Source organism: Actinophytocola sp. (assembly GCF_035634895.1).
GTDB lineage: Bacteria > Actinomycetota > Actinomycetes > Mycobacteriales > Pseudonocardiaceae > Actinophytocola.
The window spans coordinates 1-54,020 of sequence record NZ_DASQCC010000266.1; the positions used below are offsets into that span (position 1 = coordinate 1).

Annotated in this window: 65 protein-coding genes and 1 pseudogene (1 of these 66 running past the window's edge); 27 read left to right on the forward strand and 39 right to left on the reverse strand. The window is 70.2% G+C overall.

Features of this window, described 5'->3' with window-relative positions:
• Positions 1-2 precede the first annotated feature (2 nt).
• The 18 genes from VET29_RS40780 to VET29_RS40865 all read right to left on the reverse strand — a co-directional run bounded on the left by VET29_RS40780 (position 3) and on the right by VET29_RS40865 (position 7,140).
• Entirely contained in the window at positions 3-518 is a 516-nt protein-coding gene (locus VET29_RS40780) for a hypothetical protein (RefSeq protein ID WP_324931758.1), read from the reverse strand.
• Positions 505-927: a hypothetical protein gene (locus VET29_RS40785; protein ID WP_324931761.1), complete on the reverse strand. Its 423-nt coding sequence runs from the start codon at positions 925-927 to the stop codon at positions 505-507. Before VET29_RS40785 ends, VET29_RS40780 begins: the two co-directional genes overlap by 14 nt.
• Positions 920-1,633 carry a hypothetical protein gene (locus VET29_RS40790; protein WP_324931764.1) on the reverse strand — a complete coding sequence of 238 codons (714 nt, stop codon included), beginning with the start codon at positions 1,631-1,633 and terminating at the stop codon, positions 920-922. The genes VET29_RS40785 and VET29_RS40790 overlap by 8 nt, the downstream gene beginning before the upstream one ends.
• Complete coding sequence (locus VET29_RS40795) at positions 1,630-2,127, reverse strand: hypothetical protein (RefSeq protein WP_324931767.1); 498 nt, start codon at positions 2,125-2,127, stop codon at positions 1,630-1,632. Before VET29_RS40795 ends, VET29_RS40790 begins: the two co-directional genes overlap by 4 nt.
• Entirely contained in the window at positions 2,124-2,306 is a 183-nt protein-coding gene (locus VET29_RS40800) for a hypothetical protein (RefSeq protein WP_324931769.1), read from the reverse strand. The genes VET29_RS40795 and VET29_RS40800 overlap by 4 nt, the downstream gene beginning before the upstream one ends.
• On the reverse strand, positions 2,306-2,941 hold the full coding sequence (locus VET29_RS40805) for a hypothetical protein (protein WP_324931773.1): 636 nt from the start codon (positions 2,939-2,941) through the stop codon (positions 2,306-2,308). The genes VET29_RS40800 and VET29_RS40805 overlap by 1 nt, the downstream gene beginning before the upstream one ends.
• Positions 2,938-3,300 (reverse strand): hypothetical protein, encoded by a 363-nt coding sequence (locus VET29_RS40810; protein ID WP_324931776.1) that lies wholly within the window; start codon positions 3,298-3,300, stop codon positions 2,938-2,940. The genes VET29_RS40805 and VET29_RS40810 overlap by 4 nt, the downstream gene beginning before the upstream one ends.
• A complete protein-coding gene (locus VET29_RS40815; RefSeq protein WP_324931779.1) occupies positions 3,300-3,560 on the reverse strand; it encodes a hypothetical protein in 261 nt (86 codons plus the stop codon). The genes VET29_RS40810 and VET29_RS40815 overlap by 1 nt, the downstream gene beginning before the upstream one ends.
• The gene (locus tag VET29_RS40820; protein WP_324931782.1) at positions 3,557-4,168 is read right to left on the reverse strand and encodes a putative metallopeptidase; all 612 of its coding nucleotides are present in this window, start codon (positions 4,166-4,168) and stop codon (positions 3,557-3,559) included. Before VET29_RS40820 ends, VET29_RS40815 begins: the two co-directional genes overlap by 4 nt.
• Positions 4,165-4,455, reverse strand: a complete 291-nt coding sequence (locus VET29_RS40825) for a hypothetical protein (protein ID WP_324931785.1) — start codon at positions 4,453-4,455, stop codon at positions 4,165-4,167. Before VET29_RS40825 ends, VET29_RS40820 begins: the two co-directional genes overlap by 4 nt.
• Entirely contained in the window at positions 4,452-5,222 is a 771-nt protein-coding gene (locus VET29_RS40830; protein WP_324931788.1) for a hypothetical protein, read from the reverse strand. Before VET29_RS40830 ends, VET29_RS40825 begins: the two co-directional genes overlap by 4 nt.
• Positions 5,219-5,566: a hypothetical protein gene (locus VET29_RS40835; RefSeq protein ID WP_324931791.1), complete on the reverse strand. Its 348-nt coding sequence runs from the start codon at positions 5,564-5,566 to the stop codon at positions 5,219-5,221. The genes VET29_RS40830 and VET29_RS40835 overlap by 4 nt, the downstream gene beginning before the upstream one ends.
• Positions 5,560-5,721 (reverse strand): hypothetical protein, encoded by a 162-nt coding sequence (locus tag VET29_RS40840; protein WP_324931794.1) that lies wholly within the window; start codon positions 5,719-5,721, stop codon positions 5,560-5,562. The genes VET29_RS40835 and VET29_RS40840 overlap by 7 nt, the downstream gene beginning before the upstream one ends.
• Complete coding sequence (locus VET29_RS40845) at positions 5,714-5,851, reverse strand: hypothetical protein (RefSeq protein ID WP_324931797.1); 138 nt, start codon at positions 5,849-5,851, stop codon at positions 5,714-5,716. The genes VET29_RS40840 and VET29_RS40845 overlap by 8 nt, the downstream gene beginning before the upstream one ends.
• Positions 5,848-6,345, reverse strand: coding sequence for a hypothetical protein (locus tag VET29_RS40850; RefSeq protein WP_324931800.1), 498 nt, complete (start codon positions 6,343-6,345; stop codon positions 5,848-5,850). Before VET29_RS40850 ends, VET29_RS40845 begins: the two co-directional genes overlap by 4 nt.
• A gap of 1 nt (position 6,346) precedes the next feature.
• Complete coding sequence (locus VET29_RS40855) at positions 6,347-6,481, reverse strand: hypothetical protein (RefSeq protein WP_324931804.1); 135 nt, start codon at positions 6,479-6,481, stop codon at positions 6,347-6,349.
• A gap of 102 nt (positions 6,482-6,583) precedes the next feature.
• On the reverse strand, positions 6,584-6,847 hold the full coding sequence (locus VET29_RS40860; RefSeq protein ID WP_324931807.1) for a helix-turn-helix domain-containing protein: 264 nt from the start codon (positions 6,845-6,847) through the stop codon (positions 6,584-6,586).
• Entirely contained in the window at positions 6,844-7,140 is a 297-nt protein-coding gene (locus VET29_RS40865; RefSeq protein ID WP_324931810.1) for a helix-turn-helix transcriptional regulator, read from the reverse strand. Before VET29_RS40865 ends, VET29_RS40860 begins: the two co-directional genes overlap by 4 nt.
• Before the next feature lie 286 nt (positions 7,141-7,426).
• Between VET29_RS40865 and VET29_RS40870 the strand changes: the two genes are divergently transcribed.
• From VET29_RS40870 to VET29_RS40885, 4 genes are all read left to right on the forward strand, one after another.
• Positions 7,427-7,864, forward strand: coding sequence for a hypothetical protein (locus VET29_RS40870; RefSeq protein WP_324931813.1), 438 nt, complete (start codon positions 7,427-7,429; stop codon positions 7,862-7,864).
• A gap of 192 nt (positions 7,865-8,056) precedes the next feature.
• Positions 8,057-8,458, forward strand: a complete 402-nt coding sequence (locus VET29_RS40875; RefSeq protein ID WP_324931816.1) for a hypothetical protein — start codon at positions 8,057-8,059, stop codon at positions 8,456-8,458.
• A complete protein-coding gene (locus VET29_RS40880; protein ID WP_324931819.1) occupies positions 8,437-9,675 on the forward strand; it encodes a hypothetical protein in 1,239 nt (412 codons plus the stop codon). The genes VET29_RS40875 and VET29_RS40880 overlap by 22 nt, the downstream gene beginning before the upstream one ends.
• 482 nt (positions 9,676-10,157) lie before the next feature.
• Positions 10,158-11,663: an alpha/beta hydrolase gene (locus VET29_RS40885; RefSeq protein WP_414636742.1), complete on the forward strand. Its 1,506-nt coding sequence runs from the start codon at positions 10,158-10,160 to the stop codon at positions 11,661-11,663.
• A gap of 100 nt (positions 11,664-11,763) precedes the next feature.
• Here the strand turns inward: VET29_RS40885 and VET29_RS40890 are convergent, their stop codons facing one another.
• On the reverse strand, positions 11,764-12,456 hold the full coding sequence (locus tag VET29_RS40890; protein WP_324931825.1) for a hypothetical protein: 693 nt from the start codon (positions 12,454-12,456) through the stop codon (positions 11,764-11,766).
• 32 nt (positions 12,457-12,488) lie between these two features.
• Between VET29_RS40890 and VET29_RS40895 the strand changes: the two genes are divergently transcribed.
• From VET29_RS40895 to VET29_RS40905, 3 genes are all read left to right on the forward strand, one after another.
• The gene (locus VET29_RS40895) at positions 12,489-13,028 is read left to right on the forward strand and encodes a hypothetical protein (RefSeq protein WP_324931827.1); all 540 of its coding nucleotides are present in this window, start codon (positions 12,489-12,491) and stop codon (positions 13,026-13,028) included.
• Positions 13,029-13,243: 215 nt separating this feature from the next.
• Positions 13,244-13,609, forward strand: a complete 366-nt coding sequence (locus VET29_RS40900; protein WP_324931830.1) for an STAS domain-containing protein — start codon at positions 13,244-13,246, stop codon at positions 13,607-13,609.
• Between the two features lie 71 nt (positions 13,610-13,680).
• Positions 13,681-14,472 (forward strand): endonuclease/exonuclease/phosphatase family protein, encoded by a 792-nt coding sequence (locus VET29_RS40905; RefSeq protein WP_324931833.1) that lies wholly within the window; start codon positions 13,681-13,683, stop codon positions 14,470-14,472.
• Positions 14,473-14,516: 44 nt separating this feature from the next.
• Here the strand turns inward: VET29_RS40905 and VET29_RS40910 are convergent, their stop codons facing one another.
• Positions 14,517-15,260 (reverse strand): EI24 domain-containing protein, encoded by a 744-nt coding sequence (locus VET29_RS40910; RefSeq protein WP_324932091.1) that lies wholly within the window; start codon positions 15,258-15,260, stop codon positions 14,517-14,519.
• Between the two features lie 106 nt (positions 15,261-15,366).
• On the opposite strand from VET29_RS40910, the gene VET29_RS40915 reads away from it, so the two are divergent.
• From VET29_RS40915 to VET29_RS40930, 4 genes are all read left to right on the forward strand, one after another.
• Positions 15,367-15,930, forward strand: coding sequence for a TetR/AcrR family transcriptional regulator (locus VET29_RS40915; protein ID WP_324931836.1), 564 nt, complete (start codon positions 15,367-15,369; stop codon positions 15,928-15,930).
• Between the two features lie 9 nt (positions 15,931-15,939).
• Positions 15,940-18,165, forward strand: coding sequence for a molybdopterin-dependent oxidoreductase (locus tag VET29_RS40920; protein ID WP_324931840.1), 2,226 nt, complete (start codon positions 15,940-15,942; stop codon positions 18,163-18,165).
• 79 nt (positions 18,166-18,244) lie between these two features.
• Complete coding sequence (locus VET29_RS40925) at positions 18,245-18,673, forward strand: MarR family winged helix-turn-helix transcriptional regulator (protein WP_324931844.1); 429 nt, start codon at positions 18,245-18,247, stop codon at positions 18,671-18,673.
• Positions 18,670-19,878, forward strand: a complete 1,209-nt coding sequence (locus VET29_RS40930; protein WP_324931847.1) for an alpha-amylase family protein — start codon at positions 18,670-18,672, stop codon at positions 19,876-19,878. The genes VET29_RS40925 and VET29_RS40930 overlap by 4 nt, the downstream gene beginning before the upstream one ends.
• A 193-nt stretch (positions 19,879-20,071) precedes the next feature.
• Here the strand turns inward: VET29_RS40930 and VET29_RS40935 are convergent, their stop codons facing one another.
• The 6 genes from VET29_RS40935 to VET29_RS40960 form a co-directional block, all read right to left on the reverse strand.
• Positions 20,072-21,661 (reverse strand): ABC-F family ATP-binding cassette domain-containing protein, encoded by a 1,590-nt coding sequence (locus VET29_RS40935; RefSeq protein WP_324931850.1) that lies wholly within the window; start codon positions 21,659-21,661, stop codon positions 20,072-20,074.
• Positions 21,662-21,840: 179 nt separating this feature from the next.
• Positions 21,841-22,404 (reverse strand): hypothetical protein, encoded by a 564-nt coding sequence (locus VET29_RS40940; RefSeq protein ID WP_324931853.1) that lies wholly within the window; start codon positions 22,402-22,404, stop codon positions 21,841-21,843.
• A gap of 59 nt (positions 22,405-22,463) precedes the next feature.
• Positions 22,464-23,114, reverse strand: coding sequence for an enoyl-CoA hydratase-related protein (locus tag VET29_RS40945; protein WP_324931855.1), 651 nt, complete (start codon positions 23,112-23,114; stop codon positions 22,464-22,466).
• 24 nt (positions 23,115-23,138) lie between these two features.
• Complete coding sequence (locus tag VET29_RS40950; RefSeq protein WP_324932094.1) at positions 23,139-24,002, reverse strand: aminoglycoside phosphotransferase family protein; 864 nt, start codon at positions 24,000-24,002, stop codon at positions 23,139-23,141.
• Positions 24,003-24,391: 389 nt separating this feature from the next.
• Positions 24,392-25,105: a copper homeostasis protein CutC gene (locus VET29_RS40955; protein ID WP_324931859.1), complete on the reverse strand. Its 714-nt coding sequence runs from the start codon at positions 25,103-25,105 to the stop codon at positions 24,392-24,394.
• Positions 25,106-25,147: 42 nt separating this feature from the next.
• Positions 25,148-25,888, reverse strand: a complete 741-nt coding sequence (locus VET29_RS40960) for a helix-turn-helix domain-containing protein (protein WP_324931862.1) — start codon at positions 25,886-25,888, stop codon at positions 25,148-25,150.
• Positions 25,889-25,954: 66 nt separating this feature from the next.
• On the opposite strand from VET29_RS40960, the gene VET29_RS40965 reads away from it, so the two are divergent.
• The 3 genes from VET29_RS40965 to VET29_RS40975 all read left to right on the forward strand — a co-directional run bounded on the left by VET29_RS40965 (position 25,955) and on the right by VET29_RS40975 (position 28,255).
• Complete coding sequence (locus tag VET29_RS40965) at positions 25,955-26,539, forward strand: TIGR03086 family metal-binding protein (RefSeq protein WP_324931865.1); 585 nt, start codon at positions 25,955-25,957, stop codon at positions 26,537-26,539.
• A 115-nt stretch (positions 26,540-26,654) separates the two neighbouring features.
• On the forward strand, positions 26,655-27,056 hold the full coding sequence (locus VET29_RS40970; RefSeq protein ID WP_324932097.1) for a YciI family protein: 402 nt from the start codon (positions 26,655-26,657) through the stop codon (positions 27,054-27,056).
• Positions 27,053-28,255, forward strand: a complete 1,203-nt coding sequence (locus VET29_RS40975) for an RNA polymerase sigma factor (protein WP_324931868.1) — start codon at positions 27,053-27,055, stop codon at positions 28,253-28,255. The genes VET29_RS40970 and VET29_RS40975 overlap by 4 nt, the downstream gene beginning before the upstream one ends.
• 79 nt (positions 28,256-28,334) lie before the next feature.
• Here VET29_RS40975 and VET29_RS40980 read toward each other — a convergent pair whose 3' ends face one another.
• The 3 genes from VET29_RS40980 to VET29_RS40990 all read right to left on the reverse strand — a co-directional run bounded on the left by VET29_RS40980 (position 28,335) and on the right by VET29_RS40990 (position 31,000).
• Entirely contained in the window at positions 28,335-29,213 is an 879-nt protein-coding gene (locus VET29_RS40980; protein WP_324931871.1) for a sigma-70 family RNA polymerase sigma factor, read from the reverse strand.
• A gap of 62 nt (positions 29,214-29,275) precedes the next feature.
• A complete protein-coding gene (locus VET29_RS40985; protein WP_324931874.1) occupies positions 29,276-30,325 on the reverse strand; it encodes an aldo/keto reductase in 1,050 nt (349 codons plus the stop codon).
• A 162-nt stretch (positions 30,326-30,487) separates the two neighbouring features.
• A complete protein-coding gene (locus tag VET29_RS40990) occupies positions 30,488-31,000 on the reverse strand; it encodes a YceI family protein (RefSeq protein WP_324931877.1) in 513 nt (170 codons plus the stop codon).
• Positions 31,001-31,152: 152 nt separating this feature from the next.
• On the opposite strand from VET29_RS40990, the gene VET29_RS40995 reads away from it, so the two are divergent.
• The 3 genes from VET29_RS40995 to VET29_RS41005 all read left to right on the forward strand — a co-directional run bounded on the left by VET29_RS40995 (position 31,153) and on the right by VET29_RS41005 (position 33,754).
• A complete protein-coding gene (locus VET29_RS40995; protein ID WP_324931880.1) occupies positions 31,153-32,274 on the forward strand; it encodes a sensor histidine kinase in 1,122 nt (373 codons plus the stop codon).
• Positions 32,271-32,945: a response regulator transcription factor gene (locus VET29_RS41000; protein WP_324931883.1), complete on the forward strand. Its 675-nt coding sequence runs from the start codon at positions 32,271-32,273 to the stop codon at positions 32,943-32,945. Before VET29_RS40995 ends, VET29_RS41000 begins: the two co-directional genes overlap by 4 nt.
• Positions 32,946-33,193: 248 nt before the next feature.
• On the forward strand, positions 33,194-33,754 hold the full coding sequence (locus VET29_RS41005) for an HdeD family acid-resistance protein (protein ID WP_324931886.1): 561 nt from the start codon (positions 33,194-33,196) through the stop codon (positions 33,752-33,754).
• Here VET29_RS41005 and VET29_RS41010 read toward each other — a convergent pair.
• Together VET29_RS41010 and VET29_RS41015 are read right to left on the reverse strand one after the other, a co-directional pair.
• Entirely contained in the window at positions 33,732-34,736 is a 1,005-nt protein-coding gene (locus tag VET29_RS41010) for a glycerophosphodiester phosphodiesterase family protein (RefSeq protein ID WP_324932100.1), read from the reverse strand. The two genes, VET29_RS41005 and VET29_RS41010, sit on opposite strands and share 23 nt — an antisense overlap.
• Positions 34,722-35,756: pseudogene (locus tag VET29_RS41015) on the reverse strand (glycerophosphodiester phosphodiesterase family protein); the annotation flags it as partial. The gene VET29_RS41010 and the pseudogene VET29_RS41015, both read right to left, overlap by 15 nt.
• 95 nt (positions 35,757-35,851) lie before the next feature.
• Here VET29_RS41015 and VET29_RS41020 point away from each other — a divergent pair.
• Positions 35,852-36,628, forward strand: coding sequence for an SGNH/GDSL hydrolase family protein (locus VET29_RS41020; RefSeq protein WP_324931889.1), 777 nt, complete (start codon positions 35,852-35,854; stop codon positions 36,626-36,628).
• Between the two features lie 51 nt (positions 36,629-36,679).
• Here the strand turns inward: VET29_RS41020 and VET29_RS41025 are convergent, their stop codons facing one another.
• The gene (locus VET29_RS41025; protein WP_324931892.1) at positions 36,680-37,711 is read right to left on the reverse strand and encodes a serine hydrolase; all 1,032 of its coding nucleotides are present in this window, start codon (positions 37,709-37,711) and stop codon (positions 36,680-36,682) included.
• A 23-nt stretch (positions 37,712-37,734) separates the two neighbouring features.
• On the opposite strand from VET29_RS41025, the gene VET29_RS41030 reads away from it, so the two are divergent.
• Together VET29_RS41030 and VET29_RS41035 are read left to right on the forward strand one after the other, a co-directional pair.
• The gene (locus VET29_RS41030; RefSeq protein ID WP_324931895.1) at positions 37,735-38,496 is read left to right on the forward strand and encodes a pentapeptide repeat-containing protein; all 762 of its coding nucleotides are present in this window, start codon (positions 37,735-37,737) and stop codon (positions 38,494-38,496) included.
• Positions 38,497-38,571: 75 nt separating this feature from the next.
• Complete coding sequence (locus tag VET29_RS41035) at positions 38,572-39,333, forward strand: SGNH/GDSL hydrolase family protein (protein ID WP_324931898.1); 762 nt, start codon at positions 38,572-38,574, stop codon at positions 39,331-39,333.
• A gap of 15 nt (positions 39,334-39,348) precedes the next feature.
• Here the strand turns inward: VET29_RS41035 and VET29_RS41040 are convergent, their stop codons facing one another.
• Both VET29_RS41040 and VET29_RS41045 read right to left on the reverse strand, forming a co-directional pair.
• Positions 39,349-40,473 carry a glycosyltransferase gene (locus VET29_RS41040; protein WP_324931901.1) on the reverse strand — a complete coding sequence of 375 codons (1,125 nt, stop codon included), beginning with the start codon at positions 40,471-40,473 and terminating at the stop codon, positions 39,349-39,351.
• Positions 40,470-41,402: an acyl-CoA desaturase gene (locus VET29_RS41045; RefSeq protein ID WP_324931904.1), complete on the reverse strand. Its 933-nt coding sequence runs from the start codon at positions 41,400-41,402 to the stop codon at positions 40,470-40,472. The genes VET29_RS41040 and VET29_RS41045 overlap by 4 nt, the downstream gene beginning before the upstream one ends.
• 329 nt (positions 41,403-41,731) lie before the next feature.
• On the opposite strand from VET29_RS41045, the gene VET29_RS41050 reads away from it, so the two are divergent.
• Positions 41,732-42,130, forward strand: a complete 399-nt coding sequence (locus VET29_RS41050; protein WP_324931906.1) for an Lsr2 family protein — start codon at positions 41,732-41,734, stop codon at positions 42,128-42,130.
• Positions 42,131-42,324: 194 nt separating this feature from the next.
• Positions 42,325-42,675 (forward strand): hypothetical protein, encoded by a 351-nt coding sequence (locus tag VET29_RS41055; protein WP_324931909.1) that lies wholly within the window; start codon positions 42,325-42,327, stop codon positions 42,673-42,675.
• Here the strand turns inward: VET29_RS41055 and VET29_RS41060 are convergent, their stop codons facing one another.
• Together VET29_RS41060 and VET29_RS41065 are read right to left on the reverse strand one after the other, a co-directional pair.
• A complete protein-coding gene (locus tag VET29_RS41060; RefSeq protein WP_324931912.1) occupies positions 42,676-43,410 on the reverse strand; it encodes a dienelactone hydrolase family protein in 735 nt (244 codons plus the stop codon). It abuts the gene before it with no gap.
• Positions 43,411-43,430: 20 nt separating this feature from the next.
• Positions 43,431-44,258 (reverse strand): class I SAM-dependent methyltransferase, encoded by an 828-nt coding sequence (locus VET29_RS41065; protein WP_324931915.1) that lies wholly within the window; start codon positions 44,256-44,258, stop codon positions 43,431-43,433.
• Between the two features lie 107 nt (positions 44,259-44,365).
• Between VET29_RS41065 and VET29_RS41070 the strand changes: the two genes are divergently transcribed.
• Both VET29_RS41070 and VET29_RS41075 read left to right on the forward strand, forming a co-directional pair.
• Positions 44,366-44,857 carry a SigE family RNA polymerase sigma factor gene (locus VET29_RS41070; RefSeq protein WP_324931917.1) on the forward strand — a complete coding sequence of 164 codons (492 nt, stop codon included), beginning with the start codon at positions 44,366-44,368 and terminating at the stop codon, positions 44,855-44,857.
• Positions 44,857-45,909, forward strand: coding sequence for a hypothetical protein (locus tag VET29_RS41075; protein ID WP_324931920.1), 1,053 nt, complete (start codon positions 44,857-44,859; stop codon positions 45,907-45,909). The genes VET29_RS41070 and VET29_RS41075 overlap by 1 nt, the downstream gene beginning before the upstream one ends.
• A gap of 103 nt (positions 45,910-46,012) precedes the next feature.
• On the opposite strand, the gene VET29_RS41080 is transcribed toward VET29_RS41075, so the two are convergent.
• The gene (locus tag VET29_RS41080; protein ID WP_324931922.1) at positions 46,013-46,501 is read right to left on the reverse strand and encodes a hypothetical protein; all 489 of its coding nucleotides are present in this window, start codon (positions 46,499-46,501) and stop codon (positions 46,013-46,015) included.
• Positions 46,502-46,646: 145 nt separating this feature from the next.
• Between VET29_RS41080 and VET29_RS41085 the strand changes: the two genes are divergently transcribed.
• On the forward strand, positions 46,647-47,819 hold the full coding sequence (locus VET29_RS41085; RefSeq protein ID WP_324931925.1) for an alginate lyase family protein: 1,173 nt from the start codon (positions 46,647-46,649) through the stop codon (positions 47,817-47,819).
• A gap of 18 nt (positions 47,820-47,837) precedes the next feature.
• Here VET29_RS41085 and VET29_RS41090 read toward each other — a convergent pair whose 3' ends face one another.
• Positions 47,838-48,287: a MarR family winged helix-turn-helix transcriptional regulator gene (locus VET29_RS41090; protein WP_324931929.1), complete on the reverse strand. Its 450-nt coding sequence runs from the start codon at positions 48,285-48,287 to the stop codon at positions 47,838-47,840.
• A gap of 76 nt (positions 48,288-48,363) precedes the next feature.
• Between VET29_RS41090 and VET29_RS41095 the strand changes: the two genes are divergently transcribed.
• Positions 48,364-49,245 carry an NmrA/HSCARG family protein gene (locus VET29_RS41095; protein ID WP_324931931.1) on the forward strand — a complete coding sequence of 294 codons (882 nt, stop codon included), beginning with the start codon at positions 48,364-48,366 and terminating at the stop codon, positions 49,243-49,245.
• On the opposite strand, the gene VET29_RS41100 is transcribed toward VET29_RS41095, so the two are convergent.
• Complete coding sequence (locus tag VET29_RS41100; RefSeq protein WP_324931934.1) at positions 49,196-49,591, reverse strand: hypothetical protein; 396 nt, start codon at positions 49,589-49,591, stop codon at positions 49,196-49,198. The genes VET29_RS41095 and VET29_RS41100 overlap by 50 nt on opposite strands.
• 426 nt (positions 49,592-50,017) lie before the next feature.
• Between VET29_RS41100 and VET29_RS41105 the strand changes: the two genes are divergently transcribed.
• On the forward strand, positions 50,018-54,020 hold the 5' portion of the coding sequence (locus tag VET29_RS41105) for a leucine-rich repeat domain-containing protein (RefSeq protein ID WP_324931937.1). Its footprint extends 1,673 nt past the window's final position; only the first 4,003 of its 5,676 coding nucleotides appear in the window; its start codon is at positions 50,018-50,020; the stop codon falls past the right edge of the window.

Genomic DNA, 54,020 nt, shown 5'->3' on the forward strand with positions numbered 1-54,020 from the left:
CATCACGACTCCCGGCAGAAGGGCCGGCCACACCAGTCGCGGGTATGGGCATGCGTGTACGGGCAACCGTGGTTGGGCGTACCGGCCGCGGCACCGTCCTCACGCGACCGGCCCGCCCACGACTCCGTCTCCGAGTAGGACTCGCGGTACCGATCGCCGGCCTTCCGCAACGCGTCGCGGATCGCGCGCTGCTGCTCGGTCGGCAGGTGGTCGATCTCCGGGAAGTGGCCGCCCATCGTCAGGCCGAAGAGGAACGCGCCGGCCACCCTGCCGAAGTGCTCGGCGTGATTGGCGGCCTGCCGCAGCGCGTCCGCGAGCTTTCGGGCCTCGGCCGGAGTGAACTCGCCGTCGGCGTGCTCCATGCGGATCACGCCCCGGCGAGCGTCCGAGACCGCGGTCACCCACCCCTGCCACGGATCGTCCGGATCCGACTCGCTCTCAACCGTGCACCACCACTCGGCGACCGCCTCATCCTCGCCGATGGTGAACCTGCCCGGCTCCCGCTCAGTGGCAGCCATACGAGCACCCCTCGCGGTCGCCGTTCTCGTCCATCCATTGGTCGTGGTCGTCGACCGACTGACAGCCCGGGCCTTCGCAGACGCGCTCGTTCAGGCCGCAGTCGCAACCGCCGCACTCCACGCAGTCGTCGCCACGGTCGCAGTACTCCTCGTGCTTGACCGGACCGGCCGGCGAGACCACGCCACCGTCCGCCGGCGGCGGCGTCGCAACGTCGCCGTGTTCGACCCGGCAGTCCGGACAGTCGGCCGCCGAGACGCTGCTGTCCATCGGACACGGCTTCGCCGGGTGGCAGAACGGGCACGTGGCCTGGTTCTTGCACGCGGAGTCGATGTGCCCGCGCTGGTCGCAGCCGAACATGGAGCACAGGTCGTCGTGGTTGCAGTGCGGGCCGTAGACGAGGTCAGCCACCGGACACCTCCGACAGGAATGCGGGCCGCAGCGGCACCTCGACGTCGTCGTTGTCGCTCGCGCTCAGGTGCGTCGCCGCAGCCCACTGCACGGCCTGCTTGCGCTGCTCCCTCGACCAACCAGCCGCCTGCTCCGCGGTGACGCTGACGCCGGCGATGCCCAAGAAGTCGACCACCAGCTGAGCCGCGGGGTTCCCCAGCGAGTCCTCGTCGCCGCCCTCGACCACTTCCCGCGTGTGCGACCGCAGCTCGCCGACCCCGTCCGGCAACGTGATGTGCTCGTACAGCGGGATCTCCACCCCGGGGGCGTCGTCCGGGGCGCCGACCGGGTGCCAGGTGAGCACGTGCTCGAACCACTTCGGATCCGCGAGCGCGGCGTCGAGCCGCTGCGCCAGCTGGTCGTCTACGTCGACCTCGGCGGCGCGGGCCCGCGCGGTGCGGACCAAGTTCTCGCCAGCCAACCCGATCATGTTCGTGATCACGGTTGCCGGCGTCTGCCCGCCTGCGGCCAGATCCATCACCGACGCCGCGGCGACCACCAACGCCTTACCGACCGTCTCCATGTCCAGCGTCATGTCGAAGTCCGCGCGGAACCCGTCGGCGATCTTGTCCGCCAGCCGGGCCGTCTCGACCATGATCGGGTCATCCATCGCCCGCGCCTCGGCGCACACGGTCAACCCGTTCTCGATGTCGAAGGGGCGGGTCATGCTGCACTCCTGATGCGGTCCAGGTTGGCCGCGAGACCGCGGCGCTTCTCGGGAATGGGGGTAGGGGTCGGCGGCTGGTCGTCCGGACGTAGGACCACCCACAGGCCTCGGTAACGCAGCGGTTCGACGGCCGGGTCTGCATTGGGCTTTAGGTGCCAGCCGAGCACTCCGGCGCTGTTCGGGTAGTCGCCGATCCAGGCGTGGCACTCGACGCAGACGTGCATGCCGTTCTGCGGTGCCCAGCCACCGCCCTGGCCCTTGTTCACGCGGTGGTGCCAGTGCGCCGCCCGGCGCTCCCCGCACGCCTCGCAAATGCCACCCGAGCGAGCCCGGGCGACCTTCTTGCCGGCACGCTCCTCCGACGACACCTTCGGCCGGGACGCCTTGATCGCCCGCGACTTCAGCCCCGCCTTCCGCTGCAGCCCCACTCGTCGCGTCAGAGGCACCGTCTGCCGCAGCGCGACCTTCCGCACAAGACCCTTGCGTCGGTTCATGACGAGACCGCCCGCCGGCGAGCCTGCGCGGCCTCGACCCTGTCCGAGAACAGCTCATGTCCGTCCCCGTCGTGCTCCTCCTTGAACAGCCGCTCGATGCCCAAGGCCGTTTCCAACGAGGACGAGGAGACGATCAGCTCGCCGCCGCAGCGGCAGTACGTCGACAGCCTGATCGCCATCACCGACCACCGCCCTCGATGAGCTGACGCGCGGCGTCGTAGAGGTCCCACAGGTCGCGCCTGCCGCCGTTGCGGTCCGGGTGCACCTCACGGGCGCCGAGCCGCAGCAGCGATGCGTCGTTCACCCCGTCCTCAGCGGACACCAGACTGCGCAACCACTCGCGCGCCTCGTGCGCCGACGCGAACGCCGGCTTGGACGGCGAGGCCTCGATCGCCCGCCAGCCCGCGTACTGCTCGCCCCGGCCGGCGATGCCGTACCGGTCGAGCTTGCGCAGCGCCTCGAGGCCCAGCGCGATCGCGCGCAGGTTCACCTGCCAGTCGACATCCGCGTACCAGCGGCCCTGGAACTGGTCGCACGGGTAGGTCAGGTCACCGGCCGTCGACGAGCGGAACGACAGGGCGACACCGGGGTGCAGCACCTGCGCCCTTGCCCGCAGCATCCCGTCGCGACGGACGTCGGCCGCGCGGGCGACGACCCGCACCGCGACCGCACCGACGACACCGAGGTGCTCCAGCTCGTCCTCGAGGAGCCGCAACGTGTCGTCGAACTTTGCGCGGAACGGGTTGGTCTTCCGACTGCCGGCCGTATCCCGATAGGGCCACGACGCCATCGGCTCGATCTGCCACTGCATCATCGATCACCACCCTCACCGTCGAGGTAGCGCCACTCGATGCGCGTGACCTCTTCGTGGGACTGGATGCGCTGCGCGCGGGTGAAGAAGTTGAGAATGAACTCGCCGCAGCCCATACCCGGGAAGCCCTCGCGAGCCACCTCATCCGGGGTGATCTCGCTGAGGCTCTCGCGACGGACGCTGACCACCTCGACGTCCACGATCCGCTCCAGCGGCTCGCCCTTCCTGCGGCCCATCACCTTGCGGCACAACGTCAACCGGTCACCCGGCTTCAGGTTCCGCCAACCGAGCCGACGCGTGACCGTCTTCGTCCGGGCGCGAACAGCGTCCTCGGTGAATGCCACCGACATCAGGCGCGGCATCAGGCACCGTCCTCAATGGTGAAGTCCGGCCCACCGTGCGCGGCCAACAACTCCAGCGCGGCGCGGCCGGCGTTGTGTCGGCGCACCTGGTTACGGATCCGCTTGCCGACCTGCAGCTGCTCGATGAGCGGCGAGCCGCCGGCGAACAGGTTGATCAACCGGGACACGTCGTGGGCGCCCTCGACCACCAGCACCACCACCGGGTCCGGCGGGAAGCCGTCCGTGTTCGGCTTGTCGTAGGCGCGGGACTCGTAGCTCACTCGGCACCGTCCTGGTCGTCGTCGAGGTCGACGCGCTCGGTGCTCGCCGACGCGCCCGACCGGCCGACGAGCAGGCCGGTGCCGGTGCGCAGTACGTCGCCGGCCGAGCCGGCGTCGATGGGGAACGCCAGCTGCGCGCTCTTGGCCACCTGGGTGAACTCGGCCACCGACGGGCGCCACAACCCGTGGCGCTTCACGACCTCGGTGAACTCCTCCAAGTCGTGCCCGCGCAGCGACAGCGTGCGGTCCTTGTCGCTGTCCTCAGGGAGTTCGACCTCGAGGTGGCACAACTCGTGGTCGACCAGCGCGATCCGCTGGCGCTCGGTCAAGCCCTGCCACGGGTCGTAGGCGATCTCGATCAGGAAGAAGTCGACCGGGCCGTCGTCGTCCAGCCGGTCGTTGTGCTCCAGGCCGACCAGGTAGGCGGTACGCCCCGAGACCTTGGACGCCTTCCCGTAGACCAGCCGGCCGTGCGAGCGGGCCGCCGGATCGCGGAACAGGCACCGCACCCGCACGTCGTGCCGGTTCAGGTGCTCGTGGTGCTTGCCGATCAACTTCCGGGCGATCTTCTCGACCTCCGGCGCCCGCCAGTACTCCGTGCCGCTCACTGACTCGCTCCAATCAGGAAAGAGAACGCGACGAACAGCGAGGCCAGCAGCACGCCGGACTTCGGGCCGCCGTCCTCGCGGCAGTACCAGCGGGCGACCGTGCTGACCGTCCACGCCAGCCACTCGCGCCGCGGCGGCCGCCGGTGGCGCGTGACCAGCCGGTGCCGCGGCGCCGGCTCCGGCACGCGGGCCGCGAGGTGGTGTGCGGCCACAGCCGCCACGACGAACGCCACCACGGCCACGACCGCCGCCACCAGCAACGCGGTCGCCCGCGCGCCCGGGGTCACGACCCACCGGCCTGGTGGGCCAGCGCCTCGTGCTGGCAGAGGTCGACGGCGTCGATCGCGTAGTACGTGCAGCCGTCCACTTCGCACGGCAGCGGCGTCGGGGCCGGGTGCTCATCCGAGTCCGCCGCGCCGTCCTGGCAGGCCACGCAGTCCAGGCACTTCAGCTGGGCGTGCGGGTGCGGGCCGTGCGCCGGGCACTCACCATCCGGGCCCGGCGCGATCAGGGCGCGTTCCAACGCGTCCTCGTCGAGCGGCTCCGCCGGCGCACGGTCGGGCTCGACCTGCCCCGACAGCTGGTCGATCTGGCACCACGGGCACCGGTGCTGGACACCGTTCGACGGGGCGTACCAGCCCGTGTGCAGGCCCACCGGACACCGCTGCTCGGTCAGCGTCCGGAACCGCTCGGCGTCCGGCAGCGCCTCCCACAGCTCGGTGCGCAGACGGTGCGCCACCACCGCCCTGGCGTGCGCCAGCCCGGCCACCCAGGCGGCCTGAGCCGCCACCTCCATCGACGTCGCCATCGCCTTGGCCAGCGCGGCGCCGGCCTGCCCCAGCTGCAGCCGCGCGTCCGCTAGGTCGTGCGCCTGCTCGGCCAACGTGGGCGCCAGGTAGTGCGCCACGAACACCGCCTCACGGCCCGCCGGCGCCTCCGCCAGCACGTGCTCGATGCCGGCCACCACGCCCCGCATCTCCACGGCCGGCAGCACCCGCCTCATATTCACCGGCGCCGGGACGTCGGCGAGGTCGCCGCTCATCACCTCGGTCATCGGGGAGCACCTCCGAACCGGTCAGCGATCGTGATCCGGAACGCGGGCTTCTCCTCGACGGGCGCGGTCTCGGCGACCGGCACCAGCTCGGCGCCGAGGAACCCGCCTGCCCGCGTGTGCGTCGCCAGATACGACACGTCCGCGTCCCGGTCGGCGGCCAGGACCTGGTACGCCTCATAGGCCGCGTCGGCGACGTACCGCGGGGCGAACGCCACCGTCACCCCGCTCCGGGACGCGGTCGCGATCGCGTTGCCGTTCCGCGCCGAGAGCAGGTCCCGGTACCAGCGCACCACCGTGCCGTCGTTCGTTGCCGGCAAGACGAGCACCACAAGGTCACTCAGCACGCCTGACATCTCGCCACCTCGCTCTCGGCAGTCGGGCACTCGCCACCGGTCAGCGCGCAAGCCCCCGTGCTCGGCGGCTCCGGCTTCGGCTTCGGCGTGCCGCGCTCGATCTGCTCGTCCTCGTAGCGCTTCAGCCACGCGGGAACGTCAACCACGACGACCACCGCCCCCGCGACCCCACGCCGCCAACGCGCCCGCCACGAACAGCAGCAGCGCCACCAGGCCGACGACCCAGAGCCCCACCGCGTAGTCCTCCGGGAACTGGCGCACCATCGCCGCGATCACCGGGACACCGCCTCGTCGATGTTGTCGAGCACGGGGTCCGGGGAGTTGCTCTGGGCCGGTCGCAGCTCAGGGCCCGGCTTCACGACCGCCTGCTCGGCGTTGACGTGCGAGGTGAGCCGCAACAGCAGCTCGACGGGGAACGCCTCGCCCTCCCGGATTGGGATGTGCGCCGCCAGGGAGTCGGTCTCGTTCGGCCCCAGGACCGCGACAACCTTGACCTGCACGTCGTCGGTCATCTGCCCGAACAGGTACACGTGCGACCCGCCCTCCGAGGAAACGGAGTTCACGCGCACCGAGGTGCCGGCGAGCGTCAGCGCCCACGCGGCCAACATCGCCAGGAAGTCCCCGTCCCCGAACGGGTACGGCTGCAGCTTCAGCTCGCCGAACGACACGGTGATCCCGGACATCGTGGCGTCGAGGTGCGGGTGACGGTTGAGGTGACCCTGCAGCACCGAGAGCAGCTGACGCGGAGTGGTCTCGTTGTAGGCGTCCACGTCAGACCTCCTCGTCATCGGTGAGCGCGGCGCGAGCCGCGGGCGCGAACGCGTCGATGAAGCGCTCGTCCTCGGCCACCTCGGCGGGCGTCGGCACCCTTTCGTCGATCGGGTCGGTACCCTTGGTCTCGGCCATGGGAGGTCTCGTCTCCTTGGGTCACGCGGGTCGGCGATTCCAGCGCCGGCCCGCACTTTTGTTTGTTGATCACTTCTGGGGTCACAGGTCTCCCCCGCTCGGTCACTCGCCGAGCTGCACGGTGTCGCCGGTCCGGGCGAGAAACGCGAGTACCGACGCGTGCGGCACCACGTGGAGCCGGCCGACGGTGATCGCCTGTAGCTCGCCGGCGTGGATGAGTTCGAGCACGACCTCGTATCTGAGGCCGGTCAGCGCGGCGACCTCGCGCGGGCGGTACGCCATGCGTTCCGGCATGCGGCCCGCCTTCTTCAGTGCCTTCACTTCGCTCTTCAGCTGCTCGATCGCTTCGACGATGGCCGCGCTCATGACGTCTCGACCAGTTCGGCCTGCGGCGGGTCTGAGCGGTCGGGCTCAGGCGGGGCCAGCTGCTCCTCTGGCGGCTTGCCCGGGACGTCGGATTCGCCGTTGAGGTACTCCTCGCTGCAGCGGAAGTAGCGAGCGGCGCGCAGGATCACTCGCCTCGAGGCGATGTGACGGGGGTTGGTCTCGATGTTCTGGTACGTGCGCTTGGCGAGGTCGAGCGCCTTGGCGACGGTGGCCTGGTCGGCGTCTCGGTTCTCCCGGAGGGCCTTCCACCGATAACCCGGAACTGGTGGCATGCGCACTACTCTGCACTCTGCTGCACTCAATGTCAACTACTAACAGACTTCAGTGCACTCAACTACGGGTTGTGGTTGTGCATGTCAGTGCATTACAGTGCATTGCATGAGCGGAACTGGGTGGCGGGGGGACAGGCGATCGTTGAGCAACCGAATACGACAGGTGGTCACATGCACTGCAATGCACGACAATGCACTCGTGCCCCCTTCCCAGGCGACGACGAGTGACTACACGCAGGAGAGTCGCGACATCCTCGGTCGCGCCGTACAGCGGGCCTGCGACACCATGGAGTGGACGTGGGACGACCTGGCCGAGCACGCCAGCATCAGCCGGACCAGCGTGGCCAACGTCATCCGAGGGCAGCCCGGGGTCGGCCGGAAGGTGCTTGAGGCGGTCGGTCGCGCCGTGCCCGGTTGGACCGAGGACACACCGTGGGAGGTGTTGGCCGGCGAACCGATCCCGCCGGTCGTCACGTCAGATGAGGCCGTAACGCTGACACCCCCCACCGAGGAGTCAGTCGCCAACGGCGACGGACAGACGTCCAATCGAGACAAGGTCAAGTTCGGCATGTTGACCGAAGCCGTGCGATCGCTGAACGTGATGATGCCCGACACCAAGGGGATCGCACTGACCGAGGACATCTACAGCCTGATGCAGAAGCAGCACCAGGTGGATGCAGAACGTGACCGCTTGGCCGCCCGACAGTCCACAGAGAACTCCTAATGGTCGGTGTAACCGCTCACATGCTGTCCGTTATGGACTGTCCACAGTCACCCTTTCGGGGGGTAATAAATCACGCAAAGGTAACACAACGGTAACGTGCCGGTATTTTTGTTAATGCAATCACTCGATAGGTAGACAAGGGTCATGCCACCTCCTGCCTGGGAAAACGATCACCTCACCGGGGAGTTGCTCATGATGCCTTTGTCCGTGCGGGTGGGATCGATCGTCGCAGTGCCGGCCGGGGCGGCCATCGCGATGTTCTTCCTCACCGCCTCCGAAGACGGACCGTCCGCGGGAAGGTTGTTCCGGTCGGGACTCGGGTTCGTGATCGTCGGACTCCTGCTCGCCTGGGACGCCTGGAACTCCCACCGCATCCGCAACCTGGAGCTCGAGCTCGAGGTCTCCAAGCGGGTCACGGTCGGATCAGTGAAGAAGCTCAGGGCTTCCGTCCAGGACCTGCGAGACGACGTTGCGCGAACCAAGGCACTCACCGAGCGACGGCTGATGGAGCTGGAACACCGTGACCCGAGCGACCCTCTGCACAAGATGGTGTTCGGAAATGGAGAAGATCGATGGCCGGGAGACCGCGCCTAGACATCGGCACCTACGGAGAGATCCACACCAGAGAGGTCAGACCCGGACTGTGGGAAGCGCGGGCCCGGTTCAGACTCCGCAACGGCCGGTACGTCCGCCCTCGGCGCCGGGCGAGCGGCGAGAACGACAAGCCGGCGATCCGCGCCCTCAAGAAGCACATGGCGGCCCTCGCCGATGAGGTCGCCGGCAAGAAGATCAACGGAGACACCCGGCTCGGCCACGTCATGGACCTGTGGCTCGCCGACTTCGCCGAGAAGGTGGCGAACGGAAGACGGGCGCCGAAGTCGCTGGACGACTACCGAGACACCGTCGACAACCATCTGAAGCCACGCCTGGGGGAGCTCGCGTGCCGTGAAGCGGACAACGCCGGCCTGGTCGACGAGACGCTGAAGGACATCCGCAGAGCCTCAGCCAGCGCGACCGGCTCGCGCGGCAACAAGCGCGGGACCACCGGCACCGCGGGCATGAAGCGGGCGCGCACCGTTCTGTCGCAGGTCTGCGGCTACGCAGTCCGGCACGGCGCGATGCGGACCAATCCAGTCCGGTCCGCCGAGGCCATCGAAGGCGACCAAGCGGAGGTTCTGGCCCTCGAGCCGGCGCAGCGGGCTGACTTCCTCGCGAAGCTCACCGAGTGGGTCGACAAGAAGCTCGACGGGAAGAACCGACTCGGCCCGCGGGCGCGGGCATGGGTCGACCTGACCGACGTCGTCGTGGCCGAGCTGTCCACCGGATGTCGGCCAGGCGAGGTGCTCGCTCTCATCGGTGACAGCGTCGACCTCGCCGCGGGCAAGATCGTCGCCGATCATCACCTGATCCGCGTGAAGGGCGAAGGCCTGCGACGCGTGCCGAACCGGAAGGGCGGAAGGCCGGCCGTCGAGCCGGCGATCACTTCATGGGCGCTGCCGATGTGGCGCCGCCGCAAACTCGAGTCGGGAGGTGGCCCACTGTTTCCGACATGGAACGGGCAGTGGATGGACCCGTCCAACCTGTCGAAGCGGATCGCGGAGGTGTGCTCCGAGATCGGCTACGGATGGGTGTCGTCGCGGATCCTGCGACACACCACCGCCACCCACATCGTGGACTCCGGTCTCTCGTCGGCGGACGCCGCCGACGCGCTCGGCAACACCATCGAGGTGATCGAGAAGAACTACCGACGGAAGCAGCGGAGCAACCCCCGCGTGGCCGGGGCGCTGGAGTCGCTGATGGATGCCCAGTGATCGAACTAGTGGTCCACTTATGGTCCGTAAACTACCCGTCACAACACCGGTCAACACCGCGACTAATCACTGATATGCGCAGGTCAAACGATTAAGAAGGGTCAACACTGTGAGTTTCCTGAGACGCTTTGGGTCGCAGGTTCGAGTCCTGCCGGGGGCGCACAGTTTGGCCTGTTCAGACGCCTTTTCGGGTGCGCTTCGTGACGCGTGTCGTGACGGCCGCCCTCGCGCGCCTGGGGTGCCCTCAGCCGCGGCAGGACGGTCATCCGCCATGTACGTCTGCCATATGCGTCTGCACCGGCGGGAAGCGCGATCGGTCGGTGCTGCCCGGGCCTGGATTCTCGAAAATCGATCTTCGATGGCAACGTGGGAGCGCGTCGGCGCGTTTGAGGAGTGAGGGTTTCACTCGAATCGTCGCCGAATCGGAGGATTTCCACTTGTCCAGAGTTCTGACCGGTCGTGGTAGGCGCGCGGTGGTCACGATGTTGTGTGCCGCGTTCGCCCTGCCGGGGGTCTCGGCCGGCGCCGCCTCGGCTGCGGAAGCCGTGACGCCGAAGCTGTCCTGGGCCGACTGTGCCGATGGGTTCCAGTGCGCGAAGGCCGAGGTGCCGTTGGACTACGACCAGCCCACCGGGGCCAAGGTCGAGTTGGCCGTGATCAAGCTGCCCGCGTCCGACCAGGCCAAGAAGATCGGCACGCTGTTCGTGAACTTCGGCGGTCCCGGTGCTTCCGGGTTGCAGCGCCTGCGGGAGCGCGGCAAGTGGCCGTGGCTGTTCTCGGCGGAACTGCGGTCCCGGTTCGACGTGGTGTCGTGGGACCCGAGGGGCATCGGGCAGAGCACGGCCGTGCGGTGTTTCGACACCCTCGCCGACCAGCAGGCGTTCTTCGGGTCGTTCCCCGAGATGCCCGGCGATCCGAGCGGTGAGGCCGCGTTCTACGCCAGCTCGAAGGAACTCGCGGACCGGTGCCAGCAGAAGGCCGGCAACATCCTCGAGCACGTGTCGACCGCGAACACCGCGCGCGACCTCGACATGCTGCGACGTGCGGTCGGCGACCAGAAACTGACCTACCACGGCATCTCGTACGGCACGCACCTCGGCGCCGTCTACGCCAACCTGTTTCCGAACCGGATCCGGGCGATGGTGTTCGACGGGTCGATGGACTTCGTCGGCAACGCGACCGGGCACGACGGGACGGGCACGACCGTTCCGCTGGACACCAGGCAGGATGTTCCGCGCGGGATCGCCGAGACCTTCGGCCAGTTCCTGCGGCTCTGCACCGAGGCCGGGTCGGACTGCGCGTTCTCCTCGGGCGACCCGGCGGCGAAGTGGGCCGCGATCATGGCACGGGCGAAGCAGGGCCCGATCACGATCCAGGGCGACGACGGCCCGGAGACGTGGACCTACTCCGCGATCGTGAACACGGCCGGTGACCTGTCGTCACTGAGCGGCTGGCCGGACATCGCGACGCTGCTGCAGCGACTCTACGACGCCAGGAACTCCGTCGCCGCCACGCAGCGGACCGCCCAGGGCGAGCAGTACACCTCGAACCGCACCGAGGCGTTCAACGCGATCCAGTGCACCGACAGCGACTTCCCCCGCGACCCGGCGGTCTACAGCAGGTACGCGCAGTCGGAGGACCAGCGGGTGCCGTACTTCGGCCGGATCGGCGTGCTGGACATGATGAGCTGCGCCTACTGGCAGTCCAAGGACACCGACCGGTACACGGGTCCGTGGAACCGCTGGACCTCGGCGGAGATCCTGGTGATCAACAACAGGTACGACCCGTCGACGCCGCTGCACGGCGCTCGGGACGGTGCCGCGGAACTGGCGCGGGCACGGGTGTTCGTGACCGAGGGGTACGGGCACTCGTCGATGCTGGCACCGAGCACCTGCACGGAGCAGGTCAAGCGGAACTACCTGATCTCCGGGACGTTCCCGGCGTCGGGCACGGTCTGCGGGATCGACGCGAACCCGTTCGCCAACTGAGAAGTGCCGCGGGAGGTGCGCGGGTCGTCTCGGCGGCCTGCGCACCTCCCGCGGCATGGTCGGCCGGCGGGTGAGGAAGAGGGTCAGGCGCGGACCACGGCTATCGCGACGACGAGCACGACGGCGACCAGCAGCGCGCCGAGCGGCTGGACCTGGAGGCCACGGCGGGTGTGGCGCCATCCGTTGCCGTTCTCCTGTGCCGCGCTGGCGTCGAGGAACTCACGTTCCGTCGCCGTGGAGACCACCGCCGTTCGGCGGGTGCGCTGGCGATCGTCAGGCGGACACCGGAGTAGAGGGTGCCCGGGTCCCGGTCGTGGGTCCGCCACACCAGCGCGGCGCCGGTCAGGTCGCGGTGCACGCGCAGGCCCTCGGGGTCCGCCGTGAGCCACTCCCGTAGCCGCGGCCACGCGCCGGCCAGCGCCTCGTGTGCCAGCTCCACCGTCGACTCGCCGACCACCACGACCCGCGCGGCGGCCAGCGCGTCGACCACCGTCGCGGTCTCGGCCGGGTCGCCCGCGGCGAGTACCTCGGACAGCGGCGCACGCCGGCGCGCCTCGTGCTCGCCGCCGGTCACCAGCCGCAGCAGTACGCCGCGTGCCACCACCTGGGCGTGTGGGGTCAGGCCGGCGTAGACGCGTTCCGCCGCCGCGACGACCGGTCCCGCCAACCCGCCGGCGGCGCGGTACCCGTCGAGCGTCAACCGGCCGTTCTCCCGCCGCCGCCACGTCTCCAGCAGGGCCTGCGACAGCAACGGGACCGCACCCGCCTGGCCCGGCACCTCGGTCAGCGCCACCGACACCAGTCGGCATCAACTCGCGGGGCGACGTGGTCGGCAACAGCATCGGTGACGGCTGGCGCCCGGTCGTGTGGCCCGCGAACCGGCCCGGCACCGTGCGTGCGCTGCCGCTGCCCGCCGGGCTCCCGAACGGTGCCCTGGCCGCGGGCATCGACGAGGACGGCTCGGTGGCCGGTGTCCTGTCGCCGTACCCGCCCGGCACGCCGTACCTGTGGCCGGCCAGGGGGATCCCGCACGCGCTGCCGGTGCCCGCCGGCAGCGAGGGTGGCACCGCGGACGCCATCCAGGGCGGCATGGTCGCCGGCAACGTGTTCGCGGGCAACGCGACCAGGCCGGCGCTGTGGAACCTGGCCACCGGCGGCTTCACGCTGCACGAGGCCGTGGATACCGGAGCGGTGTCGGTCAACGGCAGGGGGACCATCGGCGGCGGGGGCGCGATCATCCACGCCGACGGCCGCGTGCCGACGCTGCCCTCCAGGTCCGTCGTGTACGCGGTGGCGGACAACGAGGTCGCCGCGGGCACGACCGCCGACTTCACCGGCCAGGCGGTGCGCTGTCTCGGCTGCTGAACGGGGTCGGGGTGAACCCGCCGGGTCCCGGCCCGGCGGGTTCACCCGCTGTCTCGAGTGGACGGTGTGGCGTGGACCCTCCCGGTGACCGCGCACGTCGCCGTTCAGGTTCGTGGGCGATCGTCCGCCGGCTCGCGCGTAAACTGTGTCGTGGTGAGGAGCCGACCGGTGCCACGCCGGCACGACATCGGGATCCGTGAGAGGGAGAGGGCTCGATGAGTGTTCCCGAGGGACCGGAGACCGCTGTCGTCTCGACGGTCACCGTGGAGGTCGTGCGAGCCGGCGAGGCCGTCGTGCTCGTCGTCGCCGGTGAGGTCGATCTGCTGACCGCGCCCGAGGTCGAGTCCGCCATGCTTCGCGCGCTCGACCAGCGGCCGGACGTGCTCGTCGTCGACCTGCTTCGGGTGACCTTCCTGGCTTCGGCCGGGTTGGCGGCCCTGATGAAGGCACACGACGCGGCCGCCACCACCCGGCTGCGGGTCGTCGCCGCAGGTAGTGCCACGCTGCGGCCCCTGGAGATCACGGGGCTGACCGCGCCACTGGCCGTCTTCGCCACCCGGGAGGAAGCCCTGCGGGCCTGATCGGTCCGGGGTTTCGGCGCGATCAAGCCCGGGAAGACCCCCTGCACGTTGTTGACCGAGTAGGGGCTCACATGGCTGGCGAGACGTCTCCGCGGCCGACCATGCGCGTGGTCACCTTCAACGTGCTGACCGCCGGTGACGCGGACGGGCCGGTCCGCCGGAAGGCGCTTCGCCTGCCGGAGCTGAACGCCGACGTCATCGCGTTGCAGGAGGCCGAGGCCGGCCTCCTGGGCCCGGAGTTCACGGTCGTCGACCTGCCCGGCTCGGGTGAGTGTCTCGCCACCCGGTGGGAGTTGGCGGCGGTCAGCACGCTGGACGAGCCGATCGGGGCCCTGCGGGCGACCGCGGTCGCCGCCGAGGTGCGGTCGCCGCTCGGGTCGGTTCTGGTCGTCCACCATCGCGGGACGTTCCAGCTCGACCTGGAAGCCGTGCGAGAGCGGCAGGTCGTCGCGACCGCCCGGTTCGTCGAGGAGTTGACCGGTCCGAGCGTGCCGGTCGTGCTGCTGGGCGACTTCAACGCCGCGCCGGACGCGGCCAGCATGCGGTTCCTGACGGGCAGGCAGTCCCTGGCCGGGATGAGCGTGGGTTACGAGGACGCCTGGGCGGCAACGCATCCCGACGATCCGGGGCACACGTTCACGCCACGCAACCCGCTGGTCCGGGCCGGGCAGATGCCGCTGGAACGCGGCAGGCGCATCGACTACGTCCTGGTTCGCAGCGGGCCGCACGGACCGCTGCTCGACGTCGCCGACTGCCGCCTCGTCGGCACCGAACCGGTCGACGGCGTCTGGGCGAGCGACCACTTCGGGGTGCTCGCGGACCTCGTGCCGCCCGGTCATCCGCCTGGCGAGTGGGGGCGATGACGTCGATCTCGATGATCGGTCGGCGCGCGGCGAGAACAGCTCCCCTAGGCACGCGACTCGAGCACCTCGTGGGCGACGAGCACGCCGCCGGTGAAGGCGACCGGCATGACGACGATGGCGGCGAGCGGGATCATGCAGAGCAGCGTGGCGGGCAGGCCGAGCCCGAGGGCCAGCGTGCGGCGCTTGGCGAGGATCGCCCGGCGCTGGCCTAGGTCCATCCCGCGCCGGTAGAACGAGACGGCGACCAGTTCCAGCGCGAGGAACCACGAGGTCACCAGCGCCAGCAGGACGGGCACGACGGTCTGCCCCACCACGGGGACGAAACCCGCGACGAGCAGGGGGACCGTGTACACCAGCGACCGCAGGACCAGCGCGAGGCCGTCGCGGATGCCCAGCCACAGCAGGCGCCACCACGACAGCTCCGTCTCGACGGGTGGGCCGTCCAGGTAGTCCTCGACCTTCTCCGCGATGTGCTCGTAGAACGGCCCGCCGATGGCCAGCGTCAGCGCCGAGAAGCTGATCACGCCCACGACCAGCGCCCCTGCGACGAGCGCGACACCCGCCGCGAGCCGGACGGCCGACCGCAGCCCCGCCGCCCAGTCGTCGGCGAACGGGGTGACCCACGCGGCCAGGTCGTCGGCCCAGTAGACGAGTGCGACCATCCCGCCGAGCAGCAGCAACGTGGTCAGCACCGCCGGCAGCATGCCGAGCCACAGCAACCGGGGCGCCCGGAGCAGGATCGTCAGCCCGCGTCCGAACAGCCGCACACCCGTCAGGAAGTCCCGCACGTGGTACTTACTACCAGCGCCCACCAGGGACAACGCCACCGGTCCCACTGCTCGTCCTGGCCGAGCGCTGGCCCGGCGACTATGCTTCATGCCATAATCCAGAGTCGTGAGTCCGGGCAACACCAAGCAGCGGATGCTGGACAGCGCCGTGCTGCTCCTGCGTGAGCGGGGCGCGGCCGGCGTCACGGTCGACGCCGTGCTGGCGCACAGCGGCGCGCCGCGCGGGTCCGTGTACCACCACTTCCCCGGCGGCCGGAACGAGCTGGTCCTCGGCGCGGTACGCCAGGCCGGCGACTACATCACCGCGATGGTCGACGCCTCGGTTGCCGACGGGGACGTCCGGCAGACCGTCGAGCGGCTCGTCGGCTTCTGGCGCCGGGCGCTGACCAGGTCCGACTACCGTGCCGGCTGTCCCGTCGTCGCATTGGCGATCGACAGCCGGGAGAGCATCCCGGAGGCGGCCGAGCTGGTGCGGGAGATCTTCGCGCGGTGGCGGACCAGCCTGGCGGAAGTGCTGTCCGCCAACGGTTTCCCGGATGCCAGGGCCAAGCGGCTCGCGACGCTGATCGTCGCCGCGATCGAGGGCGCGATCATCCTGTGCCGCGCGCGGCGTGACCTGTCCCCGCTCGACGACGTCCACGCCGAGATCGCGCCCCTCCTCGGAGAATAGGAGCCCGCCATGTGGCGACCCAGCGCCTGCATCCTCTGCGAGTGCAACTGCGGCATCGAGGTACTCGTCGGGGAGGACGGCCGGTCCTTCCAGAAGATCCGCGGGGACAAGCTGCACCCGGCGTCGGCGGGATACACCTGCAACAAGGCGCTGCGGCTGGACCTCTACCAGAACGGCGACACCGGGCGGCTCACGAAACCCTTGCGCCGCAAGGCGGACGGCGAGTTCGAGGAGATCGGCTGGGACACCGCGATCAGCGAGATCGCGGCCAGGCTCGGCGGCATCCGGGACACCCACGGCGGCGAGACGATCTTCTACTACGGCGGCGGTGGCCAGGGCAACCACCTCGGCGGCGCCTACTCGCCGGCCACGCTGCACGCGTTCGGCGCGCGGTACCGGTCGTCCGCGCTGGCACAGGAGAAGACCGGCGAGTTCTGGGTGAACGCGCGGATGCTCGGGCACATCTCCCGTGCGGACTTCGAACACTGCGAGGTCGCGCTGTTCGTCGGCAAGAACCCCTACCAGTCACACGGTTTCCCGCGTGCGCGGTCGGTGCTGAAGGAGATCGCGAAGGACCCGGCACGGTCGATGATCGTGATCGACCCGGTGCGCACGGACACCGCGGAGCTGGCCGACTTCCACCTGCAGGTCCGGCCGGGCACGGACGTCTACCTGCTGACGGCGCTGGCTGCCGTGCTGGTGCAGGAGAACCTGGTCGCCACGGACTGGCTCGCCGCGCACACGGAAGGCCTGGCCGCGGTCACAGCGGTGCTCCGTGAGGTTCCGGTTGCCGACTACTGCGTGATCTCCGGGGTGGACGAGGCCCGGGTGCGTGCCGCCGCCGCCCGGATCGCCGCCGCGTCGTCGGTCGCCGTGTTCGAGGACCTGGGCGTCCAGATGAACCGGGACTCCACCGTGGTCAGCTACGTCGAGAAGCTGGTGTGGCTGCTGACCGGCAACTTCGGCAAGCGGGGCGCGCAGTACGTGCCGTCGGCCCTGGTGCCGATCGGCCGCGACCGGGGGCACGCGGGTGCCGACGGGCCGCGCAGTCCCGTGGCGGGAGCGCGGATCATCAGCGGTCTGGTGCCGTGCAACGTGATCGCCGAGGAGATCCTGACCGACCATCCGAAGCGGTACCGGGCGATGCTGGTGGAGAGCGCGAACCCGGCGCACTCGCTGGCGGACTCGGCGCGGATGCGGGCGGCGCTGCGGGCGTTGGAGCTGGTGGTCGTGATCGACGTCGCGATGACGGAGACCGCGCGGCTGGCCGACTACGTGCTGCCGACCCCGACCCAGTACGAGAAGTTCGAGGCGACGTTCTTCAACTTCGACTTCCCGCGCAACGTCTTCCACCTGCGGCACCCGGTCGTGCCGGCGCCGCCAGGCGTGCTGCCGGAGCCGGAGATCCACGCGCGGCTCGTGGAGGCGTCCGGCGCGCTGACGTCGTCGGACTACGAGCCACTGCGTGCGGCGGCGGCCCGGGGACGGGCCGAGTTCGCGCAGGCTTTCCTCGCGGCCATGGGCGATCCGGCCAAACGGCGGCTGGCCCCGGTGCTGCTGTACCGCACGCTGGGCCCGACGCTGCCGCACGACGCGGCGGCCGCCGCGATGCTGTGGATGGCCGCGCACGAGTGCGCCCGCCAGAACCCGGCCGGGGTCGAGAAGGCCGGCCACGGCTCGGGACTGCTCGCGGGAGAACGGCTCTTCGACGCCATAGTCGACGGTTCACACGGCGTGGAGATCACCCACGACGACTACGAGGCGTCGTGGCAGCGGCTCAGGCGGGAGCGGATCCAGCTGGACGTGCCGGAGCTGCTCGCGGCGGTGGCGGCGTTGCGGGACCGGCCGGTGCCGGTCCCGGACCCCGACTGGCCGTTCGTGCTGTCGGCCGGGGAACGCCGCGCGTTCACGGCGAACACGATCATGCGCGACCCGAGCTGGCGGCGGCGCGACCCCGAGGGCAGGCTGCGGATGAGCTCGAAGGACGCGGCGGAGCTGGGCCTGGCGGCGGGCGACCGGGTGCGGCTGACGACGCGCCGGGGCACGGCGGAGGTGACGGTGGACCCGACGGACGCGATGCTGCCGGGGCATGTCTCGTTGCCGAACGGGCTGGGGCTGACGGTGCGGGAGCGGACAGGGGTGGCGCCGAACGAGCTCACGGCGGCCGAGGACCGCGACGAATGGGCCGGGACGCCGTGGCACAAGCACGTGCCAGCCAGAGTGGAGGCCTTGTAAGTTATTACGCTGTCGCTTACTAACGTCCCCGTGCCTGCCCCGAACGCTGGCGCGGATCGGTAAGCGATACCGTAGCAACATGACCCCGGCACAACGACGGGCCGTTGCCGAGCAGACACGTGGTGCCGTTGCCCGGCTCGCGCGCCGACTTCGGGCCGAACGCCCGGACGACGCGCTCAGCAGCAACAAGATCGGCGTCCTCAGTTACCTCCGCCGGCACGGCCCCAGCAGTCCCGGCGAGATCGCCGCCGCCGAGCACCAGCAGCCACAGTCGCTCACGCGGGTCTACGCCGAGCTCGAGACCGCCGGCTTCGTCAGGCGTTCGCCCAACGAGACCGACAAGCGGGGCGCGGTGCTCGAGCTGACCAGAGCGGGCAACGACATGCTGCGTCGGGACATGGCGCACCGGGCCACCTGGCTCGCCGACGCCCTGGAGGACCTGCCGGACCTGGAGGTCGAGGTGCTCGGCCTCGCGGCCGTGATCATGGATCGGCTGGCCGAGCGATGACCGAACCAGACTGGGTCCGGCACGCCATCTGGTGGCACGTCTACCCGCTCGGCTTCACCGGGGCCGAGCCGCACGCGCGACAGGACGTCGTGCACCGGCTCACGCGGCTCGAGTCCTGGCTCGACTACGCGATCCGCCTCGGCGCCTCGGGGCTCGCCCTCGGACCGATCTTCGCCGCCGAGACGCACGGGTACGACACCATCGACCACTACCGCGTCGATCCTCGCCTCGGCGACGTGGCCGACTTCGGCAGCCTGGTCGACGCCGCGCACGCCAAAGGACTGAAGGTGTTGCTGGACGGCGTCTTCAACCACGCCGGCCGTTCCTTCGCCCGCCCCGGCCTACTCGCCGGCGGCACCTTCGAGGGCCACGACAACCTCGCCACGCTCGACCATGACTCCCCCGCCGTGCGCGACTACGTCACCGACGTCATGTGCCACTGGCTGGCCGCAGGCGCGGACGGCTGGCGCCTCGACGCCGCCTACGCGACACCGCGTCCATTCTGGACGGACGTCCTCGCTCGGGTGAGCGCCCGGCACCCGCACGCGTACCTGCTCGGCGAGGTCATCCACGGCGACTACCCGGCGATCGTCGCCGAGACCGGCATGCACGCGGTCACGCAGTACGAGCTATGGAAGGCGATCTGGAGCAGTCTCAACGACCGCAACCTCTTCGAGCTGGCGTGGGCATTGAAACGACATGCCGGCTACCTGGACTCCTTCGTGCCTCTCACCTTCGTCGGCAACCACGACGTCACCCGCATCGCCACTCGCCTCACCGACGAACGGCTCCTGCCCCACGCACTCGCCATCCTGTTCACCACAGGCGGCACCCCGGCCGTCTACTACGGAGACGAGCAGGCTTTCCAAGGTCACAAAGAGGAACGGGAAGGCGGCGACGACGCCGTCCGTCCACAGTTCCCCGCGGACCCGGCCGGACTCGCGCCCTGGGGCGCCGCCACTTTCCGCCTGCACCAGGACCTCATCGGCCTGCGCAGGCGGAACCCGTGGCTGCACAACGCACGCACCACCGCGGAACAGCTGACCAACACCACCGCCGTCCTCGAGACCACCGACGGCACACACCGGCTGACGACGGTGCTCAACCTCGCCGAGGAGCCGATTCCCTTGCCACAAGGGACGGTTCTGCTCGGCCAGGCGGACCCGGGCAGCCTGCCCGCCCTTGGCTGGGCCGTACTTGGCTGACACGCGAGCCCGGCCTGCCCGGTTCGCTAGTGTCCTGCGCCAGACATCAGGCAACTAATTCGGCGGCCCAGCTTCCTGCTGGCAGCGTTGCCGGTTCGCCCAAGTACCACCCAGTACGAGGGCGAACCGGTGCCTTGCCAGCAGAAACCCGGATCCACCGACTTAATCACCGCATTTCCGGCGCAGGACACAACTAGTTCTCCGTCAGGACACCCTTCCCGAGGGTCAGCCAGCGGGTCACACCGATGTCCGCCAGGAAGCGTTCGTCGTGGCTCACCACCACGAACGCGCCCTGGTAGGCGTTCAACGCGCTCGTCAGCTGCTCGACGCTCACCAGGTCCAGGTTGTTGGTCGGCTCGTCGAGCAGCAGCAGTTGCGGCGCCGGCTCGGCACGCAGCACGCACAGCAGCGTCGCGCGCAGCCGTTCGCCGCCAGACAGGACGCCGACCGGCAGCTGGGCACGTTCCTCCGGGAACAGGAAACGGGCCAGCAGATGCATTGTCTCGGTCGGACCGAGCCCCGGCGCGAACGCACGCAGGTTCGCCATCGTGCTGCGCGACGGGTCCAGCAGGTCCAGGCGCTGTGCCAGGTAGGCGATCCGGCCGGCGGCCCGGTTCGTCAGGCCGCTGTCCGGTGCCAGGTCGCCGCTGACCACGCGAAGCAGCGTGGACTTGCCGGCGCCGTTCGCGCCCAGCAACGCGATCCGCTCGGGGCCACGGATCGCCAGGGTCAGGTCGTCGAAGAGGTCCCGCACGCGGATCCGCTCACCGTGGAACACCATGCGGCCGGCCGGGACCGTGGTGTCGGGCAGTGACAGCGCCAGCGTGTCGTCCGCACGCAACGCGCGGTCCGCCTCGGCCAGCCGCGCCCGCGCGCCCTCGACCCGTTGCGAGTGCGTGTCGTCCGCGCGGCCGGCGGACTCCTGTGCACGCCGCTGCAGCATGCCACGCACGATCCGCGGGATGTCGGTGTTGGTGCGGGCCGCGTTGCCGGCCCGCTTCTGCGCACGTTCCCGTGCCTGTTGCAGCTCCCGCTTCTCCCGCTTCAATTCCTGCTCGGCGCCGCGGAGGTTCTTCTCGGCGACCTCCCGCGCGGACCGCTTCGCCTCCTCGTACGCGGCGAAGTTCCCGCCGAAGAAGGTGATCGCGGACGGCCCGAGCTCGGCGATGCGGTCCATGCGGTCGAGCAGCACACGGTCGTGGCTCACCAGGAGCAGGCAGCCCGCCCACGCGCCGAGCACGTCGTACAGCCGGTGCCGCGCGGCGCGGTCGAGGTTGTTGGTCGGCTCGTCGAGCAGCAGCACGTCCGGCTGCTTCAACAGCTGTGCCGCCAGGCCCAACGACACGACCTGACCGCCGCTGAGTGTCCCAAGTGGACGGTCGAGGGTGACCTCACCCAGGCCCAGCCGGTCGAGCTGGACCCTCGCGCGTTCCTCGACGTCCCAGTCGTTTCCGACGGCGGCGAAGTTCTCCTCGCTCGCGTCTCCGGCCTCGATGGCGGCCAGCGCGGCGACGACCGGGGCGACCTCCAGCACCTCGGCGACGGTCAGGGGCGCGGTGAGCGGCAGCGTCTGCGGGAGGTAGCCGAGCAGGCCCTCGACGGTGACCGCGCCCGCGTCGGGCGTCAGCTCGCCGGCGACCAGGCGCAGCAGCGTGCTCTTGCCGGCGCCGTTGGGCGCGACCAGACCGGTGCGCCCAGCGGCGACGGAGAAGGACAGGTCGGTGAGAACGGGAGTGCCGTCCGGCCAGGAAAAGGACAGGCCGGCACAGACGATCTTGGACATGTGGTGGCTTTCGCTTGTCCCGGGCGCACGTCAACCGCCCGGAAGGGGACGGGACAACGAGGGCACGACGAACAGCGGTGCGGTCAACGCACCGTCTGCCGGTCCGGGCTCACCCGGAGACGTCGTCCTCGGCCACCACGCGTACTGCTCCCCTTCGTCCTCACCGACGATAGCAGCCGCTACTTGCCCCGCCAGGCCTCGCGAAGATCGTCACACGCCTTGGGCGCGCGGTCGGCCAGCGCGTCGGCGAGCTCGAGAACCGCGGGCCGGAGGGTGGCCAGGCGGGCCAGCGTCCAGTCCCAGACCTCCTGGCTGGCCTCGGTCGCGAAGAACCGCTCCCACATGAGGTCGTGCTTCTCGTCCGGCGTCTTGGCGAACCGCTGGAGCCACTTGTCGGCGTCCTTGGACAGCTCGGGGACCGCGTCGCTCGTCTCGCCCAGGTACTCGCCCGCCTCGGTGAGCGCGCCGAGGCACTTCGCGAGCACGTCGTCCGGCAGCTGGCTCTCCCGCAGCACGCGGACCAGCCAGTCGAAGGCGTCCGGGCTGGCCGGCCACACCGACGTCTGGTGCACGATCGCGCCGCCGAAGTGCTGGGCGGCCGCGAGCTGGGTCGCGGGGTCGTCGCCCAGCAGCGCGGTCAGGTGGCCGGGAGTGTCCCGTGCCCGGCCGTACGCGTGTGGCCAGTTGGTCCACGCTGCCTTGTGCAGCGCGGAAATCTCGTGTCTGAGGCTGTCGGTCGTCATGCCGGCAGAAGATACCGTCGGCGTGTGCGCCCGCGGACGCGAATGGTCGGAAACGACGGTCAGTTCTCGCGCAGTGCCGTCAGGGGGCCGGTGTACATCTGGGTCTTGATGGCCGCGAGGGTCTGCGGGTTCTTGCCGGTCAGCGCGCGGGCCCGCGCCAACGCCGTCGGCAGCACATCCTCCTCCGGCACGGCCTGGTCGACGAGGCCGGCCGTGGCCGCGTCCGCGCCGCCGAAGCGGCGGCCGGTGGTCATGGCCTCGTGCGCGGCGGCCGGCGTCAGCCTGCTCTGGATCAACGCGGCCATGCCCGGCGTGAACGGGATGTTGATGTCGACCTCGGGCAGGCAGAAGAAGCCGCGGTCCGCACGCATCACGCGGAAGTCGTGTGCCAGCGCGAACATGGCGCCCGCCGCGAAGACGTGACCGGGGATCGCGGCGACCGTCGGGGTCGGGAACGCCAGCACGCGGGCGAGCAGACCCTGGACCTCGGCCACGTACGACTGCAACTGGTCGCCGTGCTGGCCGAGCCAGTCGAGGTCGAGGCCGTTGGAGTAGATGCGGCTGCTCGCCGTGGTGACGAGCGGGGCCGGGGTGCGCTCGACCTCGTCCAGCGCGGTGTTCATGGCGGCGAGCCAGTCCGGGTGGAACCGGTTCTCGCCGTCGCCGAGGTCGAGCACGTAGACGTCGCCCTCGTGTTTGAGTGTCGGCATACGTCGACAGTACTGGTCGGTAACTTAGTCGGCCAGGATCTCGTCGAGCACGTGTCGGGAGTTGTCGGCCAGCGCCGGGTTGGTGTGCCGGTAGTACGGCAGCTGGATGATCGAGATCGACAGCGCCCAGGCCCGACCGCGGCGCCAGGTGTCGTCGTCGACCCCGAGCGCCGCCCGGAAGGCGGGCCGGGCGGACGCCGGCAGCAGGTTCCAGGCCACGATCAGGTCCACGGTCGGGTCGCCGGCACCGGCCGCACCCCAGTCGATCACGGCGGTGAGGCGGCCGTCCCGGACCAGCAGGTTGCCGGGCGAGAGGTCGGTGTGCGCCCAGGCCGGCGGACCGTCCCACGGCGGGATGCGCAGGGCGTCGGCCCAGATCGCGGCGACGGCGGCGGTGTCGACGAGGCCGTCCGAGGCGGCGATGGCGGCCCGGGTGGGCGCGTCGCGGGTGGCCAGGGGCACCCCGCGGCCGGACCTCGGCGCGCTCGTCGGGTCGACCGAGCGCAGCGCGGTGATGAACGCCGCGAGGTCGAGGGCCAGCTCGGGCGACGTGTCGCCGACGGTGGGGTTCGTGCCGGGCAGCCACGGGCAGACGGTCCACGGATAGGGGTACTCGCCGGTGGGCTCGCCGACGCCGACCGGCGCCGGGACCGCGACGGGCAGGTGGGGCGCGAGCCGGGGCACCCAGGTCCGTTCGAGGTCGACGTTCCCGGCCGCGCCGGCGATACGGGGCAGCCGCACGGCGAGGTCGTCGCCGAGGCGGAGCATGGCGTTGTCGGTGCCCGACGAGGTGACGGGCTCGATGGTCAGGCCGGCCCACGCCGGGAACCGTCCGGCGACCAGCCGCCGCACGAGCCCGAGGTCGATGTCCGCCTCGTCCGCATGCATCCTCACGCCGACGATCGTCCGTGGACGGTCAAGCGAGTATCCGCCGGATGGGCCGGAGAACAGGAACGGGTGCGGGCCGGCCGGACTTGGAGAGTTGGAAGGGAGTTTCCCTAAGGACGGCCGACCCAATGGCCAGGCTAATCACCGGCTATCTCGGGTTCAAGCTGGATGACCCCATGGTGTTATCCCCGCGCAGATCGGTTACGGAATCGGTGGTTCCGCCGGCAACCGGGGGCACCAATCAGGTGAAACTCACCGTGCCACACCGAGGATCGGGAACCTCACGGGTTCGCGTGGCCTTTCGCGGACCGGCCCGGCCGGCGACTGGGGAACTTGCATTGAAGACGTTCCCTGAATGCCTTGCGGACGTTCCTTATGGGGCGGATTCGCTAATGTCGGAAAATCCCGCAGAGAGCCTCCACCTCGACCGGGTCCGTCTCGAAGTGGTCGCTTCCGGCCGGCACGCCGACGCCCGCGTACGACACGTCCCCGGTGAGCGCGGAGCCGACCGGCCGGCGGGGCGCCGCATGCAGGTCACGGACGCCGGTCACCTCGGCGACCTCGGCTGCGTTGGCGGCCCGCACCCCGCCGCAGGCCATCACGTCGACCGCCGTCCGACCAGCTAGCTCCCGGATCAGCGGCGCGCCGGCGAGCGCGGACCGGCGCCGGCCGGAGGTCAGCACACGCGTGAAACCCAGCTCTGCCAACCGGTCCAGGGCACGCCGGGAGTCGGCGCTGACGTCGATGGCGCGGTGGAAGGTGGTCGCCAGGTCGCCGGCGGCCTCGACGAACGCGGCGCACGCGTCGTGGACCTCGCCCTCCGTGGTCAGCGCACCGACCACGACCCCGGTGGCGCCATGCTTTCGAGCGGTTTCGATGTCCCGGACGATCACGTCCAGCTCGTCTCGGGCATAGGCGAAGTCACCCGGCCGGGGCCGGACCAGGACGTGCACCTCGATCAGCTCGGCGGCGGCCTCGATGAGCCCGACGCTCGGCGTCAGCCCGCCGTCGGACAGTCCGGCGCACAGCTCGACCCGCGCCGTGCCCGCGGCCGCCGCGGCCCGCACCCCCTGCGGCGACTCGACACTGATCTCGATCCTCATCGCACCCCGTTCAGCACCAAGTGATCACTCCGCAAGCTCCGTTCAGTACCGCTCCGCATACCACGTCGGTGGCTCGCCGAACATGCTCTTGAAGTCGCGGATGAAGTGGCCCTGGTCGGCGTAGCCGAGGTCGGACGCGAGCGCCGCCCAGTCGATCTCGCCGCCGGCCGCCATCCGCTCGGTCACCTCGTGCAGGCGGTAGCGGCGGATCACCCACTTGGGTCCGATGCCGACATAGTCCGCGAACAGCCGCTGCAGGCCGCGCACGCTGACGCCCAGTTCGCCGGCAAGCGTCTCGACCCTGGTCAGCGCCGGGTTGGCGGCGATCAGCCCGACCGCGCCGGCGGCCTCGGCCGTCCGCGGGTCGGCTTCCGGCAGGCGTGCGAGCAGGAACTCCTCCACGGTGTCCCGGTCGGCCCGGGCGGGCGCCGCCCCGAACACCTCGGTCACCGGCACGACCCGGTCGGTGATGGACGAGACCGGCGCGCCGAGGAACGGCCGGAAGCAGCCGGGCCGGACCGCGACACCGAACACGTGGTCGGTGCCCTCGAGGACCCTGACCTGGAAGCCGCTGACCACGCCGTTGACGGCCGCGTGACCGTCGCCGAAGGACAGGTGCACGTTCGGGTACGGCACGATCTTCTGGTGGTAGGGCTCCGCGTAGTCCCAGTGGGCCTCCCAGTACCGCTCGACCCACGGCGCCAGCTCGGGCGCGGGCTCGTGGCGCGCGTGCCGCTGGTACCTGGTCCACGCGCCTCGCAGCTCACGCACATCCCGCCCCACGGCGACGAGTCTAGGCGTCGCGTTTCTTCAATACCCCTCGCCGGCCGCCTGCCTAGCCTCGCCGGCATGTCACACCTGTCTGACGCGGCCGGGGCCATGGCCGCGACCGTCCGCGACATCACCGCCGACATCACCGCCGACCAGCTCGCCGATCCGACGCCGTGCACGGAGTTCGACGTGCGGAAGCTGCTCAACCACCTGCTGTTCTGGGGCCCGTCGATGGCCGGGGCGGGCCGCAAGGAGGTCGTGCCGCGACCCGCCGCCGCGGAGTCCGACGTGGACCTGACGACCGGCGACTGGCGCGGCGACCTGCTCGCGGTGCTCGACCGCATCGACTCGTCGTGGGCGCCGGCGAGCGCCTGGGAGGGGATGACGAGCATGGCCGGCCCCGAGATGCCCGCGTCGATCCTGGGCGACATGATCGTCGGCGAGCTGGTCGTGCACGGCTGGGACCTCGCGGCCGCGACCGGTCAACGGCTCGACCTGCCGGCGTCCCTGCTGACGCACCTGGCGGCCACGACCCCGGCGGCCGCGGAACAGGCCCGGGCGATGGGCCTGTTCGGGCCGGAGGTCACGGTGTCGGCGGACGCGCCCGCCCTTGACCGGATCCTTGGCCTGACCGGCCGCGACCCGGCGTGGCCCAAGATGTGACGCCAGTCACTTTTTGCGTGAGCTGTCGAAGCGTGGTGCGGTGGCCTCGACGTCCCGGCCGACAACATCATCAGCCGCCATCATCACTCGTTTCGAGGAGACAGCCGTGAAGTACATGATCCTGCACTACGCCTCGCAGGCCGACTACGACGCGATGGCCGGCAAGGACGGCCCGGCCGGGCCCGCGTGGAAGCCGGAGGAGGTCGCCGCGATGGGTGAGTTCATGGGCAAGCTGATGAACGATCTGGTCGAGTCCGGTGAGTTCGTCGACGCGGTCGGGCTGGCCGCGCCGGTGCACACCCGCCGCGTCAGCCCGGGGAACGTGGTGACCGACGGCCCGTACGCCGAGACCGCCGAGGTGCTCGCCGGTTACACGATCGTGGACTGCGCGAGCTTCGACCGCGCGACCGAGATCGTCGCGCGGCTGGTCGACACCCCGGCGCCGGAGCACGTGCGGGCCCGCGGGTACGCCGACATCCGGCCGCTGATGAGCGGCCTGGAGGAGATCTCGGGATGACCGCCGGGCTGGAGGGCCTGCTGCGCGCACTGGCGCCGCAGGCCCTCGGCGCGGTGGTCCGCCGCTACGGGCATTTCGACACGGCCGAGGACGCCGTGCAGGAGGCCATGATCGCGGCCGCTTCGCAGTGGCCCCGCGACGGGCTGCCGGACGATCCGAAGGCGTGGCTGATCGCGGTGACGGCGCGCCGGCTGACCGACCTGCTGCGTGCCGAGCAGGCCAGGCAGCGCCGGGAGAGCACGTGGACGCTGCCGGCGGCCGCGCCGGTGGAGGACGCCGACGACACGCTGATCCTGCTGTTCATGTGCTGCCACCCGGCGTTGCCGCCCGAGCAGCAGATCGCACTGACGCTGCGGTCGGTCGGCGGCCTGACGACTCAGGAGATCGCGCGGGCGTTCCTGGTGCCGGAGGCCACGATGGCCCAGCGGATCAGCCGCGCCAAACAGCGGGTGAGGGCGAGCGGAGTGCCGTTCCGGCTGCCACTGGACCGGACGTCGCGGCTGGCCGCGGTGCTGCGTGTGCTGTACCTGATCTTCACCGAGGGCTACGCGAGCACGGCCGGGCCGCACGCGTACCGGGCCGAGCTGTCCACCGAGGCGACACGCCTGACCCGTGTGGTCCACCGGCTCGTACCGCGCGACGGCGAGGTGACCGGCCTGCTGGCCCTGATGCTGCTGACCGACGCCCGCCGCGCCGCCCGGGTGGGCTCGGACGGCGCACTGGTCCCGCTGGAGTCGCAGGACAGGTCGCTGTGGCGCCAGGACATGATCGAGGAGGGAACCCACCTGGTGACCGCGGCCATGTCGGCCGGTCCGTCCGGGCCCTACCAGCTCCAGGCCGCGATAGCCGCCCTGCACGACGAGGCCCCGACGCCCGCAGACACGGACTGGCCGCAGATCGAGGCGCTGTACGGGGTGCTGCTGGCGATGGCCCCGAACCCGATGACGGCCCTGAACCACGCGGTGGCGGTGGCCATGGCACGCGGCCCGGGCCCGGCGCTGGACCTGGTGTCCGCGCTGGCCGAGGACAGGCGCCTCGCGGCGCACCACCGCCTGCACGCCGTGCGCGCCCACCTGCTGGAGATGTCCGGGGACGCCGTGGGCGCGCTTGCCGCGTACCAGCAGGCCGCCCGGCTCACCCGGTCGCTCCCCGAGCAGCGCTACCTGAACACGAAGGCGGCGGCACTCGCCCAGCGCTGAGCACACCACCACGAACGCCGGGCGTGGGTGCCAGTGCGATGTCCACCAACGTTCGCCGGGTCTATCGGTGGACACCGCGCTAGACGAAGTCGATGTCCATCCTCGCCAGCTCGTCCGGGTCGGCGACCAGGTCGATGGCCGCGACGCGCTCGCCGGCGAACGTGAAGCGGAACGCGACGCGGATCGTACCGGCCTTCGCCCAGACCAGGCCCGGGATGCCGTCGAGCAGGGCCGGGCGGGCGGCCTGGGCACGGCCGGCGAACATGCCGGCGACGGCCCGAGCGCCCTCGGCGACTCCCTCGGGCGACCGGGCGACGGCCGCGGGGTCGAGAAGGGCCACCAGTGCCTCGAAGTCACCGTCCCGGGAGGCGGCAAGGAACGCACGCACGACCTCCTGCCGCCGGCCGGTGTCCTCTGTGCCCGCGCCGTCCGTGCCCGCCCCGTCGGCGCCGGCCCTCTCGGCGCCCCCGCCCGCGGTGCCCCCGCCGCCCCGCACCCGCCGGCGGGCCCGGCTCGCGAGCTGCCGGGTGGTCACCGGCGTGCGGTCGATGATCGGGGCGATCTCGTCGAACGGCACGCCGAACATGTCGTGCAGGACGAACGCCAGCCGCTCGGCCGGGGTCAGGTTGTCCAGCACGACCAGCAACGCCATGCCGACCGAGTCGGCGAGGACCGTCTCCTCCTCGGGACCGCCGTCCGGCGCGACGGACTCCGGCAGCGACTCCACCGGTTCCTCGCGCCGGCCCCTGGCCTTCAGCATGTTCAGGCACACCCGGGCGACGACCGTCGTCAGCCAGCCGGTCAGGTTGTCCACGTCGCTGGTGTCCGACCTGGACAGGCGCAGCCACGCCTCCTGCACGGCATCGTCGGCCTCGGCGGCCGAGCCGAGCATCCGGTACGCCACCGACCGCAGATGCGCCCGGTCCGACTCGAACCTCTCGGCCAGCTGGTCCTGCATGTCCCGTCCCTTCGCCGCACACCGTCATAGCACCTGACCCGTGCGGGCGCGGGAACGTGACATCAGGCGGCGGGGCGGTCCTCCGGCGAGCGGCGGCGCAGGCGGGCGTCGGTCATCCACGGCGACGACCACGCGCTGTCGACCTGGTACAGGTCCGTGCCGGGCGGGACGATCTCGTCGATCCGGTCGAGCGTGGCGTCGTCGAGAACCAGGGACGCGCCCTTCAACGTCGCGGTCAGGTGCTCCATCGTGCGCGGGCCGGTGATCACCGACGTGACGGCCGGGTGCGTGGCCGCGAACGCGACCGCGAGCTCGGGCAGTGTGCGGCCGAGGTCGCCCGCCACCTTGACGAGTTCCTCCACCGCGTCGAGCTTGCGCTGGGTCGCCGGCAGCGACGGGTCGAACCGCTGCGGCTGCAGCGCCGCGCGGCCGCGGTTCATGTCGATCTCCTGGTCGCGGCGGATCTTCCCGGACAGGAACCCCGCCGCCAGCGGGCTCCAGGTCAGCACGCCCATGCCCAGCCGCGCGCACGTCGGCAACGCCGAGGTCTCGATTCCCCGTGCCAGCAAGGAGTACGGCGGCTGCTCGGTGCGGAACCGGTGCAGCCCACGACGTTCCGCGACGTGGTGGGCCTCCACGATGTCCGCCGGCGGGAACGCCGAACTGCCGAACGCGCGGATCTTGCCCGCCCGCACCAGGTCCGTCAGCACCGAGAGGGTCTCCTCGATGTCGGTCCGGTGGTCCGGGCGGTGGATCTGGTACAGGTCGATCCAGTCCGTCCGCAGCCGGCGCAGGCTCTGCTCGACCTCGTAGGTGATCCAGCGGCGCGAGTTGCCGCCCCTGTTCGGGCCCTCGCCGAACGGGAAGTGGACCTTCGTGGCGAGCACGACGTCGTCCCGCCGCCCCCGCAACGCCTTCCCGACGATCTCCTCGGACTCGCCGGCAGAGTACATGTCGGCCGTGTCGACGAAGTTGATGCCGGCGTCGAGCGCGGCGTGGATGATCCGGACGCTGTCGTCGTGGTCGGTGTTGCCGATGGCGCCGAACATCATCGTGCCGAGGCAGTGGACACTGACCTCGATGCCGGTGCCTCCCAGTACGCGATACCGCAAGCAATCCTCCCCTTGTCTGGTGTACGACGGTATCGGCTGGAGTTCGCTCCAGGTCAAGCGTCATGGCGAGTAGTGAGGTTGATGTTCGCCGCGCTCGCCCCGCGGGGACGCAAACCCTTCCCTGTTGCCAAATCCCTCCTCCGACTCGCTCGTGCTCGCCGCCTACCGACCATCGACACGGCTGGCGACCAGCGACAACGTGAACCGCAACCGCCGTCCCGTCATGCCCTTCATGGCCGTGACCCCCCACCGATAGCGGTCGACCTCGGCGCATGCCCGTAACCGCAGGCGATCACCGAGCACGCGAACCTCATCGATCCGCACGTCGAGCGGCTCGGTGCGTCCACGAACCGTGAGCGTCCCGCGCAACACCTGGTTCGGATCGACACTGTTGGCCACGAACGTGATGTCCGGATGCCGTGCGGTATCGAGGAACTGCGGCGACCGGACCGTCCCGTCGCGAGCGGCAAGCCCGGTGTCGAGACTTCGGGCGTCGACCGTGGCCCGGACCATGGACGCCTCGACCGGGTCGGCGACGTGCACCACGCCTTCCCGCAGGGCGAACGTGCCGCGCACCGGCGCGAGCCCGAAGAAGTGCCGCGTGACGAACTCGATCGTCGACTCGCTGGGTTCGATGCGGTAGGCGCCCAGGGCGGGAGCTTCGATGGCGATCATGACAGTGGTCCCTTCGTGGTCAGCTGAGGATTCCTGGTTGGTCATGGGCAAGCTTGGCCGTGGACCGCGGGTGGCGGCATCGGCCGAGCGTCGAGAGTGAATTCGACTTTGGTCGATGGTCGGTCGGGCGCCCGGCTCGTACGCTCGTTTCCGTGTACAAGCAGCTGTGTGGACGGCGCCTGTGGCTGACCATGGCCTTCGTCGGGCTGTGCATCGCGGGCATCGTGGTCGGGGACGCCGCCGGTCACGTCGGTGGTGCGCGGCTCGCCCTCGAGATCGCCGTGGGCGTGGTCGGGCTCGCGCTGTTCCCCTTGCTGTTCCGCCGGCCGGTGCGGGTCGGGCTGTTGCTCGTCGCGCTCGCCGCGCTGTCCGGGAGCGGGACGCCGCTGGCCAACATCGCCGTCATCCATGCCGCGCGGCTCCGGCCCCTGCGGGTCTCCGTCGGCCTCGCGCTCACCGGGATCGGCGCGCACGCCGTGCGCTGGGCGTGGGCCCCGACCAGCGGCCTTTCCTACGGCTGGTACCTCACCCTGGTGATCGTCCTGCACGCGGGGCTCGTCGGGTGGGGCGCACTCGCGGCGGCGCGGGCCGCGGTGATCACCTCCCTGCGGGAACGTGCCGAGCGGGCCGAGGCCGAGCAGGGCCGGCGCGTCGCCGAGGCGCGGGCGGCGGAGCGGGCGACCATCGCGCGGGAGATGCACGACGTGCTCGCGCACCGGCTGTCGCTGCTCGCCACGTACGCCGGCGCCATCGAGTACCGACCCGACCAGCCGCCCGAGCGGCTGTCACAGGCCGCCGGGGTGATCCGGGCGACCACGCACGAGGCGCTGAACGAGCTGCGCGACGTGATCACCCTGCTGCGCGACGACCCGGCCGACGACCTCGCCCGTCCGGTCCCCGCGCTGTCCGACCTGCCGTCGCTGGTCGAGGAGTCGCGGGCGATCGGCACGCCGGTAGACCTGCGGGACTCGGTCGGCGGCGTGGAGGTGCCGGGCACGACCGGGCGGACGGCGTACCGGATCGTGCAGGAGGCCCTCACGAACGCACGCAAGCACGCGCCGGGACAGCCGGTGCGGATCGCGCTGGACGGCACGCCGGGGGCCGCGCTGACGATCGACGTGTCGAACCCGCTCGGCGGCGGGTCGGCGATCCCCGGTTCTGGCACGGGGCTGGTCGGGCTGACCGAGCGGGTGCGGCTGGCGGGCGGGGAGCTCGACCACCGGGCGACCGCGACCGAGTTCTGTCTGTCGGCGTCGCTACCGTGGCCCGCATGAGCGAGGTCGCGAGCGGGTCACCGGTACCGATCAGGGTGCTGGTGGTCGACGACGACGCGCTCGTGCGGTCCGGCCTCACGATGATGCTCGACGGCGCCGACGGGCTGCGCGTCGTCGGCGAGGCCGGTGACGGTGAGCAGGTGCCGGCCGCGCTCGACGCCCACCCGACGGACGTCGTGCTGATGGACATCCGCATGCCACGGGTGAACGGCATCGTCGCGACGGCACGGGCTCGCGCGCGGTCGAACCCGCCCGAGGTGATCGTCCTGACGACGTTCGACTCGGACGAGAACGTCCTGCGTGCGCTGCGGGCGGGGGCGAGCGGGTTCCTGCTGAAGGACGCCCCGCCCGCCGAGATCGCCTCGGCCATTCGCCGGGTGGCGGCCGGCGACCCCATCCTGTCGCCGCGGATCACCCGCCGCCTGATGGACCGCGCGGCGACGGAGGCTGGCGCGTACTCGAAGGCCCGCACGACTCTCGCGACCCTGTCGGCCCGTGAGCACGACGTCGCGGTCGCCGTCGGCCAGGGCCGGACCAACGCGGAGATAGCCGCACAGCTACACGTGAGCGTCGCGACGGTGAAAGCCCACATCACCAAGGTCCTGACCAAGCTGGACGTGGGCAACCGCACCCAGATCGCCCTACTGGTCCACGACGCCGGCCTGGCCTAACCGCGAGTCTCGCGTTCAAACACACCGAGTCCCGCGTTCAGACACAACGAGTTGCGGTTTCATGCACACGGCCCGGACCAAGACCCGCACGAAACCGCAACTCGGTATGCGCCAACGCGGGACTCGCTAGGTTTCAACGCGGGACTCGCTAGGTTTGAACGCGGGACTCGCGGGGGGTGGGGTACTCGGACGGCGGAACCTCTGGGTATCGCATTGCCTGGGGGGCGTTGGGGGTTGAAGATTCGTTCATGTTGGAACTTCTGTCGCGTCGCTGGCACATGGTGGTCCTGCGCGGGGTCGTGGCCGTTCTCTTCGGCGTGGTCGCGATCGCGTGGCCGGGGATCACCGTGTTGTCGCTTGCCCTGTTGTTCGGGGCCTACACGCTTCTCGACGGGATCTCCGCCCTGACCATGGGGTTCGGTCATGGCACCAGGTCCGACCGGATGTACATGGTCCTGCTGGGAGTGCTCGGCGTCGCCGCCGGGCTGATCTCCCTCATCTGGCCGCAGATCACGGTCATCGTGCTGTTGGTGATCATCGCGGTGTGGGCGATCGTCGCCGGTGTCACCCAGATCGCGGCGGCCATCCGGTTGCGGAAGGTCATTCGCAACGAGTGGTTCCTCGCGCTCACCGGGGCCGTCGCGCTGGTGCTCGGGGTCCTACTCATCGTCCAGCCGGCCGAAGGGGCGATCGCGCTCGTCGTCGCGATCGCCACCTTCGCACTGGCCTGGGGACTCGTGCTGATCGTGCTCGGACTGCGCCTTCGCACGATCGCGAACCGGACCGCTAGCGCAGGCCGGCCCGCCTAGCCACCGTCACGAGCAGCTCCGGGTCGTCGGAGATCAACCCGTCGACGCCGAGTGCGATCACCCGGTCCATGGTCGCCTCGTCGTCGACGGTGTAGGGCACCACCTTCAGGCCGTAGCGCTCCCGCAGCACGGGCACCGTCGGGCCGAAGTAGTACGACGGGTCCGTCCGCAGGTACCAGTCCGGGCTGACGAAAGCCGTCTGCGCCGGGTCGTGGACCTGCCAGTTCGCCGACACCGTCGACGCGCCGGCCGCCCTGACCAGCCTGCCCAGGTCCTCGTACCGCCACCAGTCGAGCCCACCGGTCCACGGGCTCCGCACCGACGGGTCGCCATAGGCGGCCTGGAGCGAGCACTCGTCGGCCAACGTCCGGCACTCGGCCGGCCCGTACTGCCACACCAGCGCCACCGTCGAGAGCCGCTGGTCGAGCCGGCGTGCGTACCGGATGGTCCGCCAGTCGAACGACTGGATCGTCACGCGCTTCTCCCAGCCACGCAGCGCCCGCACGAGCTTCTGTGTGAACGTCCGGTAGTCCACGGTGTCCCGGACCAGCGGGCTGATCTTCGTCTCGATGTTCAGCCGGATGTCCGGCCGTGTCGAGGCGACACCGAGCACCTCGGTGAGCGTCGGGATGTGCTCGCCCGGCACCGCGACCTGGTTCGGGAACTCCGGCAGCGTCCTGGCGCCGCAGTCGATCGTGCGCAGCTGGGCGAGCGTCAGGTCGTGGATCAGCTTGCCCACATAGGGAAACTCCGGATCACCCGGGGAAACCGGTGCGGTGTCGACACAGTGCGCGCCGTTGACCGCACGGTCGTGGCTGACCACCAGCACGCCGTCGGCCGTCACCCCGGTGTCCAGCTCCAGAGTGGACACGTCCGGCATGCCCACCGCGTTGCGGAACGCGGCGAGCGTGTTCTCCGGCCGCACGGCGCGACCACCGCGGTGTGCCTGGATGTCGAAGGGCGACGCGTAGGCACGCGGCAGCTCGAAGTGGTTCTCCGCCGCCACCTGCCGCACCCGGTCCGGGTAGTCGGAGATGATCCCGTCGACGCCGTCGGCCACGAGCTTGCGCATGGTCGGCAGGTCGTCGACCGTCCACGGCACGACCTTGACGCCGTTCCTGTGCGCGTGCCGCACCAGCTCCGCTGTCACGTACGGGCGGTAGTCCGGGTCGGTGACCTTCCCGTTCTGCGGGGACCCGTGCACCGGCGAGAAGGTGGTCGCGCCGAACGACCTGATGGCCGCGATCGGGTCGCCGCCGAAGTCGTCGATGTCCAGGCCGCCGAGCCACGGCGACCTGCCGGGCTGCCCGGTCTGCAGGAAGTCGATGTTCGTGAGCGCCACCAGGGGCAGCCGCGGCTCGACCTGCCGCATCCTGATCAGCGAGCCCCAGTCGAAGCTCTGGACGGTCACCCGCCTCAGGAACCCGGCCCTGCGGATCTCCTCGGCCGCGACCTGCACGAACTGCTCACGCGGCGCGGTCTCGTTCGGCGCGCCTGCCTCGACCTTGGTCTCGACGTTCAGCTTCACGTCGTCCGCGTGATAGCGCTTGACCAGCGCGAACACCTCGCTCAGCAGCGGCATCCGCGAGCCGGGCGTGAGGACCTGGCCGGGGAAGTCGGCCTGGCGCCTGCTGCCGCAGTCGAGGGTGCGGACCTGGGCCAGGGTGAGGTCCTTGACGTACTTGCCGACGTACGGGAACTGGGGGTCGCCCGGGGTGACGGGCGCGGTGTCGAGGCACTTGCCGCCGGCCACCCGCCGGTCGTGCGTGACGACGGCCTGGCCGTCCCTGGTGATCTGGATGTCGAGCTCGAGCGTGGAGACGCCGAGGCGCAGGCCGTTCCCGAACGAGCTGAGCGTGCTCTCGGCACGGTGGCCGAGGCCGCCGCGGTGTGCCTGGATGTCGAACACGCGGGCACCGACGTGGCCGCGGTCGGCGGCCGCGACGGCGGTGCCGCCGAACAGGAGCAGGCCGGCGAGTGCGCCGGTCACAAGCCTTCTCATGAGCGCAATCGTTGGCGCCCCCGCGGGCGGGCCGGCGTGTGTGAGATTGACCAGGGGTGAACACCTGGTGTACGGCGAGGGCTTATGTTGGACGGATGCAGTACCGCCGTTACGTCGCCCTCGGTGACAGCTGCGCCGAGGGCCTGGACGATCCGTACCCGGACGGCAGCTCCTACCGGGGCTGGACCGACCTGACCGCCGCCGCGCTCGCGGCGGCGGATCCGTCACTGCAGTACGCGAACCTCGCCGTACGTGGCCGCCGGCTCGACCAGATCCTCGCCGAGCAGGTGCCGCTCGCGGTCGCGCAGCGCCCGGACCTGGTGACGTTGTTCGGCGGCGGCAACGACCTGCTGCAGTACCGGTCCGCCTCGACGGCCCGGTCGCTGGACGCGACGGTCGCCGCGCTCGCGGAGGTCGCGCGCACGGTGGTGCTGTTCACGCTGCCCAACATCGCCCGCCTGCCGGGCCTGCACCGGCTCCGGCCGCGGGTCGAGGAGTTCAACGACCTGGTCGCGGCGACCGCGGCCCGCTACGACGCGGTGCTGATCGACGTCCGTGAGGACCCCTACTGCGACGACGAGCGCCTGTACGGCCCGGACCGGCTGCACCTCGGCGCGGTCGGTCACCAGCGGGTCGCGGGGCACCTGCTCGACGCGCTGGGCGCGCCGGCGAACCCCGACTGGCTGGCCGTACTCCCGCCGCCGACGAGCGACCCGTTGTGGCGCAAGGCATCCCGCCAGTGGGCGTGGCTGCGCCATCACGTGTACCCGGCCGTGCACGGGACCGTGCGCAACAAGCTGATCGGGCGCGAGCCCGGGGACGGCTTCCTGCCGAAGCGCCCCCACCTCGCCCCGGTCGCCGACCTGCCGTGAAGGACCCCCTGCTGACGTAGGGACAAGGGGTCCCGCACGGCATGGGACCGGTCAGCCGCCGTTGGTGACGCGGATCGCCGGGGCCGGGTACTTCCTGCCCGCGGCCTTCGCCTGCGGTGCCGCCGCGGCGGCGTCGACCACGTCCACCAGCGTGCGGCCGATCGCCTGGCGTGCCTTGACCGCCGGGTGGGTCGCGCCGAAGTCGACGTTGGTGACCTCGGCGTCACCGGCGTACGGCCCGCTCGCGAACAGCGAGTAGATCGCGCCGGGGGTGCCGTCGGGCGCGAACACGATGCCGGCCTCGTTGCGGCCGCCGTCGTCGAACCAGCCGGCCTTCGTCGCGACGCGCAGGCGCTCCTCGGTCCGCAGGTCGAGGCGGATGCCGTCGGTGAACGCGGACGTCGAACGGATGACGTTGAGCAGGTAGTCCGTCGAGGACGGTGACAGCAGCTCGCCCGCGACCAGCTTGGACAGCAGCGTGTGCGTCTCCCGCGGCGTGGTCACCCCGAGGAAGAACCGGTTGGGGTTCGAGACCGGTACGACCTGCGTGACGACGAAGCCCTTGTTGCGCAGGATCTCGTTGAGCTCCAGTGCCGGGCAGACCAGCCCGCACAGGCGGACGGCGGTGTTGTCGGACAGGGTCAGCAGGTTGGCCATGACGTTCCCGAGCGTGAGCGAGCTCGGGTAGGCGCGGTCGAGCGCGAAGATCCCGTCGATGTCCTGGATGACGATGCTCGCGGTGAGGTCGACCCGCTGGTCGAGCGTCAGGAGCCCGCGGTCGATCTTGTCCAGCACCGCGGTGGCGACCCCCAGCTTGTTGACGCTGTACGCCTCGACGGTGTCGTCCGCCCCCACCTCGACGGCGGTGGCACCACCGACGGTGACGAGCGACGACCAGACCCCCTGCGCCTCGGCGACCTCGCGCCCGTACACCCTGGCGACCCGGCGAACCGGGTCCTGAGTCGCGTGCTCGGCGGCCCGTGCAGACTGTGCCGCACTGGCTTGTGCGGTGCCGACGCCGACCGCGGCGGTCGCGGCGGCGACGGTACCCAGGCCGAGCGCGAACCTACGGTTGATTTTCACGCGGACACGCTACCGTGTCGACCATGGACGCCCTGCGTGCCGACTGCGCGAACTGCTTCGGTTTGTGCTGTGTCGCATCCGCGTTCACGCGGTCCGCGGACTTCGCACTGGACAAACCAGCTGGAATGCAATGTCCCAACCTCCTCGAGGACTTCCGGTGTGGTGTGCATGGAGTTCTACGAACCAAAGGCTTCGCGGGTTGCTCGGTGTTCGACTGTCTCGGCGCGGGCCAGAAGGTCGCGCAGGTGACCTATCACGGCCGCAGCTGGCGGGACGCGCCGGAGACGGCGACGGCGATGTTCTCCGTGTACAACGTGATGCGCCAGCTGCACGAGATTCTCTGGTATCTGGAAGAAGCGTCCGCGACCGAGCTGTTCGCCGAGGTCGAGAAGCTGACCGAGGCGGCGGCGGAAATCATCGTCGACGTGGACGTCGACGCGCTGCGGGACCGGGTGCGGCCGGTGCTCACGCGGTTCAGCGAGGAGCGGCGCGCGGGCATTGCCGGTAGGCAGGACCGCCGCGGCGCGGACCTCATCGGCGCGAAGCTCCGCAAGGCCGCGCTGCGGGGCGCCGACCTGAGGGGCGCGTACCTGCTCGGCGCCGATCTGCGGGAGGCCGACCTCCGCCGCGCGGACCTGCTCGGCGCGGACCTCCGCAACGCCGACATCCGGGGCGCGGACCTGCGCGACGCCCTGTTCCTGACACAGTTTCAGCTCAACGCCGCGCGGGGCGACACGACAACGGGGTTCCCGGACGCGCTCACCCGTCCGGCGCACTGGGAATGAAGGTTCCCCAAGTGGATACCGGGTGCTCACCGCGTTCTAAACCGCTGTGCGAAGTGTGCGCGGAACATGCCAGCTGTGCTGGTACATGTGGCGCCCACGGGGCTGGTACTCGCCGTTCTCGGCGATTCTGTCGGGGTCGGCATCGGAGATCCCGCACTTGGCGGGGGGTGGCGTGGCTTCGGTCCACTGCTGGCGGAGGCGCTCGGCGGCGCCCGGCTCACCAACCTCGCCGTCAGTGGTTCGAGAGTCGGTGGCGTGCTGGAGACGCAGCTGCCCGCGGCTCTCGCGGCGCGGCCGGACGTGACCGTCATCGTGGTGGGGATGAACGACACCATGCGGTCGGACTTCGACCCCACCCGGCTGCACGCCGATCTCGACCACGTGGTGGGGGCGCTGGTGGCCGTCGGGTCCACTGTGATCACCGCCAAATACCATGACCACCACCGGGTCTTCCGGCTCCCCGGGCCGATCAGGCGGGCGCTGGCCAGCCGGATCGGCGCGCTCAACGGGATTCTGGACCTCATCGGCGAGAAGCACGGCATCGGCGTGCTCGATCTCGGTGCGGTGCCGGGGATCTACGACACCAGGGCATGGGCCGTCGACCGCCTGCACCCGTCCGAGCTGGGGCACCGGCTGCTCGCGCGGGCGATCGCGGAACAGCTCGTCGCCAGGGGCCGGACCGTCCACAAGGAAGTGTCGCTCCAGTGCGCGGGCGGGCGGAACCCGGGCCGGCTCGCACGGTGGGGCTGGCTCGTCTTCAAAGGACTGCCCTGGCTCGTGCGCCGCGGCCGGGACCTCGTCCCCTACGCCATCTCCACCTTCGTCAGACGCGCGTAGCGTCCGCCGCGCCACTCACCCGCTCAGCCACTTCCCTCGCTCCCGTTCCCGCGTGTGCAGGGCGAGCATGGCGTCGACGGTCGCCGACCACGGGAACCGCTCGGCCCGGGCCCGCGCCGCCGACCGGCGCCACGACACCGGCCATGACAGCACCTCACGCACCCCGTCGGCGAGCCCTTCCGGCGTCGCCTCGACCGCCACGCCCGCGCCCGGCGCCAGCAGCTCCGGCGCGCCACCCGTCGACGCCGTGACCACCGGGGTGCCGCACGCCATCGCCTCCAGGATCGACAGCCCGAACGTCTCCGCCACGCTGGGCGCGAACGCCACGTCGGCGCTCGACAGCCCGTGCGCCAGCGCCGCGCGGTCCGACACGTGCCCGTGGAACTCGACCGGCAACCCACGGGCCAGCCTGCGCAGCGTCGAGTGCTCCGGACCGTCGCCGTAGACGTCCAGACGCACCCGCATTCCGGACTCCGTCAGGGCTCGTACCGCGCCGATCACCGGGCGCGGGTTCTTCTCCCGGGAGAGGCGGCCGGCGTACACGAGCCGCACGGCCTCCGCCGGTCCGGCACGGCCTGGCCGGAACGTCTCCAGGTCCACGCCGAGGGGGATCCGCCGCAGCGGGACCGGCAGGCCGACGAACTCGCTCTCCCCGTACGCGGACGTGCACACCACCGTGTCGAAGAGCCGCGCGATGCCCTTGTTCCAGACCCGCACCATCGGCCGCAGCACATGCCCGGCGCCGGCCCGCCACAGCCGGGGCACGCGGGCCTCGATCCACCGGTCCAGCCGTTCGTGCGACAGCAGCACGCACCGCACGCCCCGCTCCCGCGACCAGTCGGCGACGGTGAGCAGGGTCGTCTTGTCCGACACCTCGATCGACAGGTCATCGCCCAGTTCGGCCAGCTCGCGCTGGACCGAGGACGCACGGGCGATCACCCGGTAACCGCCGCTGACCGGCAGCCCGGGCAGCGTGATCACCAGGCCCGCGTCCGTGCGGGTACGCGTGCGGCGCCTGCCGGGGATGACCAGGACCCGCTCGTAGCCCGCCTCGACGTAACCGCGGCCGAGGGTGTCCACGACGGTACGCAGACCGCCGGAGGTGGGGCTGTAGAAGTTCGCGAGCTGAACGATTTTCATGGCTTCCGCAGGTTCGCGAGCCGTTTCGTGGTCGGCCAGCGCACGTCCGTGGCCCAGCCGAACCGCTCGAAGAGCCAGATCAACCTGGCCGACACGTCGATCTGGCCGCGCCCGACGCCGTGCCGGGCACAGGTCGGGTCCGCGTGGTGCAGGTTGTGCCAGGACTCACCCATCGACAGGAGCGCGAGCGGCCAGAAGTTCGCCGACCGGTCCCGCGCGGCGAACGGGCGGGCGCCGATCATGTGGCAGATCGAGTTCACCGACCAGGTCACGTGGTGCAGGAACGAGACCCGCACGAGCCCGGCCCAGAAGAACGCGGTGACCGCGCCCCACCACGACCAGGTGAACAGCCCGCCGAGCACGGCCGGCGCCAGCAGCGTCACCGCGGTCCACAGGCCGAACTGGCGGTGCACCCGCCGGATGTCCCGGTCGGCGAGCAGGTCGGGGGCGAAGCGCTCGGCGTTGGTGAGGTTGCGGTCGAAGATCCAGCCCATGTGGGCGTGCCAGAAGCCGCGGACGATCGCGACCGGTGACGTGCCGAACGCCCATGGCGAGTGCGGGTCGCCGTCGCGGTCGGAGAAGGCGTGATGGCGGCGGTGGTCAGCCACCCAGTGGGTGATGGGACCCTGGAGCGCCATGCTGCCGGCGATCGCGAGGCCGACTCGCAGCGGCCGGACCGCCTTGAACGCACGGTGCGTGAAGTAGCGGTGAAATCCCACGGTGACCCCCAGGCAGGTGGCCGTGTAGAAGCCTGCCGCGAGCGCCAGGTCGAGCCAGCCGAGCCCCCAGCCCCAGGTGAGTGGGACCGCCGCGAGCAGCGCGAGGAAAGGTCCGACGATGAAGGCGTACGTGCCGATCTGGGCCCACAGCCCGCGGGGCACTCCGTAGAGGGGGCGTACCTGCCGGGATGCGTCAACCGTCAGCTCCATGCCGCCAAGTAACGCAGAACAGCCTGAACAACGACCCACCAGGTGGACGAATGACTCCTCACGCGACGGCGAACACCGGTGTCGCCGAGTTACGTTCCGTACCGGAACGGAACTACTGTGGGCAGTCCGCACCTGTTACCGAGGAAGCGCAGAGACGTGGCTCTCATTCAGGACGAGCGTGAGCGCCCATACGTGGGGTTCCACTCTGGACACACGGCAAAATTTCCGTCCTCACTTGCGCTTATGGCGGATTCAGCAGATTATTTGCACAGTTGCGAGCAACAAACCAGCGGGTATGCACGAATCGTGCAACGGTCAGGAGCAGGTACATGGCACAGCAAGTATTGGTTCAACTCGTAGACGATCTGGACGGGACGGCATCTTCGGATGTTTCGACCGTCTCGTTCGCCCTCGACGGGGTGACCTACGAGATCGACTTGTCGGAGGCCAACGCCGAACGGCTGCGTGGAAGTCTCGTCCAGTATGTCGAGTCGGCGCGGCGCGTCGGCGGGCGGCTCAAGCGTGGTAGCAAGTCGACGCAAAACGGCTCCGGCACGTCCGCGGAAGCGGGACTGATCCGCGCATGGGCGAACGAGAACGGATACGGCCTCTCGGGACGGGGCCGAATCCCCTCGCACGTCGTGGAGGCGTACAAGGAGGCGAAGGCCGCGGAGGAGCAGAAGGCGGCCAAGCCCGCCCCCAAGCGCCGCACCCGGGCCAAGAAGTAAACCGCGCGCTCGGTGCCGGCGGCGGGCCGGGAATTTCCTTGTCCCGGGATGTCGAACCAGCGGGTACGGGTTCGGCGTGGGGTACGGCCAAGCGAATGGGCGGTACTCATGGACAAGGTCATCCGCCGCCGGCACCGAGATCGCGTGCGAGTGGGTGGGGTCGGGGCGAGAGCGGTGACAACCAGCCCCACGACGTGCGGCGCGAGGTCGAGGACCTGACCGCGGTGATCAACGCGGTCCGCGGTCGCGCCGTCTCTTCCGGTATGGCGTCGTGCCTGGTCACGGCGCCGTACCGGTCTCTGGCCCGCGACGCCCGGTGCCTCGGCGACGGGCGGCACGGGCTGCCGGCCGACCTGGCGAAGGTCACGCTCCCGGTGCTCGGCGAATACCGCACGGGCAGCCCGTCGTGGCTGGTCGCGGGCACGAAAGCGGTCGTGCTGGCCGTGCCGGACGGCGAGGTCGCCGGGCTCGACGGCGCATTCCACGAGGTCCCCGTCCCGCCCATGGCGCCGGTGCCGGCCGACTTCTACCGGCGCCGGCGGTAATCAGTTCTTTCCCGCCCCGAGGTGCTCGGCGAAGAAGGTCTCGATCCGCCGCCAGCTGTCCGCGGCCGCCTCCGGTTCCGGGCCGGAATGCGACGCACGTAGCAGCGGCCGCAACCAGCCGGGGCCGCCCTCGGTCTCGTTGAGAAACGCGTGCCCGGCCTTCTGGTACTGCTTCACGTCGTGGACGACGCCGGCTTTCGTGAGCGCCGTTTCCAGTTTGGCCGGCGCGCTGCGCAAGAACCCGTCGCGTGCGCCGTAGCTCGCGACCACCGGACACGCGCCGGCCATGATCTCGTCCACGTTCTTGGGCAGCATGCCGTAGTTGACGGAAACTGCATCATGCAAATGCACTGTCAGCAACGCGAAGCCACCGCCCATACAGAAGCCGATGGCGCCGACCCTGCCGGTGCATTTGTCCGAGGCGACGAGCCATTTACGTGCGGCCTCGAGATCGGCGAACGCCCGGCCCCTGCCCGACTGCATGGCTCGCATCGTGGAAACAAGGCACTTACGCGCGCCACCCTGGCTGTACAGATCGGGCGCGAGGGTGAGGTATCCCATCGCGGCCAGGCGGTCGGCGTGCGCGCGCATGTTGTCGTCCACGCCGAAGGCCTCGTGGATGAGGACCATGCCCGGCCACGGCCCCGTGTCGTGCGACGAGCCCCTGGGCGTGGCGAGGTAGCCGTCCAGTCGCTGGGAACCACCCGGCTCGGGCGTGATCTCGATCATCGTCATGGTGGACGATCCTTCTCCGGTCAGCGTCGCTTCGCCACTGCCAGCACGCCGAGATAGCGACGGGTGACCGAGCCCCCGAAGTCCCGCTCCACGATGTCCGCGATGCCGTCGAGCAGCTTGGCACGACGCTCCGCCGGCACCCGCAGGTAGCTGGAGTAGGTGGACAGCAGCCCGACCGCATCGGCGGTGTCGTAGGTCGTCTCCCATTCGTAGGAGCGGATCTCGGGTGGCGTGAACAGCGGTCCGGCGTGGCCACGGCCGGACTTCGGGTCCGCGTCCGTCCAGACCGCGCCGATGTCGTGCCGTGCCGCGTGGATCTCGTCCATGACCGACCGGGCGGTGACGGGTATCCCGAAGTCGATCTCGGGGCCGTACCGCGCATGCAGGTCCGCCGAGGCACGGTAGACCTCGTCGAACTCGCCACCGGCGACCGTGCGGTTGGTCGCCAGCGCGATGGCACCGCCGGGCGCGAGGACCGCCGCCGCCTTGGTCCAGCGCACCTCCGGGGCCACCCAGTGGTAGGCGGTGGCGGAGAACAGCAGGTCGACGGTCTCGTGGGTTTCCCAGTCCTCGAAGCGGGCGACGTCGACCGTGAACGGCCGGCCGGCGAAGTTCGCGGCGGCGTGCGCGGCCATGGCGGCGCCGGGCTCGACGGCGTGGACGTGCCAGCCGCGGGCGAGCAGGCCGCGGGTCGCCTGGCCGGGCCCGCAGCCGATCTCGAGCACGTTCGTGCCGGACGGGGCGCCGGTCAGCGTGGCCACGTCGTCGAACAGCTCGTCCGGATAGCCGGGTCGCACCCGGTCGTACAGTTCGGCGACCTCGTCGAAGCGCAGTCCGATTCCGTCCATGGTTGCGAAGTCTGCCGGATGCGACCGACCCCGACGCCACGGGCGCACAGCAGATCCTCTGGTTCGCGCGTGTAGTTGGTGACGTGGTTCGGGAACCAGGGGGTCTCATGATGTTCGAGGAGTTCGCCGCGGACAGCCTTCCCGGGTTGTTGCGTTTCGCGGCGGTGCTCACGGGAGATCGTGGGCTCGCCGAGGACGTCGTCCAGGAGGTACTGCTCCGGGTGTACGGGCATTGGGCGAGGATCGGGGCGCTCGACTCGCCGAAGCACTACGTCCGCCGGATGATCGTCAACGAGTACCTGTCCTGGCGGCGCCGGTGGGGCCGTGTGGCGCCGCACGCCGATCCGCCCGCCGTCGTCGACCCGGTCTCCGACCACGCGGCGGTGCACGCCGAACGGGACGCGTTGCGCATCGAGCTGGACAAGCTGCCTCGGCGGCAGCGCGCCGTGCTCGTGTTGCGCTACTACGCGGGAATGTCCGACATCGAGATCGCGGAGGTGCTCGGCTGCGGTGCCGGCACCGTCCGCGGCTACGCGTCCAGGGCCCTCGCCGCGCTTCGCGTCGAGCTGGGACCCACGCCAGTCAAGGAGCACAGCTGATGTACACCGAGGAGAACCTGCGCACCGCGTTCAGCTCGCTGGAACATGAGGCGCCCGACACCGCCGGCATCCTGGCCGGGTTGGCGCGGGCAAGGCGGCAGCGGACGGCGCGGCGACGCGTCGCCGGAGTGGTCGCGGCCGCGGTGGTCGCGGCCGTCACGGTGGGCGGGTCGGTACTGGTCGGGGACATGACCGGCCCGTCGGGTGGCGGGAACACGGCCGCGGCGGTCGACCCGGGCCACCTCAACCCCTTGCGCTATCCGTTCGCGCTCGACGAGAACGCGGGCCTCCATGTGTCCTACGGCGTTTCCCGCCTCGCCGGGACGGCCACAGCGTCAATCGGCGTCACGCCGTCGGACGTGTCCAACCTGCTGGAGGTGTTCGTGGCCGGCCGCTACTCCCCGCCTGCCGGCCAGATCGGCGAACCGGTCCTGGTCAACGGCATGAAAGGCTTCTACCGGCCCGATTTCCAGTACGAGTACGACCTCCCGAATACCAAAGGGGCACCGGGAGTCGCGTGGGAGTACGCGCCGGGCGCCTGGGCCGTGCTCCGGTACCGGCCGACGGAGCCTGATGCCGTGGCGCCCGCCGACGTCCGGGAGACCCTGCTGCGAATCGCGGAGGCCGTCCGGTTCGACCGGACCACGCCGGTCCTGCTGCCGTTCCGGGTCGGCTACCTGCCCGCCGGTCTCCATCCGGCCGAGGAGTTCCCAGCCGACCTGGCGAGCGTCCCGGACGGCGTGACCCCGGCCGGGCACATGGAGACCAGTACGAGCGCGGCGCTTCCCCTGGTGGGTGATGCCGGCTCGCTCGGCATCCAGCTGGTGCGGCTGGGGAAGGGCAGCTCGATGGCACCCGGCGACATGGACTCGAAGGAGACCGCGCAGGGCCCGTACGTCGCGATCAACCTGGGGCAGTTCGGTCTCGTGTTCACGAGCGAGGAGTTCTCGGTCGACGAGCTGAAGAGGGTCGCCCGGTCCATCACCCCGGCGGCGGAGCTGGCCGACACGAGCACGTGGTTCGAAGCGGAGCAGGCGTTGCCGCTGCGCTGACAGCGCGAGGCGGCCGGCCACGCCCCATGCCTACCGGTCCACCGGGGGGAGGGAAAACCGGTACGCGTCGAGTGGGGTGTGGCCGGCCGCTTTCGCCGCCCGGCTACTTGGTGGGGGAGTCGCCGGGCTTGATGTTGGTGATCACCGGCTGCTGACCGGCAGGCGCGGCATGATGCGCCACCTGCGGAGCACCGGTTTGCGTGGCACCCGCAGGCGCGGCCTCATGCACGGCCGTGCCGCTCGCCGGCGTCACCATGGTCTCCGTGACCGGCTCGCGCCGGTCCTCTTCTTCGGCAAGTTGCTTGGCGAGCCTGTCCCGCTCGCGGGCGGCCTCACGGGCCTCCTTGCGCACGTCGTGGTAGCGGGCACGGTTCACCCGAGCCCTGCGACCCGCGGACATGATCATCCAGAGGCCCAACAGGAACACCGCCGCGACCACCATGCCGGCGACGAACGCCTCCATCATGGTCGCACTGGTCCAGTCCCTGCCGAACATCGTGACTGTTTGCTCCGCGCCACCCTGGTTGTAGGCGATCAGCAGCACGCCTGCGGCGCCACTCACCACCAGAAGCAGCAAACCGAGGATCAGCATGCTTCCCGCACCTCCCTTGATTCCACCCTGTCGCGGGCTGGTTACCCACCTCGGTGCGGACTCAACCATCCTTTTCCTCAACAACGCATTGGTTAGTCAACCTATCTATTGACAGCCTGGTCTAGACCATCGGACCATCATTGACATGTCCGCACCCTGCAAGCGGCTTGTCCTCGGTGTTCTCGCCCTGTTGCTGGTGTTCAGCGCACAGGCCGTCCCCGCGACCGCCGCTCCCCCGTCCTTCACCCACCCCGGCGTGCTCGTCAGCCGGCCGATGCTCGACTTCGTCCGCGGCAAGGTCAACGCGAATGCCCAGCCGTGGCGCGCCGCCTACGACCAGATGGCCGCCTCGAGGTACGCGTCCCTGTCCAGAACGGCCAAGCCCCGCGCGGTCGTCGAGTGCGGGCCGTACTCGGACCCCAACCTGGGCTGCACCGACGAGCGCGAGGACGCGATCGCCGCGTACACCGACGCCCTGATGTGGTACATCACGCAGGACACCCGCTACGCCACCAAGGCGATTCAGCTCATGGACGCCTGGTCGGCCACGATCACCGACCACACCAACAGCAACGCGCCGCTGCAGACCGCGTGGGCCGGCGTCTCCTGGGCGCAGGCGGCCGAGCTGATCAAGTACGCGTACGGGAACTGGCCCAACGCCGGCCGCTTCGGCACCATGCTGCGCAACGTGTACCTGCCGAAGATCGTCAACGGCAACGCCACCAGCAACGGCAACTGGGAGCTGGTCATGGTCGAGGCCACGCTCGGCATCTCGGTGTTCCTGGAGGACAAGGCCGGCTACGACCGCGCGGTGGCCAAGTACCGCACGCGCGTGCCGGCGTACGTGTACCTCGCGAGCGACGGCGCGTTGCCGCACACCCCGCCCGGCAGCGGGATCGACACGCGGGACGAGATCATCGACTACTGGCAGAAGCAGAGCACCTTCTCCGAGGGACTGACGCAGGAGACGTGCCGGGACTTCACGCACACCGGCTACGGCATCGCGTCGATCGCGGACTTCGCCGAGACCACCAGGATCCAGGGGCAGAGCCTGTACCCGGAGATCCAGGACCGCCTACGCACGGCCATCGGCTTCCAGTCCCGGTACGAGCTGGAGTCGCCGCCGTCGTGGCTGTGCGGCGGGACGGTCGACCGCGGCCTCGGCCCGGTGACCGAGGTCGGCTACAACCACCTCAACACCAGGCTCGGCATCACCATGCCGAACAGCAAGATCTACACCGAGGGCCACCGTCCACAGGGGACGAACAACCTGTTCGTGGCCTGGCAGACCCTCACGCACGCACAGAACCCGAACTGAGAAGACGCACGGCTCCGCTCAGAGCCGCGTCCGCTGCGCCGCACCGAGCTCGATGGTGCGGCGCATGTGGCGGACGAGCAGCGCCAGCTCCTTCTCGGTGTAGTCGTCGAAGATGGCGTCCCAACCCGCGCTGAGCTCGGCCCACATGCGGCCGAACTCGGCGACCTTGTCGTCGACGAGGAGCACGAGCACGCGCCGGCGGTCGTCCGTGCCGCGTTCGCGGCGCACGTAGCCGGCGCGCTCCAGCCGGTCGACGAGGCGGGTCGCCGACCCGCTCGTGAGTCCGGTGAGCTCGGCGATCTGGCCGGTGGTAAGGGGTTCGGCGTCGAGGGTGAGCAGGTTGAGGCACTGCACGTCGGTGGGGTGCATGCCGAGCCGGTCGGCCACGGCCTGGTTGAACAGGACGTAGGAGGCCAGGTACTGGCGAGAGACCCGGTTCAGCTCGGCGAGCCGCTCCACCCGTCGCACGGGCACCCCTCTTCCCTTAATTGGTTGCGCGACTAATTAGTTGCGCGACGCAGACATCAGTTCGTAGATTATCTGCATGACGCAGATACTTTACCATGCAGTCACCGGCGCGACCGGCGAGCAGGGCGGTGCGACCGCGCGCGCCCTGCTCGCCAGGGGCCAGCGGGTTCGCGCCCTGACCCGTAACCCGTCGGCCGCCGCCCCACTCGCCGCACTGGGCGCGGACGTGGTGTACGCCGACTTCCGCGACCGGGCGTCCGTCGACGCGGCGCTGAAGGGCGTCGACACGCTGTTCGCCGTCACGACGCCGTTCGGTTCGAGCGTGGCGGCCGAGGTCGAGGCCGGCGCCACGCTGGTCGAAGCGGCCGCCGGCCTACGGCACGTCGTGTTCACGTCCGCGGCGAACGCGGACCGCGGCACCGGCATCCCGCACTTCGAGAGCAAGTTCCTCATCGAGCGCTCGTTGACGGAGCAGCACGTGCCGTGGACGGTGCTGGGCCCGGCGGCCTTCATGGACCAGTACGCGGGGCCGTGGCACCGGTCGTCGTACGAGCGCGGGGTGCTGAGCGTGCCGCTGCCCCCGGACAAGCCGCTGGCACTGATCGCGTCGGCCGACATCGGCGCGTTCGCCGCCCATGTCCTGACGCGGCCCGCGGAGTTCGCGAACCGCAGGATCGACATCGCGTCCGACGAGCTGACCGGCCCGGAGATCGCCCGGGTCCTCGCCGCCGCGCTCGGTCGTGAACTGCGGTACGAACAGGCGCCGATCGAGGTGGCCGAGCGGTACTCACCGGACCTGGCCGCGATGTTCCGCTACTTCGGCACGGTGGGCATGGACGTCGATGTCGACGGCCTCCGCCGCGACTACCCCATGGTGGGCTGGCACCGCCTGGCCGACTGGGCCGCGCTCAGCCCCGCCTTCCGGCCCGCCCGACGAGGAAGGTCAGAAATCCGATGACGGCACCAAGAGCGGCGAACTCGAACCCGAACGCGACACCGATGACAATCAGCACGAGCAGGAAGAGGACGGCCCGGAAAGCGGCCGCGCGCAGGGTGGGAGCCCAGTCCCCGACCAGACGCTCAGCGACCCGTAACAACCGATCCTTCAGCGAGGCCCGAGCCGACGCGGAGGCGTGACGAGCGGACGATGTCGCGGGCTGCGCCGGCTTTTCCGGCGCGGGAAGCCGCACGGCTCTACGCGCTTTCGGTTGGTGTTCCGTGTTTTTGGGCCTGTTCTCTTCTGTCATGGTGGTCTCGAGCCTTATCCTGGTCACCGTTTCGTGCTTCCTCGCTTCGTCACTCACTAGTACGGGCACCGAGCGCCTGGAGCACGAGACCGATCCGTGGCTCCCTGTTCCAGCAGGGAGCCACGTTCCGTTAGCCGGCCGTTACCCCAGACGCTCAACCATCTTCTCTTATTGATCTTGTAACATCACCGCGGCCCACCGCCCAAACGATGAGCGGTCCGCAGAAATCGGCGAGCGGATGGTTACACCCAGTCAGCTAGTCACGCCGAATCTGCTAATGCACATGCATACACCAGGTACGTATTCAGCTGCAAACCCAAAACAACTGCCACGATCGGGTGAAGGCGCAGCGACCCAAATGGAGTAAGGGGAGAGAGCCCCTTGATTCACTTCCGTCGTATTTATACCAGCTTCGCCGGCAACGAGCCCCAAAGGAACGATCACTAAACTGGGTAATGAAGCATCGGCCACCCTGGGGGCAGCATGTCCGACGAGGCACTCCGCCGCATCAAAAATGCGACGGATTCCGACGAATCGGTCCTCGACCTGAGCAACCTCAACCTGACCGAACTGCCGCCGCGGATCGCCGGCCTCCGCTTGACCGAACTCCGCCTCGACGGCAACCGGATCGCCGGCCTGCCGGGCTGGCTCGAAGAGCTGACGGGTCTCACCAAGCTCAGTCTCGACAACTGCCGCCTCGACACGGTGCCTGACCGGATAGCGAGCCTCAGCGGCCTCACGGAGCTGAGCCTCAACGGCAACCGGCTCACCGAGCTGCCGGGCTGGCTGGGCGGCTTGGCGAACCTGCGCTGCCTGAAGGTCTGCGACAACCGGCTCACACGGTTACCGCCCGAGCTGACCAGGCTCACCGCGCTGACCGAGCTCTGGCTCGACGAGAACCGGCTCACCGAGCTACCGGACCGGTTCGACCGGCTGACGAGCCTCACCCTGCTCTACCTCGACGGCAACCGGCTCGGCCGCGTTCCCGAACACCTCGGCGCCCTGACCGGGCTCAGGGAACTCAGCATGGGCGACTGGGCGCTGGGCACGGTGCCTGAGTGGCTCGCCAACCTGACACAGCTCACCGAACTTCGGCTCCACGCGAACCGCCTCACCGAAGTACCGGGGTGGCTTGGCGACCTCACTGCCCTGAATCGCCTCGACCTGGACGGGAACCGGCTCGCCCGGCTGCCCGAACGTCTGCGGCGGCTGACCGCGCTGACCGACCTCCGGCTCGACGGCAACCACTTCACCGAGCTGCCGGAGTGGCTCGGTGAGCTCACCAACCTCACCCGGCTCGACCTACAGAACAACCGCCTCGTGCGCCTTCCCGACCGTATCGGCGAGCTCGCCAACCTCGAAGAGCTCCGCCTGCACGAGAACAGGTTCGCGACCCTGCCCGACAGCCTGGGCAACCTGACCACGCTCACCAAGCTCACGCTCGGCCAGTGCCGGCTCGAGGCGGTACCGGACTGGGTCGGCAACCTCACCGCGCTGACCCTGCTGGGACTCAACGACAACCGCCTCGCCTGGCTGCCGAGCTGGTTCGCGGACCTCCGCGAGTTGGACGAGCTGTGGCTGAACCGCAACCGGTTCGCGGAGCTGCCGGCCACGCTGGGCGAACTCCGCAACCTCACGTCGCTTTCCCTCGGCGGCAACAGGTTCACCGCGGTGCCGGACTGTGTGGCGGAGCTGACCGGGCTCACCAAGCTGTTGCTCTACAGCAACCGGCTGACCGAGCTGCCCGACTGGCTCGGCGAGCTCACCGACCTGGCCTGCCTCGACGTGCAGGACAACCGGCTCACCGGGCTGCCCCCGTTGCGGGCGGTCACCGAGCTTCGGCTCGACGGCAACAGGTTGACCGAACCACCGGCCTGGCTCGAGTCCGCCACCGGGCTCACCGAACTCGACCTCGGCAACAACCAGCTCACCGAACTTCCCGGCTGGCTCGGCGGACTGGCCAACCTCACCACCCTCGACCTCGGTGGGTGCGGTCTCGTCGAGGTGCCCGAATGGTTGGTGAGGTTGACCAAACTCGCCGAGCTGAGGCTCAACGGCAACCGGCTCGCCGGACTGCCCTCGTGGTTCGGGAAGTTCCCGAACCTCACCTCGCTCGACCTGAGCGACAACAGGTTCGTCCAGCTGCCGGACGGTCTCGGCGACCTCGTCGGCCTCACGAGCCTCAACCTGAGCCAGTGCCAGCTCAAGGCGATACCCGAGTGGGTCGCCAACCTCACTGAGCTGACCGAGCTGCGGGTCAGCGACAACCAGCTCACCGAGCTTCCCGACTGGATGGGCGATGCCGTCAATCTCACCGGGATAAACCTGAACAGCAACAGCTTCGACGACGTGCCACCCCAACTGGCGACCCTGAGCCGGCTCACCGACCTCAACCTCGGCTGGAACCGGCTCACCGAGATACCCGACTGGATCGGCGGTTTCGCCGAGCTCAGGAAACTGAGCCTGGCCAACAGTTCCGCGGCTCTCCCGGCCAGCATCGGCAACCTCACCGGACTGACCACACTGTGGTTGAACGCATGCGCCCTGGACTCCGTACCGGAGTGGGTAGGCAACCTCACCGAGCTCAGCTTTCTGGTTCTTTCCAGCAATCGAGTCACGGAACTACCGGACTGGACCGGCGATCTCGGTGGCCTCAGGCAGCTGTACCTCGGCGGCAACAAGCTCACCACCTTGCCGAGCGCCATCGCCGAGCTGACCGGGCTGCACACACTGTGGCTCGGTGCGAACCGTTTGTCCGGGGTTCCCGACGTGGTCGAGACGCTCACCGGACTGGTCAACCTCGATCTCAGCGGAAACCAGATCACGGCGCTGCCAGCATGGCTCGGCGACCTGACCGGGCTTGCCGAGCTCAACCTCGGCGGATGCCATCTCACCGAGGCACCGCGCTGGCTCACCGGCCTGGCCGGCCTCACGCACCTCAAGATCGCCGACAACTCGCTCACCGTGTTGCCGGGCTGGCTGGGCACACTCGCCGGGCTCGAGGTGTTGGTCGTCAGAGGTAACCGGATAGCCACGCTGCCCGCCGAGCTGTCGGCCCTGACCGGTCTGCGGACCGTCAACGTTTGTGGCTGCCGGCTCACCGAAGTACCGCCGTGGCTGCCGGAACTGACTGGGCTCACCGAGCTCTACCTGGACGAGAGCCCGCTGGTCGAACTACCCGCGCTACTCGGCGACCTGGCGGGCTTGCGGATACTGAGCCTGACCGGCTGCGGCCTCACGGAGACACCGGCGTGGCTGCGGAGGCTGACGGGCCTCACCACGCTGTATCTGGACGACAACTCGCTGACCGAGATACCGGGCTGGCTGTCCGAACTGACGTACCTCACGCGCCTGATGCTGGGCCGCAACCCACTCGCGACGCTGCCAGGATCGATCGCGAAGCTCACCAGGCTCAGGACCCTCAGCCTGACTCGTTGCCAGTTCCACGAGCTGCCACGGTGGTTGGGCACGATGACCGGGCTGACCAGCCTGTTACTCGACCAGAACTCGTTGGCGGAGCTACCGGCCTGGATCCGCGATCTCACCGCCCTCGCGACTCTGTGGCTCAACGGCAACCAGCTGTCCACCCTGCCGGACGGTCTGGCGGAGCTGACCGGTCTGACGTCACTGCGCCTCGACGACAACGAGCTCACGGTGCTGCCGACGGACTTCGGCGCCCTGACCGGCCTGACCGAACTGAGAGTCGAGAACAACCGGCTCTCGTCGCTGCCGGACAGCGTCGCCAACCTGCGACGGCTGACCAGGGCGGTCATCGGCAACAACAGGCTCACCGCGCTGCCGGACAGCTTCGCCCGGCTCACCGGGCTGACCGAGTTGCAGGCCAACAACAACCAGCTCACCAAGCTGCCCGACTGGTTGACCGAAATGCCGAAGCTGACCGAGATCTCGGTCAGCGCCAACCCCCTCGTCAGCCCGCCTCCGGAGGTCGCCGCCGGCGGGTCCGCGTCGCTGGTGGCGTTCATCGACGATCGCAAGAAGGGCAGTTCCACGCAGTGGCTCTCCAAGCTGCTGATCGTCGGTGAAGGCGGCGTCGGAAAGACGTCGCTGGTGCGGGCACTGGCCGACGAACGACACGATCCAGACGAGGAGTCCACGCACGGGCTGATGATCAGGGACCTCGTGGTCCCGCATCCGGCCGAGCCGGTGGAGATGCGGCTGTCCGCGTGGGACTTCGGCGGGCAGCAGATCTACCACGCGACGCACCAGTTCTTCCTCACCAACCGGTCACTCTTCCTGCTGTTGTGGAGCTCCCGGGCCGGATGGGAGCAGGGCAGGCTCCGGTACTGGCTGGACATCATCACCGCCCGCGCGCCGGAGTCGCCGATCGTGCTGGTGGCCACGCATGTCGGGGACCGGCCCGTGGACCTGCCGCTTTCCGAGCTCCGGCAGGAGTATCCGAGGATCGTCGACAGCCTGTCCGTCGACAACGCGAGCCGGGAAGGACTCGACGCGCTGCGCACGCGGC

What these genes read in the sequence shown, in the direction of transcription:
- VET29_RS41040 (WP_324931901.1), bottom strand. Translation starts at nt 40,473, where the DNA reads ATGAAAATCGTTCAGCTCGCGAACTTCTACAGCCCCACCTCCGGCGGT.
- VET29_RS40980 (WP_324931871.1), bottom strand. Translation starts at nt 29,213, where the DNA reads ATGCAGGACCAGCTGGCCGAGAGGTTCGAGTCGGACCGGGCGCATCTG.
- VET29_RS40855 (WP_324931804.1), bottom strand. Translation starts at nt 6,481, where the DNA reads ATGGCCGAGACCAAGGGTACCGACCCGATCGACGAAAGGGTGCCGACG.
- VET29_RS41000 (WP_324931883.1), top strand. Translation starts at nt 32,271, where the DNA reads ATGAGCGAGGTCGCGAGCGGGTCACCGGTACCGATCAGGGTGCTGGTG.
- VET29_RS40950 (WP_324932094.1), bottom strand. Translation starts at nt 24,002, where the DNA reads ATGCATGCGGACGAGGCGGACATCGACCTCGGGCTCGTGCGGCGGCTG.
- VET29_RS40920 (WP_324931840.1), top strand. Translation starts at nt 15,940, where the DNA reads ATGTGGCGACCCAGCGCCTGCATCCTCTGCGAGTGCAACTGCGGCATC.
- VET29_RS41085 (WP_324931925.1), top strand. Translation starts at nt 46,647, where the DNA reads ATGTCCGCACCCTGCAAGCGGCTTGTCCTCGGTGTTCTCGCCCTGTTG.
- VET29_RS40955 (WP_324931859.1), bottom strand. Translation starts at nt 25,105, where the DNA reads ATGAGGATCGAGATCAGTGTCGAGTCGCCGCAGGGGGTGCGGGCCGCG.
- VET29_RS40780 (WP_324931758.1), bottom strand. Translation starts at nt 518, where the DNA reads ATGGCTGCCACTGAGCGGGAGCCGGGCAGGTTCACCATCGGCGAGGAT.
- VET29_RS40885 (WP_414636742.1), top strand. Translation starts at nt 10,158, where the DNA reads ATGTTGTGTGCCGCGTTCGCCCTGCCGGGGGTCTCGGCCGGCGCCGCC.
- VET29_RS41045 (WP_324931904.1), bottom strand. Translation starts at nt 41,402, where the DNA reads ATGGAGCTGACGGTTGACGCATCCCGGCAGGTACGCCCCCTCTACGGA.
- VET29_RS40865 (WP_324931810.1), bottom strand. Translation starts at nt 7,140, where the DNA reads ATGCCACCAGTTCCGGGTTATCGGTGGAAGGCCCTCCGGGAGAACCGA.
- VET29_RS40965 (WP_324931865.1), top strand. Translation starts at nt 25,955, where the DNA reads ATGTCACACCTGTCTGACGCGGCCGGGGCCATGGCCGCGACCGTCCGC.
- VET29_RS40925 (WP_324931844.1), top strand. Translation starts at nt 18,245, where the DNA reads ATGACCCCGGCACAACGACGGGCCGTTGCCGAGCAGACACGTGGTGCC.
- VET29_RS40860 (WP_324931807.1), bottom strand. Translation starts at nt 6,847, where the DNA reads ATGAGCGCGGCCATCGTCGAAGCGATCGAGCAGCTGAAGAGCGAAGTG.
- VET29_RS41050 (WP_324931906.1), top strand. Translation starts at nt 41,732, where the DNA reads ATGGCACAGCAAGTATTGGTTCAACTCGTAGACGATCTGGACGGGACG.
- VET29_RS40900 (WP_324931830.1), top strand. Translation starts at nt 13,244, where the DNA reads ATGAGTGTTCCCGAGGGACCGGAGACCGCTGTCGTCTCGACGGTCACC.
- VET29_RS40870 (WP_324931813.1), top strand. Translation starts at nt 7,427, where the DNA reads ATGGAGTGGACGTGGGACGACCTGGCCGAGCACGCCAGCATCAGCCGG.
- VET29_RS40795 (WP_324931767.1), bottom strand. Translation starts at nt 2,127, where the DNA reads ATGAACCGACGCAAGGGTCTTGTGCGGAAGGTCGCGCTGCGGCAGACG.
- VET29_RS41070 (WP_324931917.1), top strand. Translation starts at nt 44,366, where the DNA reads ATGATGTTCGAGGAGTTCGCCGCGGACAGCCTTCCCGGGTTGTTGCGT.
- VET29_RS40875 (WP_324931816.1), top strand. Translation starts at nt 8,057, where the DNA reads ATGATGCCTTTGTCCGTGCGGGTGGGATCGATCGTCGCAGTGCCGGCC.
- VET29_RS40830 (WP_324931788.1), bottom strand. Translation starts at nt 5,222, where the DNA reads ATGACCGAGGTGATGAGCGGCGACCTCGCCGACGTCCCGGCGCCGGTG.
- VET29_RS41065 (WP_324931915.1), bottom strand. Translation starts at nt 44,258, where the DNA reads ATGGACGGAATCGGACTGCGCTTCGACGAGGTCGCCGAACTGTACGAC.
- VET29_RS40880 (WP_324931819.1), top strand. Translation starts at nt 8,437, where the DNA reads ATGGCCGGGAGACCGCGCCTAGACATCGGCACCTACGGAGAGATCCAC.
- VET29_RS40805 (WP_324931773.1), bottom strand. Translation starts at nt 2,941, where the DNA reads ATGATGCAGTGGCAGATCGAGCCGATGGCGTCGTGGCCCTATCGGGAT.
- VET29_RS41075 (WP_324931920.1), top strand. Translation starts at nt 44,857, where the DNA reads ATGTACACCGAGGAGAACCTGCGCACCGCGTTCAGCTCGCTGGAACAT.
- VET29_RS41005 (WP_324931886.1), top strand. Translation starts at nt 33,194, where the DNA reads ATGTTGGAACTTCTGTCGCGTCGCTGGCACATGGTGGTCCTGCGCGGG.
- VET29_RS40935 (WP_324931850.1), bottom strand. Translation starts at nt 21,661, where the DNA reads ATGTCCAAGATCGTCTGTGCCGGCCTGTCCTTTTCCTGGCCGGACGGC.
- VET29_RS40975 (WP_324931868.1), top strand. Translation starts at nt 27,053, where the DNA reads ATGACCGCCGGGCTGGAGGGCCTGCTGCGCGCACTGGCGCCGCAGGCC.
- VET29_RS40800 (WP_324931769.1), bottom strand. Translation starts at nt 2,306, where the DNA reads ATGGCGATCAGGCTGTCGACGTACTGCCGCTGCGGCGGCGAGCTGATC.
- VET29_RS41030 (WP_324931895.1), top strand. Translation starts at nt 37,735, where the DNA reads ATGGACGCCCTGCGTGCCGACTGCGCGAACTGCTTCGGTTTGTGCTGT.
- VET29_RS41020 (WP_324931889.1), top strand. Translation starts at nt 35,852, where the DNA reads ATGCAGTACCGCCGTTACGTCGCCCTCGGTGACAGCTGCGCCGAGGGC.
- VET29_RS40905 (WP_324931833.1), top strand. Translation starts at nt 13,681, where the DNA reads ATGGCTGGCGAGACGTCTCCGCGGCCGACCATGCGCGTGGTCACCTTC.
- VET29_RS40790 (WP_324931764.1), bottom strand. Translation starts at nt 1,633, where the DNA reads ATGACCCGCCCCTTCGACATCGAGAACGGGTTGACCGTGTGCGCCGAG.
- VET29_RS40970 (WP_324932097.1), top strand. Translation starts at nt 26,655, where the DNA reads ATGATCCTGCACTACGCCTCGCAGGCCGACTACGACGCGATGGCCGGC.
- VET29_RS40930 (WP_324931847.1), top strand. Translation starts at nt 18,670, where the DNA reads ATGACCGAACCAGACTGGGTCCGGCACGCCATCTGGTGGCACGTCTAC.
- VET29_RS41060 (WP_324931912.1), bottom strand. Translation starts at nt 43,410, where the DNA reads ATGACGATGATCGAGATCACGCCCGAGCCGGGTGGTTCCCAGCGACTG.
- VET29_RS40990 (WP_324931877.1), bottom strand. Translation starts at nt 31,000, where the DNA reads ATGATCGCCATCGAAGCTCCCGCCCTGGGCGCCTACCGCATCGAACCC.
- VET29_RS40810 (WP_324931776.1), bottom strand. Translation starts at nt 3,300, where the DNA reads ATGCCGCGCCTGATGTCGGTGGCATTCACCGAGGACGCTGTTCGCGCC.
- VET29_RS41080 (WP_324931922.1), bottom strand. Translation starts at nt 46,501, where the DNA reads ATGCTGATCCTCGGTTTGCTGCTTCTGGTGGTGAGTGGCGCCGCAGGC.
- VET29_RS40940 (WP_324931853.1), bottom strand. Translation starts at nt 22,404, where the DNA reads ATGACGACCGACAGCCTCAGACACGAGATTTCCGCGCTGCACAAGGCA.
- VET29_RS40945 (WP_324931855.1), bottom strand. Translation starts at nt 23,114, where the DNA reads ATGCCGACACTCAAACACGAGGGCGACGTCTACGTGCTCGACCTCGGC.
- VET29_RS41095 (WP_324931931.1), top strand. Translation starts at nt 48,364, where the DNA reads ATGACGCAGATACTTTACCATGCAGTCACCGGCGCGACCGGCGAGCAG.